General features: G+C 36.7%; 44 protein-coding genes (1 of these 44 running past the window's edge). 23 read left to right on the top strand and 21 right to left on the bottom strand.

What is annotated here, in order from left to right; translation table 11 throughout:
- Nucleotides 1–66: 66 nt before the first annotated feature.
- Nucleotides 67–1,086, top strand: coding sequence for a tRNA dihydrouridine synthase (locus CUN59_RS06360; protein ID WP_104387048.1), 1,020 nt, complete (start codon nt 67–69; stop codon nt 1,084–1,086).
- A 196-nt stretch (nt 1,087–1,282) separates the two neighbouring features.
- Here the strand turns inward: CUN59_RS06360 and CUN59_RS06365 are convergent, their stop codons facing one another.
- Entirely contained in the window at nt 1,283–2,863 is a 1,581-nt protein-coding gene (locus CUN59_RS06365; protein WP_104387049.1) for a glycoside hydrolase family 10-like protein, read from the bottom strand.
- A gap of 185 nt (nt 2,864–3,048) precedes the next feature.
- Between CUN59_RS06365 and CUN59_RS06370 the strand changes: the two genes are divergently transcribed.
- Complete coding sequence (locus tag CUN59_RS06370; protein WP_279327287.1) at nt 3,049–4,212, top strand: acyltransferase family protein; 1,164 nt, start codon at nt 3,049–3,051, stop codon at nt 4,210–4,212.
- Here the strand turns inward: CUN59_RS06370 and CUN59_RS21360 are convergent.
- On the bottom strand, nt 4,209–4,346 hold the full coding sequence (locus CUN59_RS21360; protein WP_165790168.1) for a hypothetical protein: 138 nt from the start codon (nt 4,344–4,346) through the stop codon (nt 4,209–4,211). The genes CUN59_RS06370 and CUN59_RS21360 overlap by 4 nt on opposite strands.
- Nucleotides 4,347–5,198: 852 nt before the next feature.
- Between CUN59_RS21360 and CUN59_RS06375 the strand changes: the two genes are divergently transcribed.
- On the top strand, nt 5,199–5,720 hold the full coding sequence (locus CUN59_RS06375) for a LabA-like NYN domain-containing protein (protein ID WP_104387051.1): 522 nt from the start codon (nt 5,199–5,201) through the stop codon (nt 5,718–5,720).
- A gap of 226 nt (nt 5,721–5,946) precedes the next feature.
- A complete protein-coding gene (locus CUN59_RS06380) occupies nt 5,947–7,539 on the top strand; it encodes a 2-isopropylmalate synthase (protein WP_104387052.1) in 1,593 nt (530 codons plus the stop codon).
- 322 nt (nt 7,540–7,861) lie between these two features.
- Here CUN59_RS06380 and CUN59_RS06385 read toward each other — a convergent pair whose 3' ends face one another.
- Both CUN59_RS06385 and coaD read right to left on the bottom strand, forming a co-directional pair.
- Nucleotides 7,862–8,557, bottom strand: a complete 696-nt coding sequence (locus tag CUN59_RS06385) for a DivIVA domain-containing protein (protein WP_133164004.1) — start codon at nt 8,555–8,557, stop codon at nt 7,862–7,864.
- On the bottom strand, nt 8,440–9,018 hold the full coding sequence (gene coaD, locus CUN59_RS06390; protein ID WP_104387054.1) for a pantetheine-phosphate adenylyltransferase: 579 nt from the start codon (nt 9,016–9,018) through the stop codon (nt 8,440–8,442). Before coaD ends, CUN59_RS06385 begins: the two co-directional genes overlap by 118 nt.
- A gap of 201 nt (nt 9,019–9,219) precedes the next feature.
- Here coaD and lgt point away from each other — a divergent pair, with 201 nt between their 5' ends.
- The 4 genes from lgt to CUN59_RS06410 all read left to right on the top strand — a co-directional run bounded on the left by lgt (nt 9,220) and on the right by CUN59_RS06410 (nt 16,919).
- Nucleotides 9,220–10,095 carry a prolipoprotein diacylglyceryl transferase gene (gene lgt, locus CUN59_RS06395; RefSeq protein WP_104387055.1) on the top strand — a complete coding sequence of 292 codons (876 nt, stop codon included), beginning with the start codon at nt 9,220–9,222 and terminating at the stop codon, nt 10,093–10,095.
- A 125-nt stretch (nt 10,096–10,220) separates the two neighbouring features.
- The gene (gene cobM, locus CUN59_RS06400; protein WP_104387100.1) at nt 10,221–11,111 is read left to right on the top strand and encodes a precorrin-4 C(11)-methyltransferase; all 891 of its coding nucleotides are present in this window, start codon (nt 10,221–10,223) and stop codon (nt 11,109–11,111) included.
- Between the two features lie 82 nt (nt 11,112–11,193).
- On the top strand, nt 11,194–11,508 hold the full coding sequence (locus tag CUN59_RS06405; protein WP_104387056.1) for a phenylpyruvate tautomerase MIF-related protein: 315 nt from the start codon (nt 11,194–11,196) through the stop codon (nt 11,506–11,508).
- Nucleotides 11,505–16,919: a trifunctional serine/threonine-protein kinase/ATP-binding protein/sensor histidine kinase gene (locus CUN59_RS06410; RefSeq protein ID WP_104387057.1), complete on the top strand. Its 5,415-nt coding sequence runs from the start codon at nt 11,505–11,507 to the stop codon at nt 16,917–16,919. The genes CUN59_RS06405 and CUN59_RS06410 overlap by 4 nt, the downstream gene beginning before the upstream one ends.
- Before the next feature lie 55 nt (nt 16,920–16,974).
- Here the strand turns inward: CUN59_RS06410 and CUN59_RS06415 are convergent, their stop codons facing one another.
- From CUN59_RS06415 to CUN59_RS06440, 6 genes are all read right to left on the bottom strand, one after another.
- Nucleotides 16,975–18,042 (bottom strand): N-acetyltransferase DgcN family protein, encoded by a 1,068-nt coding sequence (locus CUN59_RS06415; protein WP_104387058.1) that lies wholly within the window; start codon nt 18,040–18,042, stop codon nt 16,975–16,977.
- The gene (locus tag CUN59_RS06420) at nt 18,026–19,078 is read right to left on the bottom strand and encodes a dipeptide epimerase (RefSeq protein ID WP_104387059.1); all 1,053 of its coding nucleotides are present in this window, start codon (nt 19,076–19,078) and stop codon (nt 18,026–18,028) included. The genes CUN59_RS06415 and CUN59_RS06420 overlap by 17 nt, the downstream gene beginning before the upstream one ends.
- A gap of 387 nt (nt 19,079–19,465) precedes the next feature.
- Nucleotides 19,466–20,584, bottom strand: coding sequence for a ferrochelatase (locus tag CUN59_RS06425; protein ID WP_104387101.1), 1,119 nt, complete (start codon nt 20,582–20,584; stop codon nt 19,466–19,468).
- 365 nt (nt 20,585–20,949) lie between these two features.
- Complete coding sequence (gene prmC, locus CUN59_RS06430; protein ID WP_104387060.1) at nt 20,950–21,846, bottom strand: peptide chain release factor N(5)-glutamine methyltransferase; 897 nt, start codon at nt 21,844–21,846, stop codon at nt 20,950–20,952.
- A gap of 125 nt (nt 21,847–21,971) precedes the next feature.
- Nucleotides 21,972–22,787, bottom strand: a complete 816-nt coding sequence (locus CUN59_RS06435; RefSeq protein ID WP_104387061.1) for a Tic22 family protein — start codon at nt 22,785–22,787, stop codon at nt 21,972–21,974.
- Between the two features lie 90 nt (nt 22,788–22,877).
- Nucleotides 22,878–26,591, bottom strand: a complete 3,714-nt coding sequence (locus tag CUN59_RS06440) for a hypothetical protein (RefSeq protein WP_104387062.1) — start codon at nt 26,589–26,591, stop codon at nt 22,878–22,880.
- A gap of 635 nt (nt 26,592–27,226) precedes the next feature.
- Between CUN59_RS06440 and CUN59_RS06445 the strand changes: the two genes are divergently transcribed.
- The 3 genes from CUN59_RS06445 (at nt 27,227) to cobT (ending at nt 29,865) form a co-directional block, all read left to right on the top strand.
- Nucleotides 27,227–27,925, top strand: a complete 699-nt coding sequence (locus CUN59_RS06445) for a Crp/Fnr family transcriptional regulator (RefSeq protein ID WP_104387063.1) — start codon at nt 27,227–27,229, stop codon at nt 27,923–27,925.
- Between the two features lie 120 nt (nt 27,926–28,045).
- Entirely contained in the window at nt 28,046–28,756 is a 711-nt protein-coding gene (locus CUN59_RS06450) for a DUF2232 domain-containing protein (RefSeq protein WP_104387064.1), read from the top strand.
- A gap of 8 nt (nt 28,757–28,764) precedes the next feature.
- The gene (gene cobT / locus CUN59_RS06455; RefSeq protein ID WP_104387065.1) at nt 28,765–29,865 is read left to right on the top strand and encodes a nicotinate mononucleotide-dependent phosphoribosyltransferase CobT; all 1,101 of its coding nucleotides are present in this window, start codon (nt 28,765–28,767) and stop codon (nt 29,863–29,865) included.
- On the opposite strand, the gene CUN59_RS06460 is transcribed toward cobT, so the two are convergent.
- A complete protein-coding gene (locus tag CUN59_RS06460) occupies nt 29,862–30,236 on the bottom strand; it encodes a hypothetical protein (protein ID WP_104387066.1) in 375 nt (124 codons plus the stop codon). The genes cobT and CUN59_RS06460 overlap by 4 nt on opposite strands.
- A gap of 304 nt (nt 30,237–30,540) precedes the next feature.
- Between CUN59_RS06460 and CUN59_RS06465 the strand changes: the two genes are divergently transcribed.
- Nucleotides 30,541–31,698 carry an extracellular solute-binding protein gene (locus CUN59_RS06465; protein ID WP_104387067.1) on the top strand — a complete coding sequence of 386 codons (1,158 nt, stop codon included), beginning with the start codon at nt 30,541–30,543 and terminating at the stop codon, nt 31,696–31,698.
- Nucleotides 31,699–31,806: 108 nt separating this feature from the next.
- Here the strand turns inward: CUN59_RS06465 and rpe are convergent, their stop codons facing one another.
- Nucleotides 31,807–32,514: a ribulose-phosphate 3-epimerase gene (rpe, locus tag CUN59_RS06470; RefSeq protein WP_104387068.1), complete on the bottom strand. Its 708-nt coding sequence runs from the start codon at nt 32,512–32,514 to the stop codon at nt 31,807–31,809.
- Nucleotides 32,515–32,696: 182 nt separating this feature from the next.
- On the opposite strand from rpe, the gene CUN59_RS06475 reads away from it, so the two are divergent.
- From CUN59_RS06475 to CUN59_RS06490, 4 genes are all read left to right on the top strand, one after another.
- Nucleotides 32,697–34,289 carry a S8 family serine peptidase gene (locus CUN59_RS06475; protein WP_104387069.1) on the top strand — a complete coding sequence of 531 codons (1,593 nt, stop codon included), beginning with the start codon at nt 32,697–32,699 and terminating at the stop codon, nt 34,287–34,289.
- Between the two features lie 363 nt (nt 34,290–34,652).
- Nucleotides 34,653–36,341: an NAD(P)H-quinone oxidoreductase subunit 4 gene (locus CUN59_RS06480; protein ID WP_104387070.1), complete on the top strand. Its 1,689-nt coding sequence runs from the start codon at nt 34,653–34,655 to the stop codon at nt 36,339–36,341.
- 52 nt (nt 36,342–36,393) lie between these two features.
- Nucleotides 36,394–36,972 (top strand): hypothetical protein, encoded by a 579-nt coding sequence (locus tag CUN59_RS06485; RefSeq protein WP_104387071.1) that lies wholly within the window; start codon nt 36,394–36,396, stop codon nt 36,970–36,972.
- Nucleotides 36,973–37,005: 33 nt separating this feature from the next.
- Nucleotides 37,006–37,749, top strand: coding sequence for an ABC transporter ATP-binding protein (locus CUN59_RS06490; RefSeq protein WP_104387072.1), 744 nt, complete (start codon nt 37,006–37,008; stop codon nt 37,747–37,749).
- A gap of 66 nt (nt 37,750–37,815) precedes the next feature.
- Here the strand turns inward: CUN59_RS06490 and CUN59_RS06495 are convergent, their stop codons facing one another.
- Nucleotides 37,816–38,586: a response regulator transcription factor gene (locus CUN59_RS06495; RefSeq protein ID WP_104387073.1), complete on the bottom strand. Its 771-nt coding sequence runs from the start codon at nt 38,584–38,586 to the stop codon at nt 37,816–37,818.
- Between the two features lie 774 nt (nt 38,587–39,360).
- Between CUN59_RS06495 and CUN59_RS06500 the strand changes: the two genes are divergently transcribed.
- From CUN59_RS06500 to CUN59_RS06515, 4 genes are all read left to right on the top strand, one after another.
- Nucleotides 39,361–39,612, top strand: a complete 252-nt coding sequence (locus CUN59_RS06500) for a DUF6761 family protein (RefSeq protein WP_104387074.1) — start codon at nt 39,361–39,363, stop codon at nt 39,610–39,612.
- A gap of 325 nt (nt 39,613–39,937) precedes the next feature.
- Nucleotides 39,938–41,134 carry a hydroxymethylglutaryl-CoA lyase-like TIM-barrel protein gene (locus CUN59_RS06505; protein ID WP_104387075.1) on the top strand — a complete coding sequence of 399 codons (1,197 nt, stop codon included), beginning with the start codon at nt 39,938–39,940 and terminating at the stop codon, nt 41,132–41,134.
- An 11-nt stretch (nt 41,135–41,145) separates the two neighbouring features.
- Nucleotides 41,146–41,340, top strand: coding sequence for a hypothetical protein (locus tag CUN59_RS06510; RefSeq protein ID WP_207765378.1), 195 nt, complete (start codon nt 41,146–41,148; stop codon nt 41,338–41,340).
- 163 nt (nt 41,341–41,503) lie between these two features.
- Complete coding sequence (locus CUN59_RS06515) at nt 41,504–42,976, top strand: MFS transporter (RefSeq protein ID WP_243406886.1); 1,473 nt, start codon at nt 41,504–41,506, stop codon at nt 42,974–42,976.
- A gap of 71 nt (nt 42,977–43,047) precedes the next feature.
- Here CUN59_RS06515 and CUN59_RS06520 read toward each other — a convergent pair whose 3' ends face one another.
- The 5 genes from CUN59_RS06520 to CUN59_RS06540 all read right to left on the bottom strand — a co-directional run bounded on the left by CUN59_RS06520 (nt 43,048) and on the right by CUN59_RS06540 (nt 49,619).
- The gene (locus CUN59_RS06520; RefSeq protein ID WP_104387076.1) at nt 43,048–43,830 is read right to left on the bottom strand and encodes a hypothetical protein; all 783 of its coding nucleotides are present in this window, start codon (nt 43,828–43,830) and stop codon (nt 43,048–43,050) included.
- Nucleotides 43,808–48,112, bottom strand: a complete 4,305-nt coding sequence (locus CUN59_RS06525; RefSeq protein WP_104387077.1) for an AAA domain-containing protein — start codon at nt 48,110–48,112, stop codon at nt 43,808–43,810. Before CUN59_RS06525 ends, CUN59_RS06520 begins: the two co-directional genes overlap by 23 nt.
- Nucleotides 48,113–48,297: 185 nt before the next feature.
- Nucleotides 48,298–48,621 (bottom strand): Grx4 family monothiol glutaredoxin, encoded by a 324-nt coding sequence (gene grxD, locus CUN59_RS06530; protein ID WP_104387078.1) that lies wholly within the window; start codon nt 48,619–48,621, stop codon nt 48,298–48,300.
- Between the two features lie 86 nt (nt 48,622–48,707).
- Nucleotides 48,708–48,959 (bottom strand): BolA family protein, encoded by a 252-nt coding sequence (locus CUN59_RS06535; RefSeq protein ID WP_104387079.1) that lies wholly within the window; start codon nt 48,957–48,959, stop codon nt 48,708–48,710.
- 78 nt (nt 48,960–49,037) lie between these two features.
- The gene (locus CUN59_RS06540) at nt 49,038–49,619 is read right to left on the bottom strand and encodes a hypothetical protein (RefSeq protein ID WP_104387080.1); all 582 of its coding nucleotides are present in this window, start codon (nt 49,617–49,619) and stop codon (nt 49,038–49,040) included.
- A 250-nt stretch (nt 49,620–49,869) separates the two neighbouring features.
- Between CUN59_RS06540 and CUN59_RS06545 the strand changes: the two genes are divergently transcribed.
- Nucleotides 49,870–51,978 carry a S8 family serine peptidase gene (locus CUN59_RS06545; protein ID WP_104387081.1) on the top strand — a complete coding sequence of 703 codons (2,109 nt, stop codon included), beginning with the start codon at nt 49,870–49,872 and terminating at the stop codon, nt 51,976–51,978.
- A 460-nt stretch (nt 51,979–52,438) separates the two neighbouring features.
- Entirely contained in the window at nt 52,439–54,673 is a 2,235-nt protein-coding gene (locus tag CUN59_RS06550; RefSeq protein ID WP_243406887.1) for a tetratricopeptide repeat protein, read from the top strand.
- A gap of 242 nt (nt 54,674–54,915) precedes the next feature.
- On the opposite strand, the gene CUN59_RS06555 is transcribed toward CUN59_RS06550, so the two are convergent.
- From CUN59_RS06555 to CUN59_RS06565, 3 genes are all read right to left on the bottom strand, one after another.
- Nucleotides 54,916–55,167, bottom strand: a complete 252-nt coding sequence (locus CUN59_RS06555) for a DUF8620 family protein (protein ID WP_104387082.1) — start codon at nt 55,165–55,167, stop codon at nt 54,916–54,918.
- A gap of 87 nt (nt 55,168–55,254) precedes the next feature.
- A complete protein-coding gene (locus tag CUN59_RS06560; RefSeq protein ID WP_104387083.1) occupies nt 55,255–55,677 on the bottom strand; it encodes a tetratricopeptide repeat protein in 423 nt (140 codons plus the stop codon).
- 77 nt (nt 55,678–55,754) lie between these two features.
- Nucleotides 55,755–56,111 carry an iron-sulfur cluster assembly accessory protein gene (locus tag CUN59_RS06565; protein WP_104387084.1) on the bottom strand — a complete coding sequence of 119 codons (357 nt, stop codon included), beginning with the start codon at nt 56,109–56,111 and terminating at the stop codon, nt 55,755–55,757.
- A 288-nt stretch (nt 56,112–56,399) separates the two neighbouring features.
- Between CUN59_RS06565 and CUN59_RS06570 the strand changes: the two genes are divergently transcribed.
- On the top strand, nt 56,400–57,671 hold the 5' portion of the coding sequence (locus CUN59_RS06570; RefSeq protein ID WP_104387085.1) for a DUF6930 domain-containing protein. The gene runs 342 nt beyond the window's last position; 1,272 of the gene's 1,614 nt are visible here — the first part of the coding sequence; its start codon is at nt 56,400–56,402; the stop codon falls past the right edge of the window.

The following is a 57,671-nucleotide window of genomic DNA, read 5'->3' on the forward strand; positions in this document are numbered from 1 at the left end:
TTACGGCGAATAGTTAAAATAAGAAATTGTTGATCATATTGGGTTTTTCTATTTATCAACTTCTCTATGTCCCAGGTATTGCTTCCCCCTTCGCTTCAAAAAGACCTACCATTTACCGCACTTGCACCCATGCAAGATGTAACAAACCTCTGGTTTATGAAAGTCATTGCCCATTATGGTAGTCCTGACTACTTCTTTACCGAGTATTTCCGCGTCCATGATACCTCACGACTGAATTGTAAAATTCTGGCAGCAATTACCGAAAATGATACAGGTCGCCCCGTTTTTGCCCAAATGATTGGCGAAAGTATTCCCGACTTAGTGAGAACAGCCAAGGAACTCTGTCAATATAATATTGCCGGGGTAGACTTAAATATGGGTTGTCCCGTACCTCGAATTTACCGCAAAAATGTTGGCGGCGGGTTGCTACGAGAACCGGAAACAGTGGATGAGATTTTGGGAGAATTGCGTGCTGCGGTGAATGATAAACCTTTAACAGTGAAGATGCGCGTAGGCTTTGAAAATACAGATAACTTTTACAAAATACTAGATATAATCAATCGCCACAATATTGATTTACTGAGTTTACATGGTCGCACGGTGAAAGAGATGTATCAGGGGGAAGTTAAGTATAATTTGATTGCGGAAGCGGTGCGGCAGGTTGATTGTCCAGTGCTGGCTAATGGTAATATTAACTCGGCAAAAACTGCCCTAGAAGTGCTTTCTCAAACCGGGGCGGCGGGGGTGATGGTGGGACGTTGGGCAATTGGTAATCCTTGGATTTTTAATCAAATTCGCCAGGCTTTAGGAGGGGAGCAGATTACACCAGTGCCTTTAGTAGAAGTACGTAACTATATTGAGCGTTTATGGCAAACTCCCACAGCGTCAACCATACCAGAGAGAGCACGTGTAGGCTACTTGAAAATGTTCCTTAATTACATTGCTCTCAGTGTTGATACTGAAGGTCATTTTCTGCGGTTGATGCGAAAGGCACAAACGGAGTTAGAATTGTTTAATGTGTGCGATCGCTTTCTTGTTGTTGATATGAGCAAAACTTTAGCCCTAGCACCTTATTTGATGGTGTAACTATTGAAAATGAGACTATCAGCTTTAAAACTCCTTATTTACTTTTATCTAACGTCGGATGATTTTTACAGGCAGGGTGTCAGATATCAACAATCTGTTTATTTACAGGATTTATGCAGTCTGACGCACCCTACAACTTATTACCTGTTGTATCAATTAAATACAGTTTTGACAATAAAAACAGAAAGTTAAACGATTATTTTTTAATCAAATTCTCTTTTACTCCCATCACCGTAATTTCTCCCTGAATTCCATAACGACTGACTGCGGAAATGGCCACATTTTGAATTTGAGGATTAGTCAATAAATAGGAAGTTGTTTCTAAGGGTAAAATATTGGTTTTCCATTCATTGCCTATTTGAGTTTGTAACACCCATAACTGGGTTTTTTGCTGACCTTTGGCTTGCCAATTCAGTTGTAGCTGTCCTGATTTTTGGTCTTTAGTAATTGTTAATTCTGGTTTACCTGGTGGTTGATTATTCAACCAAGGATAAGCAGGAGTTAAAGCAGGTTGGGTATAAACTTCTTGGGGTAGTAAATTAGAAATTCCCCCTTTATTTTCTATCAAAGGTTTGATACTAAAGTGAATATGACCACCAGTACCAGCAAAACCTCTAGTTGTACGAATCTGATAGATTATTTCCTGGGCTGACCAATTTTGCTGAGATGGATTAGCTACACGACTGGTATAAAGTCCGGGGATAATCAGCCGATTTTGATTATTTTGTGTTAACCACCAGTTAAGAAGAACCGGATAACTTTGGGCTGTTTGTTCAATGCGCCAATATAATTGAGGAGATAGGTAATCTAACCAACCTTGTTGTAACCATTTGCGAGAATCTGCGTAGAGTTGTTCATAGGGATTAAAACCTGTACTGTTATTATTATTAGATATTTGGGGAGGATTGCCAGGTTTCCAAACACCAAAGGGACTAATACCAACTTTCACCCAAGGTTTTTGACTTTTAACTGTCTGATATATTCTTTGAATTAGTGTGTTGACATTTTCCCGTCGCCAATCACTGCGGTTTAGTTTACCACCGGAACTAACATATTTTTGCCAACTGGTTTGATCGGGAAATTCGATATTTTTTCCCTGTTTATCTTTTTCAGGATAGGGGTAGAAATAATCATCAATATGAACACCGTCTATATCATAGCGGTTAATTACATCTTGAATTACTTTAATTGTCAGGTCTTGAACTGCTTTTTCTCCTGGATCTAACCAGAGATATTTACCATATTGCTTAACTAATTCTGGTTGAGTTTTGCTGATGTGCTTAGGAGAAATTGGTGATTTGGAACTGGCGTGATAAGCCCGGTAGGGATTAAACCAAGCGTGTAATTCTAAACCCCGCTTATGTGCTTCCGTGACTGCAAACTCCAAAGGATCATAAAAAGGAGTTGGTGGTTTACCCATTTGTCCGGTTATGGATTCAGACCAAGGATCATAGGGAGAATTATACAAGGCATCAGCCGCAGGACGGATTTGGAAAACTACCGCGTTGAGTTTCAAGGCTACAGCACGATCTAGAATAGCCAGGAGTTCTGTTTTTTGTTGCTGTGTGGTTAATCCTGATCTGGAAGGCCAATCTATATTTAATACTGTAGCAATCCAAGCTCCCCGAAATTCTCTTGGGACCGTTGGGGGGATAATATTTTGAGAACTGAGTTTGATTTTTTGGGTTTGTGCTGGAACTGCGGTAGCAATTGTAGGAATTGCAGCACTAGAGGCGATCGCTAACAGTCCACTCAGAAGAATAGTTTTGATATTCACAATCTTGATATAGCAAGGGAACGGGGAACAGGTAACAAAGTTGTTGTAAGTATTTTAGTGTATGTTTATTAGATAAATTTTATCTTTTATTCTAGTACATACCGTTATAAAAAAATTTTTAGTTCATAATGTAAAACAAACTGTATCATCTTTGATATCCAAATTTTTGGTAGTTGAAATTTTCAGTGTCAGCAATACTTAAAGATTCTACTCCATCCCCGCGCCTTGTTTCCCTCGATGTCTTCCGGGGAATTGCGATCGCTTCTATGATCCTAGTTAATAATCCTGGTAGTTGGGATCACATATATCCGCCTTTAGAACACGCAGAATGGCATGGTTGCACACCCACAGATTTAGTATTTCCTTTTTTCCTATTTATTGTTGGTGTTGCAATGCCTTTTTCTTTAGCTAAATACACACCAGAAAACCGTCCTACTCCTCAAGTTTACACCCGGATTATTCGCCGAGGTTTGATATTATTTGCCTTGGGTTTGCTGTTAACTTTATCTACCATGTTACTTGATTTGCTATTTAAAGGTATAGCATTAGATTTCAGTACAATCCGAATCATGGGAGTTTTACAGCGCATTGGTTTAGCTTATGTTATTGCTGCTTTCGCTGTTCTCCAGCTACCCCAGCGCAGTTTGTGGATATTTGCAGGTGTTGTACTCATTGCTTATGGGGTGGCCATGCAACTAATTCCTGTTCCTGGTTATGGTGCGGGAAATTTAACAGCAGAAGGTAATTTAGGCGGTTATATTGACAGCATTTTATTAGGAAAAAAACACCTATATAAAGGTGGGCCATTTGATCCAGAAGGTTTATTTAGCACTTTACCATCGGTGGTAACTGTGTTAATTGGTTATTTTACTGGTTTATGGTTAAAAAAACAGCCAGTTAAAAATCAAACTAGCATCAATTTATTGATTGTAGGTCTAGCTTTTTTAGTAATTGGAAAATTATGGGATTTTGTATTTCCCATTAATAAATCTTTGTGGACAAGTTCCTATGTTGTTTATACTGCTGGTTGGGCATTATTAGTATTAGCTTTGTGTTATCAACTTGTAGAAGTACGGGGTTTAAAAAGATGGGGTTTTCCCTTAGAAGTCATGGGTTTAAATGCCATTTTTCTATTTGTTGGTTCGGGTTTGTTAGGTAGACTATTAATAAAAACTCCAATTGGTAATGGTACAAATGCCATATCTGTGAAAACTTGGATTTATCAAAACTGGTTTAGTGCTTGGGCTGGAGATTTGAATGGTTCGTTATTATTTGCGATCGCCAATGTTATATTATGGTGGGTAATACTTTATGGTATGTATCGCCGTCGTTGGTTTCTCAAAATTTAATTATCAATTGCTAAAATAACAATATCTTCTGGGGGATTGATCGGTTCAGGAAGTTGAAACCAAGTTGTTACCACTTGATTTTCCATCCATTCCACCTCAACATCGCCAGCAAAGCTGAGTAATGCTGCCATCAAGGCAGAAGTACTACTAAGAGGATGATGTAAGCCTAATCCTCTGTGACACTGCTTTCCTGATTTACCACCAGAAGCGGATTTTTTAGTTAAGCTAGATATAGGCTCTTATGCCATATTATGTTACTGATTAGTTTAAGTACAACACTTTTATTGATTCAGAAACCAGTTCGACTACAAAAAACTACAAGTTTAAGACTTAAATGACCATTTTATCCCCTAATCCACTATTGTCTAATTCCCCGACCAGATGTACAAGTACATTTCCTGGAAAAGAACTTGATACAGATACATCTCCGCCACTATGTGACTGAATCTGCCTGGTAATACCCGATAGGGGTAATTGTAATAAAAATTTATATAGCTATCATCAACTTATTCAAACTGGTATCATAGAGTATTGTGCAAATATTAGTGGTTCATTTAGGATATCCTAGATCCGTATCCTCAATGGACATGTCTATGTCCTCAAGGATAGATAATTGACCCCAGTTATCTCTAAAGTTGATGTAAAAGTCTATTGCTGGATGTTAGGCTATACTCTACTACAAGTCCTATATTATACCTCTTTAGGAGTAAAATCGCATATTATCTAGACCACATTCCTGCTAGTATGTCAATTTTTTTGGTAGATTTTGATCAGTGAACATCCTTATTAAGTAATGGAGGTGAAAGGAGTTAAATAATTTCGATCTCGACTTGGATATTTGATCCAAAATTTTGGTTTAAAAGAGGTAAGATAATAGCTATACATAATTATGTACCTTAAAGATATTAGCGAAATTACCACTTGATAATTGCTATAATCTATTCTTCCCTCTAATCATTCTTATCTATTATTAGGTGTAAATTTTTATGGGTTCTCCAATGAATCGTCTGTCTATTTTTGTAGACGGAAACAATATGTTCTATGCTCAACAAAAAAATGGTTGGTTTTTTGATCCCCGTCGCGTTTTAGAATACTTTAAATACGAACAGTCAGAAACTACGTTAATCAATGCCTTTTGGTATACTGGATTAAAAGACCCCCAAGATCAAAGAGGTTTCCGTGATGCCCTCATCAGTTTAGGATATACAGTCCGCACCAAAATCCTCAAAGAATATTATGATGATGCTTCTGGTCGGTACTCGCAAAAAGCGAATTTAGATATTGAAATTGTCGTTGATATGTTTAATACAGTAGATCAATATGACAGAGTTGTGTTATTCAGTGGAGATGGTGATTTTGAAAGAGCTATTGAACTCTTACGCTCCAAGAATACGCACATTACAGTAGTATCAACAGAAGGAATGATTGCTAGAGAGCTACGTAATGCTACTGATAGATATATAGACCTGAACGATATAAGAGACAGAATAGAAAAAACTGACGGTTAATCACCTTAGTATTTATTTACAAATCTCCAGGTTAAAAACTAAAACTGATAGTTCAAGTTATTTTGTGAGTATTCAGCCATAGCGCTCGTTCATACCCAGATCCCCGACTTCTTTGATTAATTGTGTCCATAAATGATAAATTGATCACAGAAGTCGGGGATCTTTTTACCTCACCTGAATTCTTACGTTATGCAGTCCATTCTCCTAACTAACCGAGGTTAAGCTCATGAGCAAACAAGCCGATAGAATTATCATCTTTGACACCACATTGCGAGATGGAGAACAGTGTCCAGGAGCAACTCTTAACATAGACGAAAAGCTAGTTATTGCCAAGCAACTAGCGCGTTTAGGAGTAGATATTATTGAAGCTGGTTTTGCTTTTGCTAGTCCTGGGGATTTTGAGGCAGTGAGCAAAATTGCTCAAATAGTGGGTACAGAAAATGGCCCGGTAATTTGTAGTTTGGCCAGAGCTAGACACGATGATATTAAAGCGGCGGCGGCGGCGATCAAACCTGCGGCTAAAGGTAGAATTCACACTTTTATTGCTACCTCTAATATTCACCTGGAATATAAGTTAAAAAAGACCAAACCAGAAGTAATTGCGATCGCTGAAGAAATGGTAGCCTATGCCAAAAGCTTCACCGATGATGTCGAATTTTCTCCTGAAGATGCCGGACGATCTGATCCAGAATTTTTGTATGAAGTATTGGAAAGAGCGATCGCAGCCGGGGCAACAACTGTTAACATTCCTGATACTGTAGGTTACACCACACCCAGCGAATTTGGGGCAATCATTAAAGGCATTACCGAAAACGTCCCCAACATTGACAAAGCCATTATTTCCGTTCACGGTCATAACGATTTAGGTTTAGCAGTTGCTAACTTTTTAGAATCTGTGAAAAATGGTGCTCGTCAACTAGAATGTACCATCAATGGGATTGGTGAAAGAGCGGGAAATGCCGCCTTAGAAGAATTAGTCATGGCTTTGCACGTCCGCAGACAATATTTTAATCCCTTCTTGGGACGGGCTGAAAATTCCGAAGCACCACTCACCAATATTGACACCAAACAAATCTATAAAACCTCCCGTTTGGTTTCCAATTTAACGGGAATGTTGGTGCAACCAAATAAAGCCATTGTCGGTGCAAATGCCTTTGCCCATGAATCTGGAATTCATCAAGATGGAGTTTTGAAAAATAAACTCACTTATGAAATCATGGATGCCCAATTGATTGGTTTATCCGATAATCAAATAGTATTGGGTAAACATTCCGGGAGAAATGCTTTCCGTACCCGCTTGAAAGAATTGGGCTTTGAACTGTCAGAAAATGACCTGAATAAAGCCTTTGTGCGGTTTAAAGAAGTGGCAGATAAAAAGAAAGAAATCTCTGATTGGGATTTGGAAGCCATTGTTAACGACGAAATCCAACAAGCACCAGATTTATTTAAAGTAGAGTTAGTACAGGTTTCCTGTGGTAGTAATGCTCAACCTACGGCTACAGTAACATTACGCACTCCTGACGGACAAGAATTAACTGACGCAGCTATTGGTACGGGTCCAGTAGATGCAGTATATAAAGCTATTAATCGAGTAGTGAATGTACCGAATGAATTGATTGAGTTTTCTGTGCAATCAGTCACCGGGGGTATTGATGCTTTAGGGGAGGTAACAATTCGTTTACGCCATCAATCCCGTGTATTTTCAGGTCATGCAGCCAATACAGACATTATTGTGGCATCGGCTCAGGCTTATGTGAATGCACTGAATAGATTGTATGCTGCATTAGAGCAAGGATCTAAAACGGAAGTAACAGCTTAAAAGATGTAAATAGTTGTTTATCCTTATCAAGCCACATTAATGTGGTTTGATTTTTTTATGGGCGTTAAGTAATATCATGTCCGGTTGAATACTTATCATATATGTTGAGGCTAGTAATGGGTAATTAGTAATTGGTAAAAAGCAATACAATTATGAACTATATCGTAAGTGATTAAACGGACATGGTACAAAGTAAAGATTTTTACCATTTTGATAAAAATGGAATTACATAATCTTTTATGCTAATTAAGGTTGTTTTTAGCACGTAATACCAATTTTCTATGAATCGGTATTTTTTGCTTAAGTCCAATTAACAGAGAATTCATCTCTTTTTAGGGTTATTACCATGACGTTGTGGGGAATTATCTCCGCGTAATTGTTTACGACCATTAGTAATAATTTGGAGTATGGAGTGAATATCCTGTTCAATATTGCCTAGTACATTATCAGCGTATTGATCAGCACCATCTTCGATTTCTTGAGCTTGAGCGATCGCAGTTTGGCGCATTTCTTCTAATTCTTGTTGACAAGCGCGACGTTTGCGGTCAATCTCATCCAATGTGTCCTGCATCATTGCTTCACAATCTTGCTGCACTTGTCGCCGCAATTGGTCAGCCTCTCGCCGGGCTTGCTCGATAATGTCACTTTCTAACAAAATTTGCGATCTTTTGGCCTGGGCTACATCTACAACTTGTTGTCCATATTCTTCCGCTTCTTGAAGAATTTCCTGTTTTTGTGCCAGAATATCTAGTGCTTCCTGAAAAGCAGGAGGTAAAGAAAGACGGATAAAATCCAGGTGTTCGAGTAATTTATCTTCATCTACTAGGGTGCGTCCTGTTAGTGGAATTCTCAAACTAGAGAGAATCATTTCCTCTAAACGGTCTATTTCTGCCTGAATATCTATTCCGATGGTTGGTGTGGAACTGCCATTTTCGGGGACTCCATAGAGATAATCTCGTCGGGTGGAGTGACTGCCATTGTGGTTGGATTCGATACTAGAGACTTTTGGTTGTAGCATTTGTATATATCTAGGGCAATATGTGGGGGAACAAGATGATCAACAGAACCGCCAAACCTGGCAATCTCTTTTACCACACTACTACTTAAAAAACTATACTCATTTGATGTTGCCAGAAAAACTGTCTCAATTTGAGTAGACAGCGTTTTATTAGTGTGAGCCATTTGTAACTCAATTTCAAAGTCAGAAACCGCTCTTAACCCCCGTAACAAAACTTGCGCTTGTTGCATTTGGGCATATTCTACGGTTAAACCATGAAAACTGTCCACTGACACATTTGGTAAATGTTGTGTACATAGCTGAATTTGTAATAATCTTTGCTCCACCGTAAATAATGGGGTTTTATTAGGATTTCGGAGGACGGCAACTATCACCTGTTTAAATAGGCGACTACCGCGCTCTATTATGTCTAGGTGTCCCAAGGTGATCGGGTCAAAACTACCAGGATAAATAGCAATCACAATGTTATTTTAGGTAATTATATTAACAGCTTTTGCACAGAACTTAATTGAATCTAACATCTGATGTTTCAGAATTGGCAATAATGGCAGGGGATCAGGAGGCTGAGGAGATATGAGATAATGTACACTACTCTTGCTTCTTACCTTTTGCCTTCCTTAATTTCCTTCCCATAAACTTCATATTCCTATAGGTAATTTTGCATGATCATGGATTTTTCGGTTTTGCCCTTGGGGTTTCAATTTACTTCTCCTGGTCCAATTGTCGTTAAACTAGGTCCAATAGTTATTCGTTGGTATGGTTTGTTAATTGCCTGGGCTGTATTACTTGGTGTAAGTCTTTCTCAGTATTTAGCCAAGCGTCGTTATGTCAACCCAGATTTAATTAGTGATCTATCAATTTGGCTAGTGATCGGAGCTATACCTGCTGCTAGGCTATATTATGTTCTGTTTGAATGGTCAGAATATTCCCAGCACCCAGAACGAATTATTGCCATTTGGCAAGGGGGTATTGCTATTCATGGGGCCATTATTGGCGGTATCATTGCAGCTTTAATTTTTGCCAGATTGAATAAAATATCTTTTTGGCAACTAACCGATTTAGTCGCACCTTCCCTAATTTTAGGGCAAGCCATCGGACGTTGGGGTAATTTTTTCAACTCAGAAGCCTTTGGCACTCCCACAGATTTACCTTGGAAGTTATATATTCCCCCAGATCATCGTCCTGTGGATTTAGTTAATTTTGAATATTTTCATCCCACTTTCTTGTATGAATCTTTGTGGAATTTAATGGTATTTGTCCTACTATTGACTCTATTTTTTCGCGCTTTATCTAAGCAATCATTTTTGAAAGTAGGGACGTTATTTTTAGTTTATGGGATAGCCTATAGCTTAGGGCGGTTTTGGATTGAAGGTTTACGCACAGATAGTTTAATGCTTGGTTCTTTACGGATGGCACAGATGGTAAGTTTAGGGGGGATGACTTTAGGATTACTCGGTTTAGCTTGGTTGTATGTTCTCAAACGTCCTTTACCGGATGTTGTTTCACCCTTAAATACACAAAAAAATGCCCCCGAGTAATTAATCTCCAGGGCTTAACCAGGGTGCATCTACCATCTATTTCTACTAGGCAAAGGAGGTGAATCCGGAAGGGTACTGAGGAAATGCCCAAAGTTTTTTTTGCAGCGTTTTTCAAGATAAAATTAATGAGTGAATCTACTAATAATTTGACTTTTTCTAAGTATGAAAATTCTCTAAAACCAGCAGTTTATATTGTCGGTGCAGGTCCGGGAGATCCTGATTTATTAACGGTGAGAGGGCAAAAATTGCTGGCTGCGGCTGATGTGATTTTATTCGCAGACTCCTTAGTTCCTGAGCAAATTTTAGATGTTTGTCGTGCAGATGCGGAAATTATCAAAACCGCAGATCGGACTTTAGAAGAAATTTTACCCATTATGATTGATGCAGTGCGATCGCATCAATCTGTCGTTAGACTGCATTCTGGTGATCCCAGTCTCTACAGTGCTATTCATGAACAAATGCAGTTATTAGCAGATGCTAATATTCCTTTTGAAGTTATTCCTGGTATCAGTGCCTTTCAATCCGCCGCAGCGAAATTAAAAATCGAGTTAACCGTTCCCGGTTTGGTGCAAACTATTATTCTCACCCGCATTAGTGGCCGCACTTATGTACCTGCAACGGAAGAATTAGCTACTCTAGCCGCCCATCAAGCTAGCTTATGTTTATATCTGAGTGCGCGTCATATCACTGAAGCCCAAGCTAAATTGTTAGAACATTATGATCAAGATACTCCAGTAGCAATTTGCTACCGTTTGGGGTGGCCGGATGAAAAAATCTGCATTGTTCCACTATCACAAATGGCTGTTGCTACTTATGAAGAAAAATTACTACGGACTACACTTTATATCATTAGTCCGGCATTATTACCAATAATTGGACGTTCCCGTTTATATCATCCTGAACATAATCATTTATTTCGTTCATCACATAAATTTAGGAGTTCAGGAGTTCAGGAGTCAGTAGGGGAGAACTGCCGTTCGCCCCTACAGGAGTCCACAATGAAGAATGAAGAATGAAGAAAAGAATATTTTTATCTTATCTTCCCTGTTCTCTATTACCCACTATCCATTACCCATTTACTAATTTTAAATCAAAATTATGCCCTTAATTAAAGTTAAAACCTCTGTTTCTACTCCAGAAAAATCTCAAATTGAATCTTTGCTGAAAGTTCTATCTGCTAAATTAGCTCAACATACTGGCAAACCTGAATCCTATGTTATGAAAGCTTTTGAAGCAGAAGTTCCTATGACCTTTGCTGGGACTACAGAACCAGTTTGTTATCTAGAAATTAAGAGTGTTGGCACAATGAAACCAGAACAAACAAAGGCAATGAGTCAGGATTTTTGCCAGGAAATTAACCAATTTTTAAATGTACCTAAAAACCGTATTTATATTGACTCCTTACACTTATGAATAAAAATAATATCTTTACCATTACTATTTCTGGTTACAGTATTACTGAACTGATCTATGCTAGTGAAAAAACTACCATTTATCGTGGTCAACAAGAAAAAACACAAACTCCAGTTATTATTAAAGTTCTTAATTCCCAATATCCTAGATTGCAGGACTTAATTGTTTTTAAACATCAATTTACCATTAGTCAACAAATCAATCATCCTAATATTATTAAATGTTATGGATTAGAACAATATGGAAATACCTATGCTTTAATCTTAGAAGATTTTTATGGCATATCTTTAACTGAATATGTCAATGATAAAACCTTAGATTTAAACATTTTTTTAACTATTGGTATTGCCATTACTAAAGCCTTAGAATGTTTATATGAAAATAAAATTATTCATAAAGATATTAAGCCGAAAAATATTTTAATTAATCCCCGCACTCAGCAAATCAAACTGATAGATTTTAGTATTTCCTCCCTATTAACTAAAGAAACAGCAGATGTTCAACCCCCGAATATATTAGCCGGAACTCTTACCTATATGTCTCCTGAACAAACGGGAAGAATGAATAGAGGAATAGATTACCGTACTGATTTTTATTCTTTGGGAGTTAGTTTTTATCAATTACTCACCAGACAATTACCTTTTTATAGTCAAAACCATTTAGAAATGGTATATTATCATATAGCCAAAGAGCCAGTGTATCCGCAAGTAATTAATCCGCAAATTCCGGTGATAATCGCAGATATGATTATGAAATTAATGGCAAAAAACCCGGATAAAAGATATCAAACTGCTAGAGGAATTAGACATGATTTAGAAATTTGTCAGCAAATGTTATTAACTGAGGGTGAAATTAGTAACTTTGAATTAGGCAAAAGAGATATTAACGATCGCTTTCTCATCTATGAGAAACTGTATGGTAGAGAAAAGGAAATTACCACCTTACTAAGTGCCTTTGAAAATGTTAGTGTTGGTGATAAAGAATTACTATTAGTAGCGGGATTTTCTGGAATTGGTAAAACTGCCCTTGTTAATGAAGTTCATAAACCAATAGTTCGAGAAAAAGGTTATTTTATCTCTGGTAAATATGACCAATTCCAGAGGAATATTCCTTTTTCTGCTTTAGTACAAGCATTCCGTAACCTGATGAGACAACTACTCACTGAAAATACAGTGCAATTAGAAGAATGGAAGACTAATATTTTATCTATTTTAGGAGAACAAGCACAGATAATTATTGATGTGATTCCAGAACTAGAAAATATTATTGGTAAACAACCACCAGTTCCCGAACTCACAGCTAATGCTTCCGAAAATCGCTTTAATTTACTATTTGGCAAATTTATTCAGGTCTTCGCTACTAGCGAACATCCATTAGTTATTTTCCTGGATGATTTACAATGGGCTGATATAGCTTCTTTAAAATTAATCACATTATTAATGAGTGTCAAAGATACCAAGTATCTATTATTAATTGGTGCATATAGAGATAATGAAGTTAATTTAGGTCATCCTTTAATCATGACTTTAGATGATATTCGTCAAGAGAATATCACCATTAATCAAATTACTTTAAAACCCTTAGATCAATCTGATATTAAGCTATTAGTTACAGATACTTTATCTTGTCCAGAATCACATAGTCAAGATGTAGCAGAACTACTTTTAGGCATAACTCAAGGTAATCCATTTTTTACAAATCAGTTACTTAAATCCTTATATGAAGATGGATTAATTACTTTTAATTTTAGCCTGGGTTATTGGCAGTGTGATATTAATGCTGCCAAAGCTTTATATCATCATGATGATGTAGTGAATTTCTTGAAAATTCAGTTAGAAAAATTACCTAAAAATACCCAAAATATTTTAAAAATAGCAGCTTGTATTGGCAACCAATTTGATTTATATACCTTATCCATAGTTTGTGCAAAATCTCTACCACAAATAGCGGCTGAATTATGGAATGCTTTGCAGGAAGGGTTAATTATTCCCCAAGATGAAAGGTATAAATTTTTTACGGATGCTCAATCAGAATTTGATATTTTTAATGCCAATTTAACAGCTAATAATCCTGAATCAATCATAGTTGAATATAAATTTCTCCATGATAGAGTTCAGCAAGCTGCTTATTTATTAATTCCCGATGTTGATAAAGCAGCCACACATTTAAAAATTGGTAAATTGCTGTTAAAAAATACCCCTGATGGAGAATGGGAAGAAAAGATATTTGCCATCGTCAATCAATTAAATATTGGTCTAGAATTAATTACTAATCAGGCTGAAAAATATGAGTTAGCGAAATTAAATTTAATGGCTGGTTGTAAAGCTAAATCGTCTACAGCTTATGAAGCTGCTATCAGATATTTAAAAGTTGGTTTAGGACTTTTAGGAGTAGATAGCTGGGAATATGAGTATGAATTAACTTTAAATTTGTATACCGAAATTGTCGAAGCCGAATATTTGAATATCAATTTTGAGCAAGCAGAAATATATATACAATCAGTTAAACAAAATGCGACTAATTTGATTGATCAAGTTAAGGTATATGAAGCGCAAATACAAATATATATGTCTCAAGTGCAAATACTCAAAGCAATTGAGACAGGTTTAAATTTAGTCAACTTATTAGGAGTTAACTTAGAAAAAGCACCTCCAGTTAACTTAAATGTTGATGAATTAATTAATTTACCGCCCATGATAGCTGCTGATAAACTGGCCGTAATGCGGATTTTAGCGAATATGACTGCGGCTAGTTATTTTGTTGATCCAGAATTATTTCCAGCTATCATATTTACCATGATTAATTTATCAGTAAAATATGGTAATGCTCCATTTTCGGCTCATGGATACGTGAATTATGGTTTAATTCTCTGCGGTTTCTTTGCAGATATTCCAACTGGATATCGTTATGGCGAACTAGCTTTAAATATATTAGATAAATTTGATGCTAGAACTATTAAATGCCGGGTTTTAGTCATGTGGAATACCAATATTTTATTTTGGAAACAACATTTGCGGAAAACAATCCCTAGTTTACAACAAGGGTTACAAATTGGACTAGAAACTGGAGATATAGAATATGTTGGTTACTGCTCATCAATATATAATCTAAATATGATCCTCAGTGGTGAAAATTTATCTTATATATCTGAGCAATTAAAAAACTCTATTTTTTTAATGTATAGCTTGAAGCAAGAAGGTACTGTTTTACTGCATAAAATATGGTATCAGCTAGTTTTAAATTTATCGGAAAATCCTGAAAATAAACAAATATTTGATGGTGATTTTTTTAATGAGTCAGAATTTTTACCCATTCTGCTCCAAACTCACGCTTCAACTACACTTTTTTCATTATATTTAGCTAAAACTATCTTTTATTACTTCTTTAGTTGTCCTAATTTGGCTATAGGAAATTCCCGAAAAGGTCAATATTATTTACAATTTGTGATTGGACAAGTAACAACAAGTCAGTATAATTTTTATTATTCTTTATCTCTATTGGCAGAATATCCTCATCAGTCAGTTAGTCAGCAAAAAGAATATTTACAACAGGTTATATCTAATCAAGAACAAATGAGAAATTGGGCTAAATATGCACCAATGAATTATCAGCATAAGTATGATTTAATTGCCGCAGAAACAGCGCGAGTATTGGGTAATAACTGGGAAGCGATGGAGCTTTATGATCAAGCAATTGCTGGAGCAAAAGAAAACAAGTATATTCACGAAGAAGGTTTAGCTAATGAATTAGCTGGTAGATTTTATCTAAGTTTTCATAAAGAAAAAATTGCCCAAACTTATCTAATAGATGCTTATTATTGTTACGCTAATTGGGGAGCTAAAGCTAAAATAGAAGATTTAGAAAAGACCTATCCTCAATTACTTGAACCGATAATTTATCAAACAAAAACTAAATTAACAGAAGGTGAAGTTAGTACATTAATTAGTAAACCCAGTTTAACAGGTGTTTCTGCATTATTGGATTTAGAAACTGTTACTAAAGCCTATTTTGCCATTTCTTCAGAAATTCAAATCAATAAATTATTAGATACTCTCATGCAGGTGATATTAGAAAATGTTGCCGCAACTAAATCTGCATTAATTTTAACCAAAGAAAGTAAGTTAATTTTAGTTGCCCAATGTGAGAATGAGAATCAATGTGAATTATATAATATACCAATTAACAATTGTCAAAATTTACCGTTAAGTATTATTAATTATGTGGGTAACACACAAGAATATTTATTAATTAGTGATGCTAATGATACCCACGATTTTGCTCATGATGTATATATAATTGAAACTCAGCCGAAATCTATATTATGTACACCTATTTTAAATAAAGGGCAATTAATCGGTATTCTTTATTTAGAAAATAATCTGGCTGTGAGCGCGTTTACTGCTGATAGATTAAGAATATTAAATCTCCTCGCTTCCCAAGCTGCTATTTCTTTAGAAAATGCCCAACTTTATAGTAATTTAGAGGAAAAAGTTGCTCAAAGAACTCAAGAATTAAATGAAAAAAATATGCGGTTAGAAGAAGCAATGTATAAGTTAAGAACTACACAATCTCAATTAATTCAAACGGAAAAAATGTCTAGTTTAGGGCAAATGGTGGCGGGTATTGCCCATGAAATTAATAACCCTGTCAATTTTATTTATGCCAATATTGAACACGCGAGTAATTATATTGAGTGTATTATTGAGCTTCTGAAGTTATATCAACAAGAATATCCCCAGACTACAACCAATATTGAAAAATATAAAAAAGATAATGAATTTGATTTTATCATTGAAGACTTACCTAAAATATTTGATTCTATGATGATTGGTTCAGAACGTATTCGCAAAATAGTTTTAGGTTTACGGAATTTTTCTCGTTTAGATGAGTCAGCAATAAAACCTGTTGATATTCATGAAGGACTTGATAGTACATTAATGATTTTACAACCCAGATTCCATGAAAGATTAGGACATTCTAATGTAGTCATGAAACATTATGGCGATCTTCCCTTAGTTCAATGTTATGCTTCTCAACTAAATCAGGTATTTATGAATATTATTAGTAATGCGATTGATGTTCTCAAAGAACGGGAAAATAATTTATCTAAAGCAGAACGAAAAAATAATCCTAGCCAGATTATAATTCAGACTCAATCTATTAATAATGATTGGATTCAAATCAGAATTAAAGATAATGGTACGGGGATCAATGCCGAAGTGAAAAAACAGATATTTAATCCTTTCTTTACTACCAAACCTGTAGGAGAAGGTACAGGTTTAGGATTATCAATTAGTTATCAAATTGTGGTTGATAAACATCGCGGTAGATTAAATTGTATCTCTGTACCCGGAGAAGGAACAGAGTTTATTATTGAAATTCCCACTAAATTGTATCAACCAGTCGGATAAATTTGTAAGGACTCAGGAGTTCAGAAAGAAGAAGAAAATTACCTCTTGCCTTCTGTCACCTGTCACCTACCATATTATTGACTATTCCTATAGTATTTAAGAGTAAGTCCGCCCCAAAGCGAATGGGATCGGTACAAGGTAGACCTGTTTGCGTTGTGGTTTGAGCGATCGCATTTTTTGCCTCCAATTCACCTAAATTCCTAGTATTCAAAGCTATTCCCACCACAGGAACGCGACCAAAAGCCCCCGCACCACTAGCCACCATTTCATACATCCGAATTACCTCTAGTAAAGGAGGAATAGGAATATTGGGATTATTACGGTTATGGGTTTGTTCTGCTTGATGCACTAAAATTAAATGTGTGGGTTGAGAACCGCGAATTAAAGGTAAAGTTGCCGTTGATCCAGGGTGTAAAAGCGAACCCTGCCCTTCAATATGCAGAATGTCATAGTGCTGACCAAAACGCATTACTAACTGTTCCACCGCACCAGCAGCAAAGTCTACTCGCACAGCGTCTAAAGCTACTCCGTCCCCTTCCAACATTAATCCGGTTTGACCGGTAGCTAAAAACTTAGAACGTAAACCCCGCCGTTTACCCGCCCTGTGTAATTCCAGACTGGTGGACATTTTACCAATGGCCATATCCGTTCCCACCGTTAACACCCGCAGACAGGGTAAAGTCCGCGCCATTGCCGATGCAACATCCAAATTAGCCGGCTCTTTGCGTACATCCCAGATTAATTGTCCTGGTTTGAGGAGCGCGTTTAACTCCGGTATATTTGCCAATGGTGTATGTAATCCATTTACCAAAGACATTCCCGCTGTCAGAGCATCTTTAACATCTACCCAATAATCATCAGGAACAGCCCCACCTTTGGGGGCAATGCCAATCACTAACACATCCGGTTTATACTGTAAGGACGCGGCGAGAGAATCCACAATTGGCACATCCCGTTTAATACCTGTTAACTCAACTAAAGATTTACCTACAGATTCTCTGTCAATTACAGCCACAATCTGAGATTCGCTGTAGCGTAAAATTGATAACCCCGTTTTTCCCTGAACTCCCGTCACTCCTTCATGGAGGAGAATTGCTATTCTTTGATTAAGCGACAGACGCACTATATTTCACTCCCAAACCAGGTAAATTATTTGGCACAAGTCGGCCATGTTCAAGAATTGCACCACTAAAAGGATCATCAATTAAATTCAGATGACTATCTAAATCTAAATAGTCAGCTAGTGGTGCAAGTTGTAAAGCAGCAGTATTAGCTAGAGAACTGTCAGAATAACAGCCAAACATTACTTGTAAACCATGGGCTTTAGCTGTATGTACCATTCGTATAGCCTCGGTAATTCCCCCAGATTTCATTAACTTGATATTTACTCCATTTACATAGTCAGCTAATCCGGTAATATCCGCACTGGTAAAGCAACTTTCATCTACAAAAATTGGTAATGGTGAATGTATTTTTAACTCGGCTAAATTAGCTTCTTCACCCCTAGCTAAAGGTTGTTCTACATACTTTATCCCCAGATCGGCTAACCACCCACACATACTGATAGCATCCGTTAAACTCCAGCCACCATTGGCATCAACAAATACATCCTTTCCCCCTGCTTCTGCCTGTACTGCTAACAACATTTCCTGATCTGCGGTGATTCCAGCCGGAGAGCCTAATTTTACCTTGAATAACTGCACATCCATAAATTCTAACCAGTCCCGTGTCCTGGACTTCGCACCTGCTGGGGAATTAATCCCAATGGTGACAGAAGTTGGAACTATAGCATTTTTATCCAGTCCCCATAGTTGCCATAAAGGTAAATTCACCCGCTTACCTAACCAATCATGTAATGCCATATCCAAAGCCGCCCTAACCGCAGAAGGAACTTGCATTTGTTCTAATACTGCCTCAATTTCTTGATGTTGCCAAGGGCTAAATTTTTGCAACCTAGGTGTAATTTGCTGCAAAGTTTCTTGGATTTGTTCAGTAGATTGCCGATGGTTGCCCACACCAAAAGGCGACGCTTCCCCCCAACCTATAATTTCCTCGTCGGTAATTTGTAACCAGATATTTGTTGTTTGTGAGGTAGTACCGCGACTAATTGTTAAGGGAAATCTTTTATTCACAGTAAAGGTTTGAAAACTAATTTTCATATAAAAAAGAGTAAGTCTTCAATAAAATTATGGTAAAAACTGGGGAAAAGCACAAGCTAGAAAACCTTCATTCTTGCATCTTTCCCCACACTACTTATTAACCACTAATTTCTAAATCTTCGTAATAACTATTTATTTAATATAGCGTTATGCACTTGAATGAGATACAGAATTTACCTAAAAAACTATACACTCTCATGACTTTCAACTCTGTTCCCTGTTCCCTGTTCCCTGTTCCCTGTTCCCTGTTCCCTGTTCCCTGTTCCCTGTTCCCTGTTCCCTGTTCCTTGCTACAAACTATACAAATAATAATAGGGTAGGTAAGACCCACCCTAAAAACTATCAGATTTCTAGATATTTATTTTCCCACTAATAGAGATTTTCTACCTAATGATGGTGATGATGATGAATAGCTGAATGTGAATTAACGGCCATTCCTTCCGTTTCCATCAACTCAGCAATATGGGGATTTGCCCAATTAGCTACCATTGCTAAAAATTCTGGATCATCATTAACACAGGCCATTTGTAAATAATCTACATCTGGATGTTGTTTTTCTAAATCATGAATAATGTGATGGACATCTAACAAAGTTTCATGATTTTCTGTGGCAAAACCAATGGGCATAAATAGAATAACTTTTGCACCCAATTGAATCAAATTTTGAGCAGCTACGGTGGCATTGGGTTGTGTCCATTCAATTAATGGGGTATCGTGGTTCAACCAACCCACAGAAATTAACGGGTAATTGTTAATTAACTTATTTCTAACTAACTCATACATGGCTTGACTTTCATCAATTCCCGATGTAAAGCCCTTAGCTTTGTGGGGACAACCATGATTCATCAACACAATACCAATTTGGGAAGGTAGATAACCTGTAGATAAATCTGTATGGATTTTTTCTTCTACCAAATGTGCCATTAAATCAATATATTCTGGCTCATTGTAGAAAGAGGGAATATATCTTTGGGCTTTTATCCAATGTTCATCACCATCAGCTAATTCCACAAGTGCATTATTCACTTGCTCAATGGCAATACCACTGGTAAAAATGGAATCAACTACTAATAATGGATAAATCAGAAGTTTGCTAAAGCCTTGACTTTTAATCTCGGCTAAAACTTGGTTTGGTAAAAAAGGAGCGCAGAAATTAAAAGCTTTAAAAACTTGAACACCACTACCCCATTTATGTTGTAATTCGTGTTCAAGTCCTGCCCTTTGCCTTTCAAATATCGCATTATGTGGGGAAATAAAATCATGATGCGTGTGTCCCCACTCATGACGATCAAATAATGCCAAAAGCTTGGCTAAAGGGGGATAAATCCAATTAGGAACAGGTGCAAATTTAGCAGTCAGTAAATTTAAAGCTTGTTCGTTATAATTAGCAAAATCTTCATAGCTTTCAACTTCGCCATAACCCATTAGCAATACGGCTACACGGTCTTTACTTGGTAAATGGTCGTGGCCATGGGTAGCGTGCAGTTTTTCCGGGGTTGCAACCACAATGAGTTCCTCAAGATAACCAAAATCAGGAGAGAACCCTAGAAACTCTAGATTATCTCTCTCACTTGGTAGCATAATATCCTATCCAGGGGGATAGGATAAATATAAACATAAAAATATACATTGTCAGGTATTGAACGATCCTAGGACTTACCCATGGACAGGAAATACCAAATAGGGGGTATGACTTTCAGGAATTTAAACCCGATTTTGCGATGATTTTTTAGCGAACTGCTTGCAGCAGTGCTTCACTATCGCTATTGAGCAGAAGTTAATCCCCAAAACCTGAAACGAGGGATTTTGGTTAATCCACATCATGGTGAATTTGTACGGTGCATAAGTCCTAGATCCTGTTGAGTAGGAATTTAATTCCTATAAGCAACAGCAAAACGTTCAACTCCTGCCAAATCAGCATGAATAGAAATATCTCTATAATTACCATTATTTTCTAATAATTCCCGTACCGTTTCCGCTTGTCCTGCCATCATTTCAATCAACCACACCCCACCAGGACGCAAATAATCAGGGGAAACTGCTATTAAATGACGAATATAGTTTAAACCATCTGCACCACCATCTAAGGCTAAATGGGGTTCATGTTTAACCACTTCTGGCTGTAAAGTTAGTACAGTATCACTGGGAATATAAGGCGGGTTTGATATCATGCCACTAAACTGACCTTTGAGGAATTCTAGGGGTTGCCACCAAGAACCTTGATAAAATTCAATCCGTTCTCTAAAACCTAAATTTTCAGCGTTGGTTTGTGCAACTCCTAAAGCTGCTGGACTAATATCTACTGCATGAATTGTAGCATTACTGAATACTTCTACTAGTCCTAGAGCGATCGCACCGCTACCAGTTCCCAAATCTGCCCACTGTCCTGCTTTGATTTCATCATTAGCGGCAGCTACAGCCAAATCAATTAATATTTCTGTTTCTGGTCGAGGAATTAAAACTGCATCAGAAACTGTGAGTTGAAATTTCCGCCAAGAGGTGATCCCAGCAATATATTGTATTGGTAAGCTGTCATTTAATCGTCTTTGCCACAAGTTTTCTAATTCTGTGAAAGACAATGAAATGGAAATTTGCTCCCAGGTTTTGAAAGTTTCTAAACGTAAGGTTAATCGGTCTAAATTAGCTATTGTTTCTAATAGCCAATCTATCTCTTTGGGAGATATATCCACTGCTATGGCAGCTTGAATTGCCGCATTTCGCCACTGCCAAAGTTCTAAACCAGAAACTATTTGATTTGGCTTTAACATAGTTAACAGGGAACAGGGAACAGGGAACAGGGAACAGGGAACTCTAACTGGGAACAGGGAACAGGGAACAGGGAACTCTTAACTGGGAACAGAAAAATTTCCTTCTGCCTCCTGCTATACTTACATTATTTTTTCTTCGGTTGGTTCTGAACGATAGAACGAATAAATTCGATTGATTCCCGTGATGGATACAACAAAATTTTGTTAACAGTCGGATCATTACTACTGTTGAGAGTATCAATTACTCCATACAAATCTACAACTTGGATTTCTGTATTTGCTGCTTCTTGGGGTTTAGCTTTTTTGAACTCTTCTAAAAGAGCTAATGCCTGTTCTTTTTCAAAGTAGAAAGGAATTAAACGTTGATTACCTTGGGGAATGGTTAAATAGCTATTTCCTTGTTTGAATTTTGGCACAAATAAGGGAATACCATTAAATTGCTGACCTTTACCGTCTTTATTAACCATATTTCTGGCTACATCAACTTGTTGTTTTGTCGGCACTAAGGTAAAAACTACATTGGAGTCTTTTTTCTTATTATTTTCTAAGACTAATTTATAGTAATCTGCTAAAGAAACAGGTCTAACCTGAATAGTGCTGGCTAACTGGGGATTTTCTTTTTTCAGTCTACCGTCTAGAAAAGTTTGAGCATCTTTTTTACTCAGAAAAAAGCCTATTTGCGAAATAGTTTTAGAGTCATTTTTTCTGGAGATGACGACAAATTCTCCTTGAGGATTGGTCAGTGTAAAAATGGGTACTTCCTGTAAGGTTTTGACTACTTGCTCCTGTGGTAGTGCCAAAGCTTGCATATTATTCATGCCTGATAGTCCTGCAAACATGACGCTACTTGCTAGACTCAGTGTTATACCCCAACGTACTAATAATTTCATGATTACTCCTTGTGTTAATTCTGTAGCCCCAGCCAAAAGTTTTACAGTCATATTATATTTCTTCGCCACGGATAAGTGATATCCTGATGTTTTGAATATCACAAATGACGGGGAAGAGGTGATGAGTTAACAATTACCCATTTAAACTTGACTCTGTAGTAGGTAAGTATAGGGTTCGTCTAGAGATTGAACGGTACTAGATTTGATGGTATCTAAATAACGTAATAAAAACTGGACTTGTTGATAATTGGGACGATAGGAAAGATTACCTTGTTTCTCAACTAGGGGAGAATTTCCTGGTTTCAAGGAAGCTATGGTTATGTAATCAGGGTTTTCTTGAGAGTGATGGGTTAACCACAGACTGTCTGAAGGTGCAGGAATTAAACCGGATGGTAGTTCACCTTCTAAGAAAGCTAATAATCGCTGTTGACAGTTGCGGGTATTTATACCACGACTTTCAAATAACTGCAAGACTTCACCAAAGGATAGAGTCCGGTTGGGTAATATTTTCAGCAATTCCGAGAACAAGAAATAGTCTGTGTATTGTTGTCTAGATATGTCTAGAATTTGGGGATGTAATGGTAACATCGCTAAACCTAATGCAACGCGGCTACAGTTAGGAGCGCCATTTTCACCGAGATATGAATCTTGAATAATTTTGGCATTGGGTAGTTTTTGCCGTAACCAACGGTTGATAGTACCAACGGAAGCTACTCCACCGCTAAGGATGGCTTGGTTAATGGCTTCGGTGGGAATACCACGAGCTACTAATAATTTATTCAGTTCTCGGTTGAGACGACGGACAAAGGGGACAAATACTTGGCTTTCTAAGTCTCGACGCTGTAATACCCAGCGCTGATCTGCTAATTCTAGGGTAAAGCTTTCTTGATGCTGGAGGATTAATTTCAAAGCTAAGGCTGCATCTAATAAGGCTTGTCCGAGCAGGGAACTTTCTAGACGTTGTTGGAAGATTATTCGCGCTTGTGTATCTGGTTCTCCTACTTTTGGTAATGTGAGTGTTTCTAAACCTAAACTAGAAAATTGCATTTGGTCTAAACCAGGAATAGAGGGTTGCCAATTCCAAGGATTAGTGTTAGCAGATTGATTATTAGATTCTCCTGGTTGAAGGGTTTGGCGCGATTTTGGTGGTAGTAGTAATTGACAAATAATATCCTGTTCCATGCCTTTGCCGGCATAGGCAAAATTGTGGAGCATGAAATGGTTATGTGTTAATTCGTCTAAATTTGCTGGTATGTCTACTAAGGACATTTCTGTGGCGATCGCCCCAATATTGATGGCGAGGGTATTACCTAATAGAGGATAATCGCTAGTTTTAAGAATTTGTAAGTTCTCATTATTGGTGATGTTGACTGGTTGACCATTAAAAGTGTCTAATTCTGGAAGTAGGGAGGCGATCGCTTCTTCAACAAAAAAGATTTGTTGAGCATGGGAAACCAGTTTACTGGTAATAATAGCTTCCCGAATATTAAAGCGATATTGTTCTGTCCAATTAGAAGGACAACTACAAATCACACCAGAGATATTTTTAATGACTGTGGAGAAATTGGCGTGATTCATTCCCAAAGCATTGGCAATTAATGCGGGTGTGGTGCTTGTTTGACTCGATCTCAATGTTAAGAGTAATTTTGAGAGCGATCGCACAACCCAAATTAATGGACCGGCACAAAATTCATTTAACTGTAACATTGGTTCCCATTTTTGCCGTTCTTGTTGGTAGGGAACTGCTATTTGTAAAAAAGGCTTTAACTGGGCTGAACATATATGGGGAACAGCCGCTTCTCCCGAATTTTTCCCCTGATTTGATGCTGAATTATTTGGCAAATAAACTTCCGCAGGTAAATGAAATGATTGCTGAAAAGTAGAACTTCCATCTTGCTGTTCTGCTGACCAATAAATTGGATAAATTACCAATTTTGACCGATTTAATAAAGCTGCAGAAATACCAGTTGTGCCAATATCAATCCCTAAATACCAAGTGGGATCTACATGATGTCTGTCCACCAAATCATTATTACCATCATGAGGAATGGAAACTTGAGAAGCGGTAATTGGTGACTGCTGATTGGTAACTGGAGACTGAGAAAAGGTTTCTTTTTTCGCTTCTATATATGTTGGAGTTGTGGAACTCGAATCTGTTTCTGGACTGGTAACTATAGTTATATTATCTGTCTGAGTTTCAGTTTTTAATTCTGGTGTGGGTAAGGGGAGAGAATTTAATGGTTGATCAAAATTAGCTAAATCTTGATCTAATTGTTGTAACTGTTGTGTATCCAAAACAATTCCAGGAATTGCCGGGCTATCATTATCTACTAACGAGCGTAGATTTTCCTCCGCCTGGGCTGGGATATAATTATCTAACTGATTCTGTAATGATTCTAATGGTACTTGTTCATCAACAGTATCAATTAATAAATCAGTTAAAACCGTAATTATATCACCACTATTCTCATCAGTTTGAATAGGTTCTAATTGATTTGGTGCTTGAGTTTCTAAGCTATTATTTATTGTTACTGGTAAATCATTTAATTGTGTATCAGTTATTATTTCATTTATATTAGTAACTGTTTTCTCATTAATTTCTGTTATCAACAAATCATTATTTAAAATTTCTGAATTACTAGATAAACTAATATCTTTACTTATGATGGTTTCATCCAATAATGATAAATTTATTGGTACAGAAATTTCTGTATTTGCATTAAAGAAACTGGCATAAAGTTCATCTACTTCATCCGTACTTTGTGCAGGTTGATATTCTTCTGACTGTGGCGGTTGTGCTAATAATTCTGTATATAATGTAATTGGTTCTATATCTAAAGGTTGACTTTCTAGAGATTGACTCTCCGGAAGTACATTTTCTGTATTGGTTGCTTCTATGATAGAACCAGGGGCGACTAAAGGTTTATTTCCAGTGGCTAAATTATTTGATTCTTCTAGTAGTGATGATGGAATAGCACGAACATTTACACTAGAAAGCACAGGTTCATTCACCAAGACTTGCTGTTGTAAATACTGGGTCAAATTATTGAGAAAATTCGCCATTAATTGCTCACCTTGCATCCCTTGATTGTGCATTTTTGCTAATGCTTGGGATAAGGATTCATAATAAGTATTAATATTCCGTTCTAAGGCTTCAAAAACAATATTGACAGTTCCATCTAGCGCGAGTAACCTTTGATCTAAGTTCCGGGCAAAATTAGTCAACTGCTCGATTTTATCTGCTGATTCCAAAATAGGTGCAATAGCAGAAGTAACAGCTTCTAAATTTTTTTGATCAGGATTAGTTGTGATACTAGTATATGATTTGAAATGGGGTACTAAACGACCCATGAGAACTTCTAAAAATTCAGCAATTATCTGATCTTGATTTGCCAATTGCTGACTTAAAGAATAGTTTTGTAGTCGCTTTTGCTCTAATTGCCTAATTTCCTGAATCAGACTGGCTCGTTCTGCTAAAAGTTTGGATAATTCTGCTTGCAATGGCTGAAGTACAAAATTGAGTTGTTCTTGTATTTGTAATGTCTGAATACTAGTTGCTTCTTGTTCCAATAAAAAAGATTGTGATGCAGAATCAACATTACTATTCTCTTTAAATTGCGTAATCAGGGCTGATAATCCTGTTTTAACAGATTGGTTAGGGATTTCCTGTAAAACTTGATTCTGGGATATTTGCTCTTCATCTAGCTTGCTTAATAACTCACGAACACGCTGCAATATTTCTTTTTCTTGTTGTCCTTGATTAGAGAGGAATTTAGAAAGACCCTTACTACTTTGAGATAGTAATTGATCAATTTCTACAATTAGTTGCTTAATTTCATTAGTATGGGGAGTCACGTTAAATTACCTTAATGAGAAATGTACATTGATTTTGAAGGGCTTGACAATTACGGAAGTTTTGATTATTAAAATTTTTACTTCACACGTATCAAAATAAATGATGTAATTGGATGTTATGGTAATCTGAATTTAATTAATGAATTTACTCATGAAGACAGGTAATAGGCAAGGGTATTCATAAAAATGACAGTGGATAAGGTTTTTTCGCCCGTAGCGTAGACCCAGAAGTGTTGAATCCTGCAATAAAACCTTACGGTGTTTGGGTTTTACCCTGGTAAAATCCCTTGTCTATTGAGAATAGAGTCATTAACTGCTCAAATTTGGTATTATCAATGCCAATGCACAACTTGGACAACATCATCAAAATCTTAACATTTAACACTTCTGTAAGATTATTCCTAATAATTCTTATTTTCTATCCTTGATCAGAAAATAAGCTCAGTGTAAACCTGGCATTTGGCAATAAGTCCTTAAATTTAGAATTATCTTGCCTTGATCCAGTGGATTTTCTGGTAATGTTGTTAAGTTTTATTGCGCTAAATCTCTGTTAAAGGCGGTTGTAATTTGATAACGTCAGTTTAAAATAACAATCTTGTGATGATGATAGCAGCTTTAATAATAAAGATGTGGTGATGGAAGAAAGACATAATTCACATAATGTGGCTCACAGATGGATGGTTTCCTCACCCTTTTTTCAAGGGTTGCCAGAATCTGGGGTCGAGAAAGCTCTCACTCATCTTGTTACCCGTACTCATCCAGCTAATCAAGTAATTTTATTGGAAAATGATTGGGGTAGTTCTGTATACTTTATTGTAGATGGCTGGGTAAAAATCCGCACTTACAATTTAGATGGTAAGGAGGTAACACTGAATATTATTGGCAAGGGAGAGTTATTTGGAGAAATGGCGGCATTAGATGAAGTCCCTCGTTCTACTGATGTAATTACTCTCACTTCTACTATGATTGCGAGTGTACCAGCCCATGATTTTCTGAATTTGCTACAAACAGAACCTTTAGCGGGGATTAGATTGGCACAGTTAATAGCTAGAAGACTGCGGCAGGTGAACAGAAGGTTACGACTACGGGAATCTAATAGTCAATCACGAGTGGCTGATACGTTACTGTTTTTAGCGGAGGGACAAGGAAAAAAAAGTAACACAGGTATGGAAATTCCTAATTTACCCCATCGGGAATTGAGCAGTTTAAGCGGACTAGCAAGAGAAACGGTGACAAGGGTACTGACAAGACTGGAAAAAAAAGGTTTGATCGTGAGAGATCAAGATCATATTCGGATTCCTGATTGGTCAGCTTTGGAAAAAACCATAGTTTAACAGAGTTGTTATGTCATTTTTCGAGCATTGCCAGAAAATTTCTGGCCTGTGCTGTGTGTTTATCTACCTCAAAACAGTGTATGTGCTTTGATTTGCAAGTCCCTAATTTAATTGTGTTGCATGAGTATTGCTGATTCCTTACCAGAAGAACCAGAGACTAATCCATCTTCTGCATCTTCTCCCCCAACCCAGTTACAGCACCAACACCTACAAGTAGAAAGCACCTTGAGGATGGTAGAAACTGCCTTTTTAGCTAGTACGGCTAGTTTAATTTGGTTTATTAATTTCTATTTTCCTTTGGGTCCAGTGTTGCAGATATTTTTCCCTATTCCCATTGCTTTGGTCTATTTGCGTTGGGGTAACCGGGCGGCCTGGATGGCGGCGGTAACTTCTGGGTTACTTTTGTCTGTGTTAATGGGGCCTGTTCGGAGTCTGTTGTTTGTTATCCCCTTTGCCTTGATGGGTGTGCTGTTAGGGGCAACTTGGTATCGTCGTGTGTCCTGGATTGTTTCTATTGTTTTAGGGACATTGCTAGGGACTGTGGGGGTGTTTTTTCGCCTGTGGTTTTTGTCTGTGTTGTCAGGGGAAGATTTATGGGTATATGTAATTAATCAGGTGACAGCGCTGATTGAATGGTTTTTTTTAAAGTTTGAGTTGTTAATGACTCCTAATTTATTATTGATTCAATTAGGAGCGATCGCTCTGGTTGTTTTGAATAATCTTATTTACTTATTTTTAGTTCACTTGACTGCTTGGTTACTTTTTGATCGTTTAGGTAATCCCATTCCCCGTCCTCCTCATTGGGTACAAGTGCTGATGGATTATGAGTAGTCAGAACTATGATTAATATTTACACACAAGTTACCCAAGGTAAAGCATGGTTAAGGCGCTATCGGGGTGCTTTACCAATATTTGCCTGTATTTTAGGATTTACAGAAACTGGGTTAATTCCGGGCATTTCGGCGGCTGGTTTGACTCCAGAGGATCGCCAATATACCGCCTGTGCTGATGCAGAATTTCTCTATTATGGTGCTAAATATCAGCCCCAATACCCCCTACCACCTCTGACTTCTGGGGCTTCTCCGGTGCTGATTTCGCGGGCAATGGTGACTGGTTTAAATATGCCTATTTACTTATTTAATGCCGGTTTACCTAAAACTCCACCTGTGCCATTAATTGATTTGGGTGGTATGCCGGCGCGGTGTTTAAGTGCAGGGGCGGCTATGGATATAGATATGGTTAAATATTTACTAAAACAAGGATTACGCTGGGGTTCTAAATTAAGTTCTCAAGTTTCTACTGGAGGATATGTAATTTTAAGTGAGTGTGTTGTTGGTGGGACAACAACGGCTTTAGCGGTGTTAACAGCGTTGGGAATTGATGCTGTTGGTAAGGTTAACAGTAGCCATCCTGTGTGTAATCATCAACAAAAATGGGATCTGGTGCAAGCTGGTCTGGCAAAAATGCCTTTGTCTGCTGATCCTTTAAAAATTGTGGCTGCGGTAGGTGATCCCATGCAGGTGGCGGTGGCGGGAATGGCGATCGCTGCCAGTCGAAATTGTGGGGTATTATTAGGTGGAGGCACGCAAATGTTGGCAGTTTATGCTCTGATTCAAGCGATCGCACACACCTATTCTTTACCTTGGCAACCAGCAGAAATTGTCATCGGTACAACCCGTTGGGTAGCTGAAGATCCTACTGGTGCAACAGTTAATTTAGCCCAAATTCTAGGCGAAAATAGCCTCCCTTCCTTATTAGCCACACAATTAAGTTTTGCTAATTCCCAATATCCCCAACTTCAAGCCTATGAACAGGGTTTTGTTAAAGAAGGTGTAGGTGCCGGTGCAGCTTGCATTGCTGCCTGTTTAAGTCAAGATTGGCGGCAAAATCAACTTCTAGCAGCTATTGAATCTCAAATCGCAGAAATTAGCAGTAATTAATAAACCCGCTGTCTGACTAACTGTTCTTCTAAGGCTGCGATTCGATGATAGGCCGCAGTCAATTGAGTTGTTAGCCGTTGAATTTGAATTTCAGGTGTTACTTGTCTATTTCTGCTCTGATAGTTCATTTCTGAATAAACCAAACCATCTATCAAAACATCTTCATGTTCCAATGTTTCACTAATATTTACATCTTCTATTAACTTATAGGCTGGCTGATTGTTGTCCAAATAACCTTCTATTGGTGGTAATTTTTCCGCAGATGAATCTGACAATGCTTCAGATAACCTAATATCTAACCTTTCAATCACTGAGTAGATGGCATCTACCTTATCGCTTAAGACTAGGATTTGTTTTTCTAATGATTCCATTTAATACCTGCATCGGAAAATATTTCTTCTATGTTATTCACTTTACTGACGATTTTAGATATACTTATGGATTATTTAATTTTTCATAGCTTTTTGACTATTCTTAGACTAAACTTTTATCCATAGAGATAAATCAATCATATTGATAAGCTAAACTGGGGGATATTTCATACTTCTACCGGATTTATTCCCAAAACAAAATATTTATGTCTACTATTCAACGGACTTAAGCTGTAAAAGCCTATCGAGATAGTTTGAGAACAAAATAATTTTTAGATAGTTCTATTCACCTACCATACCATCAATGCAGCGACGTTCTTTTTTATTAGGTACAAGTACCTTAGCCATTAGTCAAATCATTACTGGATGCGGAACTAATCAGCAACCACCTTTAAGTATACAGTTATTAAAAGATTCCATACCAGGCCAAGTAGTGAATCAGTTTCGCAAAACTGTCACCGCAGGAGGAAAGTTGAAATTTACCCCTATTAATCAACTTGAGGAATTATTCAAATTATTACAAACTTGGCAGAAACCAGCAAATAATCAACAAGAATGGACTCGTTTTTTACCATTCAATCAAAATCAAAAATCTTCTCCCGCAAATTTAGTTACGTTGGGTGATTATTGGTTACAAGCAGCAATTAATCAAAAACTCATTCAACCCCTAGAAACTACAAATATTAAAAATCTAGGTAAATTACATGAAAAATGGCAAGAAATAGTTAAACGTGATCAACAAGGGAAAATCTGGGGTGTTCCTTATCGTTGGGGGAATACAGTGATTGTTTATAATCAGGAAAAATTTCAACAATTAGGTTGGAAACCAACAGATTGGAGTGATTTATGGCGCAGTGAATTACAAAATCGGATTTCTTTACTTAATCATCCTAGAGAAGTTATTGGTTTGGTTTTAAAGAAATTAGGTAAATCTTATAATACGGAAAATATTAACCAAATTTCTGATTTAGAAACCCAATTACAAGCATTAAATCAACAAGTTAAATTTTATAATTCTACCAATTATCTAGAACCTTTAATTATTGGCGATACTTGGTTAGCTGTCGGTTGGTCTAATGATATAATTCCCCTGATCAATAGTAATAAGAAATTTGCCGCTGTTGTTCCCATTTCAGGAACAGCAATTTGGGCAGATTTATGGGTTAGTCCCACAGGCGTTAGTAATGATAATTTAACATATCAATGGTTAGATTTTTGTTTACAACCAAATATATCTAAACAAATTGCCTTGTTAACTAAAACTAATTCTCCCATTGACAATAATATAGGAGTGGGAGATATTCAGTCCCAGTTACAAAATTTGTTAATAACTAATCCAGAAGTTTTTGCCAAAAGTGAGTTTTTGCTTCCCTTACCAGTAAAAACTATGCAACAGTATGAAGATTTATTTAGTAGAATAAATATAAATAAATCCCCGATTTCTTTAAGAAATAGAGGATAAAATGTTATTGAATTACCAGTATTAAATTAACGTGAATTCGACTAGCCTCACCCCGCAAGGGGAGATGTTTACCAGGGGTTAAACATTATTGGTCGAATTCACGTTAAATTAAACAGTAGCTAACTCTGGTGTAGGACGCTTGCTGTTGCGAATATTCTTGATCGCCTCAGCGTAGTCGGGCGCATTAAACACAGCAGAACCAGCTACAATGGCATTAGCACCGGCTTCTAAAACTTGCCAGGTGTTATTAGCTTTCAGTCCTCCATCAACTTCAATCCAAGGATTTAAACCGCGTTCATCACACATTTGACGCAGTTGGCGAATTTTGGGAACTACGCTAGGAATAAAGCTTTGTCCACCGAAACCTGGGTTAACGCTCATAATTAGGACTAAATCACATAGTTCCAGTACATACTCAATTAATTCTAAAGGTGTACCGGGGTTTAAAACCACTCCAGCTTGTTTACCGAGTTCTTTGATTTGTCCTAAAGTTCGGTGTAAGTGAGGGGAAGCGTTATGTTCCGCATGGACAGAAATTATATCAGCCCCAGCTTTTGCAAAACCTTCTACATACTTTTCAGGTTCTACAATCATCAAATGGACATCTAAAGGTTTAGTTGTAATTGGACGAATCGCCTCCACAACCAGAGGACCTATTGTAATATTAGGTACAAAACGTCCATCCATTACATCAACGTGAATCCAATCTGCTCCCGCTTTGTCCACAGCGCGAATATCGTCACCCAGACGACTAAAATCGGCTGATAGGATAGATGGAGCAATAACTATAGGCTTTTGAAGTGAATTTTGGGTCATGGCTAGTGGATTTTTAAGCTTTTCGTCTGTAAGTATTGTAACAAAATATGGAGAAAATTATTAAAAATTAATTCAAAATTCAAATTTTCCAGAAAACTGCTTTCTTGTAACTTACCCACAATTGGAGGCAACGTAGAAATAATTCACTATTTCCTATTCCCTGTCACCTATTCCCCCAAAATATGAACAAACACTGCCTAATTTTCTGGAGTTTAGGATTTTCTTGCTTGACTTTACCTGCTGTTGCTGGGGTGAAGTTAGCAAATTTTTTAGGTGCTAATGGTATTAATGCGCTTGGTCTAAATCAATCTCCATATAATTTGACTGGGCGCAAAATTGCTATTGGTCAGGTAGAAATTGGTCGTCCGGGGATGTTTGGCTTAGATAAAGCAGTATCTAAAAATCGTGCTGTATCTCCATTTGCAGTGTTTTCACGCAATGTTCCCGCTAAGTCAAATATTAATGTCGACCCCCATGCTTATAATGTGGCTGGGGTAATGGTGAGTCAAGATAAGGCTTTTCCTGGTGTTGCACCTAACGCGCGACTATATTCTTCTGCTGTGGGATCTGTCAAAAAAATCGGTCAACCAGAGGAGTGTTTGTCAGCACAACATATTGCTTTACAAAATGGTGGTGATGTGCGGGCGATTAATTTTAGTTTTGGTGAACCCCTGGAACGTGATCCTCGACCAGAAGCTATTTTAGATGGTAATGCTTTACTAACATTATGTATTGACTGGTCTAGTCGTGTTCATGATGTTGTATATTCAATTGCTGGTAATCAAGGCAAAGGCGGGATTCCCATTCCTACAGACAATTTTAACGCAATTAATGTGGCTTTTTCTTCTGAACGAGAGGGAATTTTTAATAAAGTTCATGTTTCTAATTTAGCGAGTATTAATCAAGGTATAGAAAATCTCTTGCTTGGAAAAGAATTTAATATTGGTGGCAGAAGAGCAATTAATATAGTTGCACCTGGTACTAATATTCCTTTACTTAATCCTGATGGTAAGTTAAATAAATCTACAGGTACGAGTTTTGCTGCACCACAAGTTACTGCCACGGTAGCATTATTACAGGAATTTGTGGATAGACAATTGCGAAGGAAACAAGTAAATTGGACTATTGATGCTCGTCGTCATCAAGTAATGAAAGCAATATTACTCAATTCAGCCGACAAAATTAAAGATAGTGGTGATGGTTTACGGTTGGGAATGACAAGGACTTTAATTGATAAACAAAATCAAGATTGGTTAGCTTCTGATGCTTATAAAAATAGCCTAATTCCCCTAGATGCTCAAATGGGAACAGGTCACCTAAATGCTTTTCGAGCTTATCAACAATTAAATGCTGGTCAATGGAAATCTACTACACCAGTTCCGCCCATTGGTTGGGATTATGGTACTATTAATGCTAATTCTATTCAAGAATATATTTTAGCAAGGAGTTTGAAACAAAATAGTTTTGTCGCTATTACCTTAAATTGGGATCGTTTAGTGGAGTTGGATGATAAAAATAATAATCAAGAATATGATCTTGATGAAACATTTATCAACAAGGGGTTAAATAATCTTGATATTTATTTAGTTAAGGACAATGGCAAAAATAATCAAGTTGTTCTTTGTCAATCTGTGAGTGAAATTGATAGTGTGGAACATATTTTTTGCCCAGTTCCCACTAACGGTAATTATAAAATCCGGGTGCAATTTCAGAAACAGGTTAATGAAGCTAGTCAACCTTATGCTTTAGCTTGGTGGACTGTAGGTGAAAGGTAATAGGCAACTTGATTTATTTTAGCAATACCACTCAAAATAATTTTTCAGTGGGATAAAGCTTTCCTAGTTTCATAAAGTACAAAATTATCCACATTTATCTGAGGTTATCTGCGTTTAATTATTAAATAGTGGCTTTAAACGTTTATAAAGACGTTCCGGCGGAACGTCTCTACCCTCTTTACTGGAGATGTCTAATGATAATTATGTATATTGAGCAGATATGTAGCTACTCAATCTTAAGTATAGGATTTTATATAGGTATATGGTTACTCTATACCTAGCCAAGGAGAAAACTTATAAAGAAATTGTTAAAAAGTTTAGTACAATGACATCATCAACCAATAAGTATTTTTTCCTATTGACATGATGGCGGATCACTTTCCTTGGCTTACCGCGATTGTCCTATTTCCCCTCCTAGCATCCTTTCTGATTCCTGTATTGCCTGATAAAGATGGCAAACTTGTGCGCTGGTATGCACTGGGTGTAGGTCTGGCTGACTTTATTTTGATGTGTTATGCCTTTTGGCGGCATTACGATGCTACTAACACCAGTTTTCAACTTGTCGAAAATTATGTCTGGATGCCTCCTTTAGCCTTAAACTGGGCTGTTTCCGTTGATGGTATTTCAGCACCCCTGGTACTTTTGGCCGGTTTTGTTACTACCCTAGCAATTTTTTCGGCTTGGCAAGTTGATCGCAGACCAAAGTTTTTCTATTTTCTGATGCTTGTGTTGTATTCTGCACAGGTCGGCGTATTTGTTGCCCAAGACTTGCTGTTATTTTTCATTATGTGGGAAGTTGAACTAATTCCCGTATACTTACTAGTCTCTATTTGGGGTGGACAGCGACGGCGCTATGCAGCGACAAAGTTTTTGATTTATACCGCAGCAGCATCTATATTTATACTGATAGCAGCCCTAGCACTAGGTCTAAATGGCGGCACAAATTTAACTTTTGATATTGCACAACTGGCACATAGAGAATATCCTCTAGCTTTGCAACTTGTACTATATGCAGGTTTGTTAATTGCCTTTGGCGTAAAATTGGCTATTTTCCCCTTCCATACTTGGCTACCTGATGCCCACGGAGAAGCATCTTCTCCCGTATCTATGATTTTGGCAGGTGTGTTATTGAAAATGGGTGGATATGGGTTAATTCGCCTAAATATGGAACTTCTGCCCGATGCCCATATTTATTTTGCCCCGGTTCTAGCTATTCTGGGTGTTGTCAATATTATCTATGGTGCTTTAAATTCCTTTGCCCAAACGAATATGAAACGGCGTTTGGCTAACTCTTCAATTTCTCACATGGGTTTTGTACTATTAGGAATAGCATCTTTTACAGATTTGGGTATCAATGGCTCAATGTTGCAAATGATATCCCATGGTTTAATTGCTTCGGTGTTATTCTTCCTGGCGGGTGTCACTTACGATCGCTCCCATACAATGGTAATGTCAGATATGGGCGGTATTGGTCAAGCCATGCCAAAAGTATTTGCTCTATTTACAATGGGAGCAATGGCATCTTTAGCTTTACCGGGAATGAGTGGTTTTGTTGGTGAACTTTCGGTTTTTGTCGGTGTTACCAGTAGCGATGTTTACACTTCCACATTCTGCACCGTCACAGTTTGTCTAGCTGCTGTAGGTGTTATTCTCACACCTATCTATCTCCTTTCCATGCTGCGTCAAGTATTTTATGGTTCTGATGCTGCTTTGATCTGTGATATTAATAACAGCAGTTATGAAAATCAGGAAGATGAAGGAACGGCTTGTTTTGGTACTGATTGTCTGTTGCCCGGCCAATCCCTTTATACTGATGCCAGACCCCGTGAAGTATTTATTGCCGCTTCTTTTCTCGTTCTCATTATAGGCATTGGTTTATATCCCAAGGTGGCTATGCAAATGTACGACGCAAAAACTGTAGCTATCAATGCTAAAGTTCGTCAATCTTACACTATCATTTCCCAAAGCAATCCTAGCATTTATGGCTATGGATTTTTAAATCACCAAGTTGCCAGAACTGAATTAACACCTGTTTTAGGGACGTTAAAATAGAAGAGTACAGATCCCCTGTTTGAGAAATTGGGGATCTAATTTTTCACATTCAATGAGAGTAGAAGCCGTGATAGCAAACTCAGCTAATCAATTAACCTCAGTTTTTCGTCTGTCTCCCCTAATTCGGATTACACTGTTAAGTCTATATTTAGCTTTGACAGTACCTTTACCTTTTTTGGCGAAGGTAACAGCCGCACCTATTCCACCATTATTTTTATGGGTGGGGATTTGTTGCGGCTTTGTTTTGTTATATGCAATTTTGACTGAAAGAGTTATCTTGGATGAAGAAGGGATTAAAGTCACTTACCCTGTTTGGGTTCCCCGGTTTTTCCGTCCTGGTTGGAGTTTATCTTGGTCAGAAGTAAAAGCACTAAAACCGCGCACTACTGGTCAAGGCGGGTTAGTCTATTATTTCCTGAGTCAAGATGGCAAAGCTTATTTATTGCCCATGCGTGTCTCTGGATTTGCTAAGTTTATCAATATTGTCCAAGCAAAAACAGGTATTGACACCACAGATGTTCGTCCCTTCTCACAACCTTGGATGTATATAATTTTATTAGGTTGTACTATACTATTACTTTTGGTAGATGCCTGGACTATTCAAACTGCTTTGGTAATTGGTAATTGGTAAGCATCTTCTCCCTACTCCCCTGCTCTCTTCCTTATGCTCAGGCTAGAATCTGTTAATCTCTGTAGACGATTACAGCATCAACAGCAACACCCGATTTTACAGGATATTTCCTTTGGGGTATCACCTGGCGATCGCTCGGCTATTGTTGGCGAAACTGGTGCTGGGAAAACTTTCTTATTACGCCTCATTAACCGTCTCAGTGAACCCACTAGCGGCAAAATGTATTTCCAAAATCAGGAATATCGTCAAATTCCCGTGATCCAACTGCGTCAACAGGTGATGCTTGTACAACAAGAATCTAAGCTGTTAGGGATGACAGTTGGCGAAGCCTTGGCTTATCCTTTAATTCTGCGTCGTTTACCTAAGCAAACTATTCAGGAAAAAGTCAGTTATTGGCAAGAACAACTGCAAATTCCTGAACAATGGTTAGGACGAACTGAGGTACAACTTTCTGCTGGACAAAGACAGTTAATTGCGATCGCTCGCGCCCTAGTCACCCAACCCCAGATTTTACTCTTAGATGAGCCTACATCAGCCTTAGACGCTGCCACATCTACTCACTTAATCAACATCCTCAAACAACTAACTCAAACCCAATCTACGGCGATTTTGATGGTCAATCGGCACATTGATTTAGTTCAAGAGTTTTGTACCCATCTCTTACATCTTCAGCAAGGTCAATTACTGGTAAATCAACCTGCCTCTGATATAGATTGGGACAAATTAGCATCTAGCCTCATGCAAGCAGAAACTCAAGTAATAGCAGAATGGACTTGATTAACTCTGAATTAACCCCTGTTCATCTTGCTTTTTGCATCTTGTCTTGTTCCCTGTTCCCTTGAATTAAGAACTTTGAGTAGTTAATACAGGCAGTTGATTACTAAATCGCTCCCTTGGTAATTTAGTTTGTGTTTGGGGAATGTTGGCATTCAAAATTTCCATGTTAAATCTGTATCCAACATTGCGGATAGTTTGAATTAAGCTAGGTTGACGTGGATCAAGTTCCACCTTCTTCCGCAGGGACAAAACATGGGTGTCAATCGTACGGGGGTTATCAATAGCGTCAGGCCAAGCACGACGCAATAATTCCGATCTACTTAAAGGCGCTCCTCCAGCTTGTGCTAAAACATATAACAAGCTGAATTCCTGGGGTGTGAGGTCAATAAATTCTCCCTGGAAGCGAACACGTCGCTGGACTAAATCAATTTGCAAACTGCCATAATCTAAATAAGCTGGTGCAGTAGGTGTCCGGTTACGGCGGATAATTGCCTCAACTCTAGCTAAAAATTCTTGCATTCCAAAAGGTTTGCTTAAATAGTCATCCGCTCCCGCTTTTAAACCTGTCACAATATCAGCTTCATTAGTGCGAGCAGATAACATGAGAATTAATGGCTGTTGCTGACGATGTAACCAGCGACAAAACTCCACACCATCACCATCTGATAAATCCGCATCTAGAATGACTAGGGTGGGTTGATGGCTGAGGAAAACTTCTTTTGCTTGATAAATACTGGCAGCTTGATGAACTCGGTATTCTAGTTGTTGCAAGTGCCAACCCAACAACGACCTCAGATGGGGATTCCCCTCAACGATTTCAATACAAACCGATCCCACAGTGGCAAGACCCCTTAGCGTTGATGAATTTCAAATTAACAATCTCATGGTTAAGGTTTTGTAGTTGTTGCTACTTCAATGGCCATATTCTTCATACTTACCTCAAGAAAATCTTGCAAAAAATTTATTTTCTATCCTGTTTATAGCAAAGCCAGCCACTTTATTAAATTTTCCTTATATTTCTCTCAATCTTCTCTTAAGTTATTCAGGAACTACTTGAGGACAATTCACTGTTGACTGTTAACTATTCTCCCGTTCTCATCCGTAGCTGATTGATTAACATCTATTTAAAGTTTATTTATGGTGATTTGTCCTACTCCTGAAGAGATATGGTAAACTGAGATCACAATCATCAACCAAAAGGAGTAGCATAAAAATCACACTTGACTACCACCGCAAGTAGATACCATTTGTTATCTATGGCTATGGCAGCTAATAGTTTTTCAAAACTTAATTATACAGATTTATGTGCTAATAACTAAATTTGTATTGCTAAACAACAACGCTAAAAAGTTGGAATTACAACAAATTACTTCCGTGGTTGTGAATATTCACAATTAACCCATTGATAAAAAAACGTAAAAATAACTGACCAAATCTCCATATTTCCGATTTTTTGGCTTAGGATGCAATTAAGTTTTTAGCTGCTGGGGGGTCTCACCCAAGGTGAAATTATTAACTTATTAAGTTAATACATAAGTAAAGAAGTGATACTTCAATTTAGCGTGAATCTTCATCTACAATCTTCATTCCACAGAGACTAATACAGCAGTTATGCTCCAAGACACACAAACCATCCGCTACTACCAAAGACTTACCGACGCCTTCGTCGAATTATGGAATCGCGGTTATCGTATGGATGATATGCGGATGTATTTGGACGGATACCTGGCCGCACTTCGTCATAGCAACGTAATCGAACCTTACTGGATTCATCGGTTAGAAGAGGAAGCCAGTCGCTATTTGTATGATGTATCTAACTTCACCATGGTTCAGCCGGAAGCGGAAAAGCAACATTACTACTAAAGGTGTTGTTTGCTGGAAAATCACCCTAATCACCTATTACCGTTGATGACTATAGCACAATTTTTGCATTTGTCAATGGATTAAAGTAGTATAGAAGTCGGGAAATACTGCAATTTATATAATTTAAGCCCCTCAGTTTTCAGCTACTGAGGGTAGTTCTGCATATATGTAACTTAATATGAGTTTAACCGGGGGTTAAATAAAACTTTAAGTAAAAAAAAATTTATTGTTTAATTTTTACTTGCATACAAAATATGTTAATTTGATTCGAGTATAATTTGTTAGTGTTAATAGCTACTGAGATTTATCAGAAATTAAGGGAAATATGGTGCAAATTCTTGACTCTACGTTAAGAGAGGGCGAACAAACTCCAGGAGTTTATTTTTCTCCAGAAAAAAAAATGGTAATTGCTAAGTTTTTAGATCGGATAGGAGTTGATATTATTGAAGCAGGTAATCCTGCTGTAGATGATGAAATTGCTTTAGGTATCAAGCGCATTTCTCAAGCCGGACTAAAAGCTAAAATAGGCGCTCATTCTCTGTGTAAGATAGATAATGTCAGTCAAGCTTTAGATTGTGGTATTGATTTTTTAGGTGTATTTTTTAGTGTTTCTGAACAACGATTACAACACGATTACAATATTAATTTAGATGTAGCCATTGAAAAAATTATTGAAGTAGTTACTTTTGCTAAAGAACAAAAGCATGACTTATTAATTAGATATACACCAGAAGATACAGTGCGATCGCCAATAAAAAATGTAGTTGCGGCGGCCAGTGCAGCAGTAACAGCAGGAGTAGATATAATTAGCATAGCTGATACTACAGGCTACAGCACACCCTTTGATCCCCAGCGCAGTATGTATTTTTATGTCAAAACTTTAAAAGAGGAACTAAACAAACTTGATTTGTATCCTAAAATAGAAGTTCATTGTCATAATGATAAAGGTTTGGCTTTAGCTAATGCCCTAGATGCCTATAGGGCTGGAGCAGATATTATTGATGTCAGTACCATGGGATTAGGAGAAAGAGCAGGTATAGTTGATTTAGCTGAATTATTGATCAATTTAATAGATTTAGGTGAAGATCAAAAACAATGGCAACTCAATCATCTAGAAGATTTATATAAATTTGTCAGCCACCATTCTCATATTTCTATTCCTCCCCATAGGCCAATCACAGGCAAAAATGCCTTTACTCATTATGCAGGAGTTCATGTTAAAGCTGTAGCCAAAGATGAGCAGTTTTATCAAAGCTTAGATCCCCATATTCTAGGCAAAAAAAGTAGCTTGGCATTAGGGATGCAATCAGGATGTACTGCTGTTGAACTAGCTCTAAAACAGATTGGTAGAGAAGAATTAGCTAAAAATAAAGATTTAGCAAATAAAATTCTCCAAGAAATTAAAATAATTGCTAAAAGAGGAACTCCCATTAACATAGAAAAAGAATTACCCTCAATTGTTTATCGCTGCTGTACTACCATTCATCCCATAACTAATGGAATTACCACTTTTTCTCTTTAAATTAGCCAATTGTGATACAATTTAAAACAAAAACTAACACCTTATTCTGTTTTTGGGATTGGATATTTGGGACATTGTATGTACCAAAACAATATGAAAAGTTAGATTTAGGTTTACCTAGTGAAGAAGGAAAGCAGTTTAATAGTGTACTCAACTTCTATTGGCAACCATTTAAAGCTGTTTTTCACCAGCGCCGAAATCAATAGCCTCTATCCTCACCATATTTGACTAAGAACACCCAATTACCAAAACAAATGCCAAAATAAGAACTAACCTTACCAATTTTTTTGGATGTAAAGATAGCTTTTACATCCAAAAAAAGTCTTCATATATATGCAAATGTTGTCGGTTCAAATAGAGAAAATAAGAATGATATTAAAAATTCAGGAACAGGAATGTAGTGAGATCAAGCAAAAAACACAAGTTACTAGTAAGTGGTGGACTATACTGGGCGTGAGTATTGGTGTATTTATTTTTTCCTTAGATGTTTATATAGTTAATCTGGCTCTACCAATTATGGTGGAATCCCTCCATACTACCTTTGCAATTAGTCAATGGGTGGTATTGAGTTACTTATTAGCAATATCTATTTTTGTCTTGAGTGCTTCTAAATTAGGCGATATGTTGAGCAAAAAAAAGTTGTACATTATCGGCATGATAGTGTTTACAATTAGCTCTTTGCTATGTGGAGTTGCACCAAATATAGGTTTATTAATAACTTTCCGTGGTTTTCAAGGACTAGGAGCTGCATTTATATCAGGACTGGGAACAGTAATGATTGTAGAAGCTTTCCCAGTAGAAGAACGAGGACTAGGTTTAGGTATTCGGGCTGGAGTTTTTGGTTTAGGAATGATGTTAGGACCAACTATAGGAGGTTTACTAATTAGCATAGGAGACTGGCCTTTGATTTTCTTTATTAATGTGCCAATTGGGATTTTAGGAATTTTAATTGTGGCTTATTTTGTTCCACCTTCTATTGTCAATGGCAAAAAACAGCAGTTTAATGTGATAGGAACAATTTTTTTCACATTAATGTTAACCTGCTTTATCTTAGGCATAACTTTATTAGAAGAACAGAGTTATAACTTCAATATCATTCTGGCTTTGTTATGTTTATCTATTATTTCTTTAGGTATTTTCCTATTCATAGAATCCCGAACTTCAAATCCTATTCTAGACTGGAGAATTTTTAAATCTCTAGATTTAAGCTTAGGTTTAGGGTTGCGATTTATAGGTAACTTTGTGATTGCCGGAGTTATATTTATGCTCCCTTTCTTTTTTCAATGGGTGAAACAGTATTCTAGTAATAAAACAGGTTTTTTCTTAGCAATTCCACCAATTATTATTGTCTTGACAGCACCTATTGCTGGGATCCTTTCTGATAGATTTGGTTCACGAATTATTAGTTTAATTGGGTTAGTATTAATGGCTATTGGCTGCTTATTAATTAGTACCTTTAACACTGAATTAACTATCATTAACTATATGATGGCAATTATTCCCTATGGTTTAGGTGTAGGAATGTTTCAATCTCCTAATAATAGCACCATCATGGGAGCAGCACCTCAAGATAGTTTAGGTATTGCTTCTGGTTTATTATCCTTATCACGAATATTAGGGCAAACTTTAGGTGTACCATTAGTTGGGGGTATATTTTCATTTGTAACTCTGAATAATACAGAATTAATCACTGATGTGACTCATGCGCCCATTGAATCATTAGTTTTAGGGACACAAATCACGTTTGTATTTATTGGTGTTCTTTTACTAATTTCCACAGTATGTGCTATTGGTTTATGGTGGTTTGAACAAAATCAATTAGCCATAAAGGATATTTCATAAAATTAACCTATTTTATATGAAACTGTACATAATTCTCAATTTTTGCACTGGTAAAATATGGGATTTTTTCTCTATTCGAGAGATATCTTTTCTGTGTTGTATAATTCTTGAAGCTTCTTTGTAGGAGTTTCTAAAACTTCTTTCCCGCTTCTAACTTGGATGTTGAATTTATCTTGATTTTTATCAAAAATCACCAATAGAGAGATAGGTCTGGCAATAGTTTGTGTAGTTCCTCGGATTTTAAAACCAGTGACAAATTTACCTTCTGTGGGGACATGAAGAGGTAAATTAGAAGCTTGAATAATTTCCTGTATATCTGCAAGTTTTAAACTAGAAATTGGGGGAATTTTTGCTTCAAGATTGACGAATTTGATTAAATCTGGTTGGTTAATAACAATATCTTCTACTGATTCATATTGCAATGTCATTTTTCCTGCCAAATTATCAGTAATTGCATAAATAGGGACAGAGTATGGAGGTTTTGGTACAGAACCCTGTGCATAGAATAAACTACCCTCTGCGGTGACAGTAATTTGAGATGTATCTGCTAAAGTTTGCAAAGATTGTAGATTAGTAATAGTACTTTTAACAAATACAGAATCCAAACCTAAAATAGATGCTAATTCATTAGCTGTAGGAGGAGGATTAAATTCCATACCAGCACGAATAATAAACTCTTCTAAAACATTAAATTTACGGGGTTCTTTAATAGTTAATTCTAATATATTTTGAGTGACAGTATAACGAAATTGTCGTGCTGCTACAACTGATAAATCAGAATTTTCAGATTCAATTTTATCAACTAGATATTTTAAATTTGCATCAATTTGTTTAACTAGAGAAACAGGAAACATCAATGAACCCCCCATGATGATTAACAGTGTTTGCAATTTCAGAATACATAGTACCCACTCGTCCAGGTTTAGATGTGAATAAATCGTGACAACCAACAATTACTAGTAATTCTTGAGCGCGAGAAAAAGCCACATTTACCCGTTCTGGTTTATTTGCAAATCCCACATCTCCCTGATGATTATTCCGCACCATACTGACAATTACAACAGGTCTTTCCATCCCTTGAAATCTATCAACTGTACCCGTTCTAATTTGCAAAGAAGGGAAAAGTTCAGATTGTAAACGCTCATCAATTTTTCTTAATTGAGCGCCATAAAACGTAATTACAGCTATTTCTTTTCTTGCTTCTCCATTCGCAACTTTATCAACCCAAACATTTTCAAACTGCTGACAAATACTTTCAATCACATCAATTTCTTTAGTGTTAAAAAATGAAGTCCCATTTCGTTCTTCTTGAAACTCCTTTTCTCTAGGGATGTTTACCCAAATTAAATGATGATAAGGTTGAATTATTTCCCCTGCTAAATTATGAGCGCGTTTAGTATCAGGTTCTAAAATCCCACATTCCAATTTACCATGATAAAATTGATTAATTGCTCCCATGATCATGGGGTGCATTCGATATTGAGTATTGAGCATTTTTCTAATGCTTTTATCAGCAGTTTCAAACTGACTTTTAAATAATGATTCTTCTAAAAATTGCAATTCTTCTCTAGTATTACCCATTGTTTGCGCGACTTCTTCCACGGTACTAGTATCAAGCATCGGTGGTAATTGTTTATGATCTCCTACCATGACTAATTTTTTCCCTTTCAACGCGGGAATTAGTAACTCTGGAGGAGTGCATTTACTAACTTCATCTATAATCACAACATCAAAAGATTGAAATTCTTCGGAGAAATTATAATTTGCAGCTTGAACACAAGTAATACCGACAACGTTAGCATTATCTAAATAAATTCCTCTTAAATCTTTGCTATCTTGTTCTGAAGGTTGACGTAATTTTGTAATCCAATCTCTCACAAAATTTTGATATTTGTACAAATAATTTTCTTCAGTTTGTAGTTGTTTTTCCCAAGCATCAAATTTATTTTTGATTTTACCTAAACATCCTAAATCGAATAAGTCATCATTAGGTAATTCTGGTTTCAATTTATCGGGTATGGTTTGCCAAATTGACTGCCACCAATTCCGTTCTATAATTAAACTATCTGGTAACTGTAATTTTAATTGTTGTTCTATATCAGCTATTTTGATTTGTAATTCTTGAAGTTGTTGTTGACAAATATCAGTTTTTGTTTGCAGGTCGGTCAACTTCTGAGTTAAAGAGTCTTTAATGGTTTCTAAAATAGTAAAAGGTGCTAAGGATGAAATGAGAGTTTCTAATTCATGAATGCGATTTTCCCAAAACTTAACTTGCTGGTAAAATTCCTGGGGTTGTTCCCAAATATTTGTTTGTGTCGTGAGATATTTTTCTGATAAAATCCGTAATGGATTGGGTATATTTGTCTGTTTATAAAATGTTTGTAAGTTATTAATAACTTCTGCCAATTTTAAATTTGCAACTTCTTTACTTGTCCTTACCTGAATTTTAGCTTCAGATATTTGTTCTAAAGAAATACCATTTTTTGGAAGTTCTTGAAATTGCTGGTGTAAAATTTGCAATTGTTGTTCTGCTTCAGTTTTAACTTTTAAAACACATTGACGCGCATGAAGTAAGATGATATCTAGTAATTCTTGGGTAATGCGCTTAAGAGTAGCTTCAATGTTATTCCATTCGTAACATTGATGATATGTTTTTTCCAATCTAATTAAAAAAACTTGAGTATTTTCAACTAGCAATTTTCGCTGTTTTGGGTTAAGGAGGGGATAATTTTGAAACTCTTGATAGGTTTTTTGCCATTGCATCTGATCACTTTTTGATAATACTATAGGAATTTGACTAAAATTTTGCTGTAGAAAATAACTAAAATCATGTTTTTTGCCTTTTCTATCAGAAAAATTACCTTCTATTTCATAAGTTATGGCTTTTGTTAATAATGGCCAATCTGGTAAACTGATTTTATAATTTTTAGGAACGATAGTTAATTTTAATGTTTTCGCAAACATCAATAGGCCTAATGGTAAATCTACCATATTTTCTGCTAATGGTAAATCAGATTGTTGACATTCTTTTAATACTTGATATAAATTATTATAAGCTGTAGATTTCCATTCTACAACCGCTTCAACAATATAATCTATTTCCCGTTTGCGATTTTCCCAAATTTGAATTGTTGGTTGAAGATTGTTTTGGTTACTAAATTTTTGATAATCTGTTTCTAATTTCTGTAAAGATAGAGAATTTTGTTGGAAAATCTTGACTAATTCTGCTACTTCGGAAATAGCTACAGCCAAATTATTAGCAGCTTTTAATCCCCGATTAAATTCAGAAAGATGATTTTTAATGGTTTCCTGTAACCAAACAGCTAAACCAAATGCACCGAATCCCGGACGGACAAAACCAATTTCTTCAGTATATTTAATAGCTTGACGAACGCTTTCTCGAAAATCTTCTACTTGTTGATTGTTTTCTGTATAGGGTTGAAGACGGGGTAAAAACTCCTTAATGTCGGGAGATTCCCAATCTAAATTCGCTGCATTGTTTAAGATATTTTCTAAACCAGTAATTAAGGATGCAATTTCATCGTTATTTACGAAAAGTTGATGATATTCACTTTCTTGATTTTGATAAATGGTTTCTAAATTTTCTTTTTCATTTTTGAGTTCAGTTTGTTGTTGATTTAATTCTTCTTCAGCTAGAAAATAATCTGTAAATCGTGGTAATAATAGTAATAATTTATTGATATTTTTTATATTTTCCTGACGTTGACTAAGATTATTTTCACAGTCGGTAGCGGTATTTTGTAGCCATGTACCAATTACTTGGTCTTCTAAAAATGGCTGTCCTTCCTCTCCTACTTTTTCGGCTTTTCCTTTTCTGACAGCGCGAATAACAGGATTATGAACTAAGCGACTCAGGGCATTATCAACGGCTAAATTGGCTTGAGAGGTAATTAATGTCCGCCCTCCGCGTAATGCTACTTGATAGCAAATTTCCGCAATTACTGTTGTTTTACCTGTCCCTGGTGGTCCTTGAATGAGAACTAAATCATCCGCGGAAAGTACCTTTTCCACGGCGGCTTTTTGACCAGGATTTGCAGAAGATAATAATAAATCTTTTGATTTTAGTTTAATTCTTTTTGTAATTGTTCTGGCTTGGGAAGCGTCAAATAAAAAGTTACCTAAATAGGGATTTTGTGTACGTCCTTGTCTTAATTGTTCTAAGGCTTTTTCTTTCCGTTCAATTTGTTTGATGTCTCCAGCAGCATCAAAAAATAAGTAGCCATTTTTGGGAAGTTGATAGTTACCTTTTGCTATATATTCAATTAAATCTCGTTCTAAACGAATATGAATTAGATTATGTTTTTGATCAATTTTTTCAATAGTTCCTAGTTGACGACTGTGGCGGCGGTTTCTGTCTGTGGGTATGGACTCTAGAAAGTTAACTTCCTGATTTTTGGCTTTTTTGACCCGTTCCCAAAAGTTTTCTACACCTAAAAAATTATCTTCAGAACCATCTAAGGTAGCTGAGTTAATCTTTATTTCCACAGTAATTTGTCGAGGATTTGAACCGTAATTTTGAATGAGAAAAAATACACAAAATTGCCGCGATTTAGCAATGCGTTCTTCAACTTTTAAAAAGGCTTTCCAGGCTTGAAGTTGATCTTCCGTGGGAACATGATTTCCGCAAATTGGCATATTTTTAATTTTTGCCAATAATGTGGGGGGAATATCTAGACGGCATTGATGATTAGGAATTAACCGCAACCAATAGGGCAAAGCATAGCCGTCAATGTTTCCCCGTGATTCTGGAATTAAATAAGCTGATAAAATTTTAAAACTGCCATATCCATCTTGACGAATAGCAACTTTCATTCCTAAAGTTTTGCCGAGTTTTTTGAGTCTTTTTGGTAATTCAAATTTATCTTGATCTGTGGCTATGGTTAACTCCCAAATTTCCTCTCCTGGTTCTTTACCATTTCCTTGACGACGAATATAAAACAATCCTGGGTTTTTACCAACTAAATCAAATAATAATTCATTAGCACGTTCTCGCCGTTCTCGAAAGTCAGGATATAATTGTAGGGATGATTGACCTTCAAAATGGCGCACCAAATTATCAACTGCTGAACCTATGAATGTATAACCGCAATCTTCTATTTTTGTTTTACTATTCATGGTGTTGGTAGATAATAGCAGTAATAAATAATTTAAAATTTGAATAGATATCAGATGTTGGGTTGTGTTCCTTAACCCAACCTACATCTACATCTGATATTTAATCTCTTTTCTCTGTTTCCTCTGTGCCTATATCATTCGATAAAACAATTTCCAACCACAGACTCACATTAAAAGGGTTGATATTAAGAAGCTAGTGCTACTTCTACCACTTGTTGTAATTCACCTTTGTTGTACATTTCAATTAAAATATCAGAACCGCCAACAAATTGACCATTAATGTATACTTGGGGAATTGTTGGCCAGTTGGAATATTCTTTGATTCCTTGACGAATTTCCTGATCTGCAAGTACATCCATGGTTTCAAAGGGAACTCCCAAGGTATTGAGAATTTGGACAACGTTATTAGAGAAACCGCATTGAGGCATTAATTTGGTTCCCTTCATGAAAACCATAATTTTGTTGTCTTCTACTAACTTATCAATTCTTTCTTTGAGTTCTGGAGTCATGGTTAGTTATTTCCTTTGTTGCTAAAAGTCAATAGTCAATACAATGTTAGATTTCGTCTTTTTAATCCAAAATCCTAAATCTAAAATTAGTTTGTTGCTTGCCAAGCTTCGGGAGTGTAGGTTTTTAAAGCTAAAGCATGAATGGCTTCGCTGGACATAGCTTGTTGCAATGCACCATAAACTAGCTGATGTTGTTGCACCAGTCCCTTATTTGCAAACTGCGATGAAACTACTGTTACTTGATAGTGATCACCACCACCTGTCAAGTCTTGTACCTGCACTTGGGCATCTGGCAGTTGTGCCTTGATCATTCCCTCCACTTGTTGCGGACTCATCATCGCAATTCCTGAAAAAACTTACTTCTCTATTATTAACAGATATGTAGCATTTGCCTGTTGTCCGTGACCATTTGCTAATTATTTCTTACCTTGACGATTAAAGGGTACATCTACAAAGCCTAATTCTAATAATTGTTGATAAGCTTTTGTGCCTAATTCTCTGGTGGGGTTTTGACTTTTGATAATTTGTATGAGTAAAGGCACGGCTAATTCTGGCTGGTTTTGCGCCCGATGGACTAAAGCTAGTTGATAGGTAGCTTCATCACGTTTTTGAGCAGTTGCTAAAGCTCTTTGACGATGGGAGTCCGCAGCCCGAATATCAATACCCGCAAAACTGGAATTTAGTTCTTGATAAAAGCCTGATAATTGATTATAAACTTGCCGTGCTTCTTGGAGTTTTTTGGCTGCTAGGGGGTAATTTTGACTAGCAACTGCGTCGGACGCATCTTTCATCAAGCGATCGCCCCCATCAATACTCAAGATACTACTACTGGGCACTGTGGGGCTAAGAGTATCAATCTTCTCCCCATTGGTCGGTTTGGCTTGACTAATGAGACTAGAGGATTTTTGTAACTGAGCCTGGGCTGGTGATAGCAGTCCCATAACTGCTATAAATGATACTGATAAGGATATGAAGGGAATTAAGGGAGCAGCATTCATGAGGTTAATTAGTGCAACAATATAAACAGCAAGGAAACTTTGTGTATCTTAACTCCCTTTAGTACCAGAGATAAAGTCAAGGCACTTGACAAGCTTCCATCATTTGGACTAAACATTGTGTGAATCAAGTTCCCGTCTGAGGGAAAAGGCAACAGGCAAGAAGAGTAAGTCCTATTTCTTTTCCTAATTACCAATTACCAGTTATCAGCTTAAACTATATAACTTAGGTTATTAAAATCATACTTAAATTATGAGTGATAATATTAATTCTGGGAATGTTCCCGGAACAAATGTATCCAATAACAGCCAAGCATTAACTTTACAACGTGGTGGTGAAGAGTTAATGCTAGAAAAAACGTTGTATCGCTTCACAATTCGTACTAATGGCAATATTAGCCGCGAAAAACTATCACAAATACCTGGGGCTGTATGGCGGCGGAGTATACCGCAAGCAAAATTAGAATTATATACAGTATCGCCCGATCAGCTAAATACAGTGATGTCTCAACTACGGGCTGATGAAAATATAGCATTTGTAAGTCATGTTTATACACTGGAAAATAATCCGGGAACTTTCGTTTATCTCAGTGACCAAATTACAATTCAATTTGCTACGTGGGTAGATAATACTAAAATAAATGTGATCGCTAATACATTTGATTTAGTTCAAGATCAAGCAGTTGAAGGTGTACCCAATACTTTTGTTTTTCTTGTTAGTAAACAAGCCACACAAAACCCAGTTAAAATTACTAATCAATTACAAATATTACCTGAAGTTTTAGCGGCTGAACCGAATATTATCATTCAACAAGAACCCCATTATCGTCCTCAAGATTCTCTCTATTCTCAGCAATGGTATCTCAATCATAATAGTGGTAATCAATTAGTAGCTGGTTCTCATATTTCTGTAGAACAAGCTTGGGATATTACTCGCGGTGTGCGTTCTATTGTTGTGGCTGTAGTAGATGATTCTTTTGATTTAAGGCATCCAGATTTTCAAGGTAATGGTAAAGTTATTGCCCCTAGAGATTTAAAAGAAAATGATTTTTTACCCCTACCAGGAGAAAAAGAAACCAGTCATGGGACTGCTTGCGCCGGACTAGCTGTAGCTGAAGAAAATGGTTCAGGAATTGTGGGAGTTGCTCCTGGTTGTGCCATGATGCCCATTCGCACGACAGGTTTTTTAGATGATAAATCAATTGAAGATGCTTTTAATTGGGCAGTGGAAAAGGGTGCAAGCGTCATTTCTTGCAGTTGGGGAGCTTCTGCTGTTTATTTTCCCCTTTCTATTCGTCAAAAAGCTGCTATTAGTCGGGCTGCTACCAATGGCAGAAAAGGCAAAGGATGTGTAATTATTTTTGCGGCAGGAAATGCTAATCGTCCCCTTAATGGTAGTGTTAATGAACAGAATTGGCCTAAAAATATTGTCCAAGGTAGAACAAATTGGTTAAGCGGTTTTGCAGTTCATCCTGATGTAATTACTGTCTCTGCATCAACTAGCTTAAATAAAAAAGCAGCTTATAGTAATTGGGGAGATAATATTTCTGTTTGCGCTCCTAGTAATAATGCTCCTCCCGGAATGTGGTTTCAAGAAACAGGTTATGTTTATACACAACCAGCAATAGTTTCTGCCCTAGTGGGAGTGGGAATGTTGACAACAGACCAAATAGGTGGAGCAGGTTATGATGCTGGCAACTTTACTAATAACTTTGGTGGAACTTCTAGCGCTACTCCCATAGTCGCAGGAGTGGCAGCTTTAGTATTATCAGCTAATCCTGATTTAACAGCCCAACAGGTGAAACGAATTTTGCAAGATACGGCTGATAAAATTGTGGATAATAACCCTGATCCGCAGTTGGGTGTGCGTGGCGGTACTTATAATAGTAATGGTCATAGTCAATGGTTTGGCTATGGCAAAGTTAATGCTGCTAAGGCTGTGAGAGTAGCACAACAAATGGGTACAGTAACCAAAATTACGAATAAACAAATACAGGTAAAAACTTCTCAAGTTGTGAGTATTCCTGATAATAATAAAGTGGGAATTAAAAGTGCAATCACTATTGATGAAGCTATCAATGTTGGCGATATTCAAGTTACGGTGAATATTAGCCATGACTTTTTAGGAGATTTAGAAGTTTATTTAATTGCTCCTAATAATCAGCGAATTTTATTACAAAGTCGCACATTAGGCCGCCGGAATCAATTACAAAATACTTATACAATGCGATCACATCCCGTCCTCAAACAATTACTTTACCTACCCGCGAAAGGCAAATGGCAATTACAAGTTATTGACTTTGCTGTCCTAGATATGGGTAAACTGAATAGCTGGGAATTGGTAATTGGCTACGGGAAATAATTGATAACAAAATACAGTTCAGTTAAGGGTTTTTTGGAGGGATTCCTGATGATTTTATTAACTGAATTGTATTGATTTATCAATAGCTAATTTCTTAATTTTATTATCCGGTACTTATAGCAGTTATCGGTGAGATTGAATGTATCACATATAGTTTTAAGTACATTTACTTTTAGTTGCCTTGATTTTGCACCAGTTTTATAAACTCCGAAATTTACACATTTTACTACTGAATTTTGTTCAGTTTATGCACTCAAAACGTCTTAAAAAATCTCAGTATTGTTCACTATTTTGCCATTTTGGGCTATCTTGCTATTACAGTAACTCTTTAGCATCTCCGTTTCTATTTTAAAATATATTGTATAGTTTCTAAATAATATTACGGAGTTATTAGTGGTCAGAATTAAGCTTTTTGTCTATCTGTAACTGAAAAAATCCAGCAACCAGACACTAATCATCTATGATAGATATCATGTACACCGCTACCAATACTAACCAACAAATAGGGAAGGTAGTCATGAACAGCAAAAACTCTATGTTCTCCAATCTAACTTTAAAACGCGCCCTTTTTCTCTCACCTTTGCTCATAGCATCGGTTTTTATCAGTGGATATCCCATAGTATCTGCTCACGCTCAGGGACTGTCAAACCCAGAACGGGAAGAATTAGCAAAACTCCGAGAGCAAAGTAAAATTAAAAAGCAAGTACAATCAGATTTTGAAATAGCTTTTACCAGAACAAACACTTTACTCAATATCTGGTTAACTATTTTAAGTTTATTTCCTGTAGCTTTAATTGCCATATTATGGTTTTTCCGTCGAGCTATAATTAGGGAAATTGTGGAAAAAGCAACCCAACAAATTGAAGGTATAGAAAATCTGCAAACTCAATTAACCACAGTTCAAACTGAAGCTAAACAACTGATTCAAGAATCTCAAAAAACTAGCCAAAAATTAGTACAAGAAGTTAATAGACTGCGGGAAAAAATTCAAGGCGAAGAAGAAAATTTATCTCTGCTTTTATCAGATTTACCCAAATCAAAACAAGAGTTTTTAACAGCTTTGGAAATAGAGGTTAAATCTGCTCAAGAAAATATCAGTAATTTAGAATTTAGATTAAATACTCAAATAGAACAATTAAATCTATCCAACCAACAACAAAAAATAGCTATTGATAATAGTAGAAAGTTAGAATCTGAACTAATTTCTCAATTTACCCAACTTCAGGTAGAGTTAGAAAATCACAAAGATATGGCTGTTGCTGATATGGTAAAATGTCGGGGTGATTTTGTAGATAAATATGATCATCTAGAATTAGAATTTCAACAACAAAAAGATTATGTTCTTGATATTTCGGCTAAATTGCAATCAGAATTTACTGATCAATTATCCCAATTACAATTGGATGTGAAAAATCAACAGGATATGGTGATGAATAATATCCAAAAAATCCATGACTTATTCAAATCAGAAGTTAGTGAATTAAAAACTGATGCTCAGGTAGAAAAATATCAATTACTGGAAAATTTAGGTAAAATTCACAGTGAGTTTAAAAATCAGATCACAGAACTAGAAAATATTACCCAACAACAACAACAGCAAATAATTGAGAATTTACAAACATCTGCTCAAGAACTGAATTCTCAACTTAACACTCGGTTTGCCGATTCACAAACAGATATCCAAAATCGGCGAATTACTATTCTACAGAATTTACAAAAGCTAGAATCTGAATTTGTCACACAAATAGCAGAATTAGAAAACATTAGTCAACAAAAACAACAGCAAATAAGTGAGAATTTAGAAACATCCGTCAGAGAATTTAATTCTCATTTTTCTAGGTTACAAACTGATATCCAAAAACAGCAAATTATCACTTTAGAAAATTTGCAAAAATTAGAAACTGATGCTCAACAACGTAAAGAGATAATTCTCCAAGAGTTAGCAGCAATTAAACCTGCACAAAAATCAGAAATAGAACTAGAAGGTTTACAACCCCAAGTTTCTTTGGATGATGATATCAAACAAGCAGAAATACTATTTTCAGAAAAACGCTATGAAGATGCTTTAGCCATTTATGAACAAATTGTGAAAATTCAACCTGAAAATTCAGAATATTGGCTCAAACGTGGTTTAATATTTAATCGTCTCAAACGTTTTAAAGATGCCATATCCTCCTATAATCAAGCTATTAAAATTAACCCCGAATATCATCAAGCTTGGTGTGATATTGGTGTAGCTTGTGGAAATTTAGGCAAACATTTAGAAGCTTTTAACTGTTTTGATAAAGCGACTAAAATTAAACCTGATGATGGAGTTGCTTGGGTCAATCGTGGTTTATCTTTGGTAGAATTAGAACGTTATGAAGATGCAATTGTATCTTTTGATAAAGCTTTAGAATTTCAACCCAATTCTCCAAAAATTTGGGATCAACGTGGTTATACATTGGTTATGTTAGGAGAAGATGATAAAGCAATTAACGATTTTGACAAAGCATTAGAAATTAAACCAGATTATGCTAATGCCTATTATCACAAAGCTGCTTGCTATGCACTACAAAGAAAAGTTGAATTAGCTTTAGAAAATCTGCAAAAAGCCATTGAATTTAACCCCAGTTATCGAGAAGATGTGGCAACTGATATTGATTTTGATGATCTTAAAAAAGAACCAGCTTTCCAAACATTAATTTCTGGTTAATGGTGATAAATTTAGCGGGCAAGATGCCCGCACTACAATAATTTTAAGTACCTGGGCAAAATTAATTGCACATCACATTTGGGAAAACAATAGAAAATTTCTATATTAATTTTTCCAAATAGTGTCTTTTTTCACTTATTTAATTAGGTCAAGTAATCTTTTAAATGATTATAAACAACAAAAAAGATAAGTTTTTGTTGTCTCGGAATAACTTTTTCAGCAAGCCTCTTCTCTATTCCCTATTAAATAGACTTAGATTGAGTCAATTTCTTAGATATCCAACTAATAATTCCGCTAAGTAATGCACCAGCCATAAGAATACCAATTGCTGGGTTGAATAATGGTATCCAAAGTTGATGCCATAAGTCTAAACCAAGATTAATTCCTGAAGCATCACCAACCACAGCAATAACAAACCATGCAAAACCTAAAATAACTAAGAAAACATCAGCGACTAAAATTAAGTTGAGCCAATTTAATAATTTGTCTTTCATTCTTTTTTGATAACTGTTGACTGTTAACTGTTGTAGTACGGGCGAACGGCCGTTCGCCCCTACTGCCTTCTACCTCTTACCTGTCACCTATTCCTTAAATAACCATTTTTTAACTTTTTCCAAATTTTTCCAATCGGGTTTTCTGGTTAAACCATCTTGAATGCTATTTTTAATTTCTTCTTGCCATTCTTCATTGACAAATATCAATTGTTGTGCAATGTCAATGTGTTCCCGCAAACCTTTTTGACCGGTTTCTAGCATAGCCAAAGCCAGATTAATTCTGCCTTGGGGATCTTGAGGATTTAGTTTTACAGCTTTATTAGCAGCTTTAAAAGCCAACTGACCTTTGCTATCAAGAAGATATAACCAAGCTAGGCAAATCCAGGCTGAACTGGCTTTAGGAGCGCGATCGCATACCTCTTTAAATACAGGAATCAGAGATTCTACAGATTCTCCAGCTTTATAGCGTTCTAAACCTGTATCAAACAGGGAATCTATTGTATTAGTCATTTGTCCTTAGTCAGTTGTTCAGTTGTCAGTTGTCAGTTGTGATTAGCAACCAATAACTGACAAATTTTTCTTGAATATTATACGCCGAAAGACTTACCACAACCACAGGTTTGAGAGGCGTTGGGGTTAGTAAATTGGAAACCACCGCCAATCATGGCATCACTATAATCGAGCATTAAACCGTATAGATAGAGTAGACTTTTGCGATCGCTAATAATTTTAAAGCCATCATAATCAAAAACCTCATCATCCAAGGTGATCTTGCTGATATCCTCAAAATCCATCATGTAAGACATCCCCGAACAACCACCTTGTCTGACTCCCACCCGCAAGCATAAATCTTGCCCTTGCTTGGCTTGTAAAGATTTAACTTGGCGTAATGCAGCTTCGGATAAGAGAATGCCGCGTTGTTGAGTTTGAGTTGTTTGTGTCATAGATTCTTAACTCCTGAATTTATTTTATCAATCACCCACCCCATCAGCCGTTCTGTTACCTTTGGGCTGCTAAGGATCTTTTTGTATTCATTTTAGCGACATTAGGACGGTAAAAAAGAATAAGTTGATGGGAAGATAAAACAGGGGGTTAATTTTCCATTATCTCTTCCCTCTCACCTTTTGCCTGTTTGTCAGCAACCTCAGATTTTTATTCTAGAATTGAGGGGTTCAGTGCCTGTTGCCTCCACCATCTAATTCTCAATTGCTTTGTTTTGACTCACTTATTCTATGACCAGTTTTAATCGCTCTACCAGTCGTCGGTTGAAGAAATTAAGCCAGATTCCTTCTGTATGGGAGGGCGATCGCCGTCCATTGTCATCATCACAGATGCCATTTGCAGATCCAGAGGGTAAAGGAGAATGTATTATCTGGGTAGATGCCTCAGAAGGCATTGTTAGAGGCATGGATATGGTAGATCCTAGCTTGGGTCCGGAAGCTATTGTCCGTACCCTGATGCGGGCAATAGAACATCCTCAAAGTCCTGCCAAACCGGCTAGACCCCAAAGAATAGTAGTACGCGATCGGGAAATTCAATTTTACCTGCGCGGGGTGTTACAAGATTTAGATATTGCCATTGACTACGTACCTCAACTACCCATCATTGATGAACTGTTTCGCTCCTTTGCCGAAGTCATTGACAATCAAATTCCCGATTTACCACCGAAATACGCCCAGCGATTGCACAGTCAAGCTTTAGAAGTTTGGCAAGCTGCCCCTTGGAACTTTTTAGAAGAACAGCAAATTATTTCCATCGAAATTAATCACTGGGATGTAGAAAAACTTTATACTTCAGTCATGGGGATGTTAGGCATTGAATATGGGATTTTGTTTTATCGTTCGGAAGATTCCCTCAAACGCTTTCGCTCCGCTGTTATGGCTGATGGAGATGAACTCAATGATGATTTAGAAGAAGCATTCCTCAAACAGGACTGTTTATTTCTCACTTTTGATTCATTAGATGATAGCGACGATGATGGAGAAAATTTGGCAGATATGCCCCTATCAGAAATTCAGCCTACTTTCGGGAATATTCACCCACTAGAAGGTTTACGTTCTGTTTTATACGAGGAAGAAGCCCTGGTCACTTTTGTGGCTGTAGAAGGTTTATTACGGTTTGTGCGTGACCACTATCGTCAATTATACGAAGAAGATTTTCCCACTCTCACCCAACGTTATCGAATTTCCTTACCAGAACCTGACAAAAATCGTAAATCCTTAACTGTTACTGTTTCTACCATGCCAGAGTTAACGGCAGAATTAGAAGAAATGGCTGGCTTGGATGATGAAGATGATGAGGATGACGAATATGAAGAGTCTCTACTAGACTCTATCAGAAATGATTTAATTCCAGAAGATGCTTTTATGTGTCTGGGAGTCCTACCTTGGGATACATTGGATAAACTGCCTCAAGGATTGAATTACCAATCAGCAGGTAAATTTCCACGACAGGGGGATGGTTTACCCGTGGTCGTGATTCAGACCTCTCGTCCCAAAGCTAAG

Origin of the sequence: Cuspidothrix issatschenkoi CHARLIE-1, assembly GCF_002934005.1 — a bacterium.
GTDB lineage: Bacteria > Cyanobacteriota > Cyanobacteriia > Cyanobacteriales > Nostocaceae > Cuspidothrix > Cuspidothrix issatschenkoi.

Coding starts and splice junctions, on each gene's coding strand:
- CUN59_RS06360 (WP_104387048.1), top strand. CDS start 67: ATGTCCCAGGTATTGCTTCCCCCTTCGCTTCAAAAAGACCTACCATTT.
- CUN59_RS06375 (WP_104387051.1), top strand. CDS start 5,199: ATGGGTTCTCCAATGAATCGTCTGTCTATTTTTGTAGACGGAAACAAT.
- CUN59_RS06380 (WP_104387052.1), top strand. CDS start 5,947: ATGAGCAAACAAGCCGATAGAATTATCATCTTTGACACCACATTGCGA.
- CUN59_RS06385 (WP_133164004.1), bottom strand. CDS start 8,557: ATGCTACAACCAAAAGTCTCTAGTATCGAATCCAACCACAATGGCAGT.
- lgt (WP_104387055.1), top strand. CDS start 9,220: ATGATCATGGATTTTTCGGTTTTGCCCTTGGGGTTTCAATTTACTTCT.
- cobM (WP_104387100.1), top strand. CDS start 10,221: ATGAGTGAATCTACTAATAATTTGACTTTTTCTAAGTATGAAAATTCT.
- CUN59_RS06405 (WP_104387056.1), top strand. CDS start 11,194: ATGCCCTTAATTAAAGTTAAAACCTCTGTTTCTACTCCAGAAAAATCT.
- CUN59_RS06410 (WP_104387057.1), top strand. CDS start 11,505: ATGAATAAAAATAATATCTTTACCATTACTATTTCTGGTTACAGTATT.
- CUN59_RS06420 (WP_104387059.1), bottom strand. CDS start 19,078: ATGAAAATTAGTTTTCAAACCTTTACTGTGAATAAAAGATTTCCCTTA.
- prmC (WP_104387060.1), bottom strand. CDS start 21,846: ATGTTAAAGCCAAATCAAATAGTTTCTGGTTTAGAACTTTGGCAGTGG.
- CUN59_RS06435 (WP_104387061.1), bottom strand. CDS start 22,787: ATGACTGTAAAACTTTTGGCTGGGGCTACAGAATTAACACAAGGAGTA.
- CUN59_RS06445 (WP_104387063.1), top strand. CDS start 27,227: ATGGAAGAAAGACATAATTCACATAATGTGGCTCACAGATGGATGGTT.
- CUN59_RS06450 (WP_104387064.1), top strand. CDS start 28,046: ATGAGTATTGCTGATTCCTTACCAGAAGAACCAGAGACTAATCCATCT.
- cobT (WP_104387065.1), top strand. CDS start 28,765: ATGATTAATATTTACACACAAGTTACCCAAGGTAAAGCATGGTTAAGG.
- CUN59_RS06460 (WP_104387066.1), bottom strand. CDS start 30,236: ATGGAATCATTAGAAAAACAAATCCTAGTCTTAAGCGATAAGGTAGAT.
- CUN59_RS06465 (WP_104387067.1), top strand. CDS start 30,541: ATGCAGCGACGTTCTTTTTTATTAGGTACAAGTACCTTAGCCATTAGT.
- rpe (WP_104387068.1), bottom strand. CDS start 32,514: ATGACCCAAAATTCACTTCAAAAGCCTATAGTTATTGCTCCATCTATC.
- CUN59_RS06475 (WP_104387069.1), top strand. CDS start 32,697: ATGAACAAACACTGCCTAATTTTCTGGAGTTTAGGATTTTCTTGCTTG.
- CUN59_RS06480 (WP_104387070.1), top strand. CDS start 34,653: ATGATGGCGGATCACTTTCCTTGGCTTACCGCGATTGTCCTATTTCCC.
- CUN59_RS06485 (WP_104387071.1), top strand. CDS start 36,394: ATGAGAGTAGAAGCCGTGATAGCAAACTCAGCTAATCAATTAACCTCA.
- CUN59_RS06490 (WP_104387072.1), top strand. CDS start 37,006: ATGCTCAGGCTAGAATCTGTTAATCTCTGTAGACGATTACAGCATCAA.
- CUN59_RS06500 (WP_104387074.1), top strand. CDS start 39,361: ATGCTCCAAGACACACAAACCATCCGCTACTACCAAAGACTTACCGAC.
- CUN59_RS06505 (WP_104387075.1), top strand. CDS start 39,938: ATGGTGCAAATTCTTGACTCTACGTTAAGAGAGGGCGAACAAACTCCA.
- CUN59_RS06515 (WP_243406886.1), top strand. CDS start 41,504: ATGATATTAAAAATTCAGGAACAGGAATGTAGTGAGATCAAGCAAAAA.
- CUN59_RS06520 (WP_104387076.1), bottom strand. CDS start 43,830: ATGTTTCCTGTTTCTCTAGTTAAACAAATTGATGCAAATTTAAAATAT.
- CUN59_RS06525 (WP_104387077.1), bottom strand. CDS start 48,112: ATGAATAGTAAAACAAAAATAGAAGATTGCGGTTATACATTCATAGGT.
- grxD (WP_104387078.1), bottom strand. CDS start 48,621: ATGACTCCAGAACTCAAAGAAAGAATTGATAAGTTAGTAGAAGACAAC.
- CUN59_RS06535 (WP_104387079.1), bottom strand. CDS start 48,959: ATGATGAGTCCGCAACAAGTGGAGGGAATGATCAAGGCACAACTGCCA.
- CUN59_RS06540 (WP_104387080.1), bottom strand. CDS start 49,619: ATGAATGCTGCTCCCTTAATTCCCTTCATATCCTTATCAGTATCATTT.
- CUN59_RS06545 (WP_104387081.1), top strand. CDS start 49,870: ATGAGTGATAATATTAATTCTGGGAATGTTCCCGGAACAAATGTATCC.
- CUN59_RS06550 (WP_243406887.1), top strand. CDS start 52,439: ATGATAGATATCATGTACACCGCTACCAATACTAACCAACAAATAGGG.
- CUN59_RS06555 (WP_104387082.1), bottom strand. CDS start 55,167: ATGAAAGACAAATTATTAAATTGGCTCAACTTAATTTTAGTCGCTGAT.
- CUN59_RS06560 (WP_104387083.1), bottom strand. CDS start 55,677: ATGACTAATACAATAGATTCCCTGTTTGATACAGGTTTAGAACGCTAT.
- CUN59_RS06565 (WP_104387084.1), bottom strand. CDS start 56,111: ATGACACAAACAACTCAAACTCAACAACGCGGCATTCTCTTATCCGAA.